Raw genomic sequence first — 57,671 nt, forward strand, 5'->3', positions numbered from 1 at the left:
ACTGTTCGGGCACCGGCCAGGCGTAGTCCCGCTCCCCGGACATCACCAGGGTGCGCAGGCCGACCGCCGCCAGCTCGTCCACCCGGTCCGGGGCCGCCACCAGGTGCGCGGCCATCGCCCGCAGCGCCTGCGGCCGGTTCGCCACCCAGCGGCGGTGCAGGAACTCCGCGATCTCCGGGGCGAGCGGCGGCACCTTCTCGCCCTCCATCTGCTGCATCACCTGCCAGATCGACTCCAGGTCCATCGACTCCAGCGCGCTCAGCAGCAGCTCCGTGCGCGCCGCCTCCGCCGGATCGATCGCCCCCGGCCCCGTCGACAGCAGCGTCAGCGACTCCCACGGCAGGTCGCCGGACGCCGACAGCACCGCCTCCCGCACCACCTGGCCGCCGAACGAATGCCCCAGCAGGTGCAGCGGCCCGTCCGCCCCCAGCTCCGCCGACAGCGCCCGCACGTCCGCCCCCAGCGCCCGCACCGAGTACGCCTCCGGGTCGGCCGGCCCGCCGGACTCGTACTGGCCGCGCTGGTCCACCGCGACCGTCCGGAACCCGGCCTCGGCCAGCGGCTCCAGCAGCGCGATGAAGTCCTCCTTGCTCCCGGTGAACCCCGGCACCAGCAGCGCCGTCCCCCGCACCGGCCCGGCCGGCTCCCCGCGCAGCGCGGCCAGCCCCGCCAGCCGGACCGCCCGCACACACCCCGGCAGCTTCAAGAACGGCGGCGTACTCATGTCTCCGTGCCTCCCGGCAGCTCACCCGACAACCCGTGGCCACCCTACGCAGCACCGCACCGGCCACCACCCGGGGGAGCAGCGGAAACGCCGGAGCGCCCCGGCGGCGAGCGGGCCGCCGCGTCCGCCCGGGAAACGCCGCCGGGGAGGGCCGACCTGGTGCGGTCGGGCCCTCCCCGGCGGGTGAGGCGGTGCGGTTACTGCTCGACGGTCTTGCGGGTCCGGCGCGGGGCCGGGATCTCCTCGGCCGCGATCGGGGCGGCGACCTTCTTGGCGGCCCGCTTGCGCGGAGCCGGAGCGGTCTCCTCGGCCACCACTGTCTCGGCGGCGACGGCCTTCTTGGTCGCCCGCTTGCGCGGGGCGGGGGCCGCGGCCTCCTCGGCCGGAGCCTCGGCGACCTTCTTGGCGGCCCGCTTGCGCGGGGCCGGAGCGGTCTCCTCGGCCACCACGGTCTCGGCGGCGACGGCCTTCTTGGCGACCCGCTTGCGCGGCGCCGGGATCTCCTCCGCCGGGGTCTCGACCGCGGCGACGGCCTTCTTCACGGCCCGCTTGCGGGGAGCCGGAGCGGTCTCCTCGGCGGCGGGGGCCTCGACCGCGGCGACGGCCTTCTTGGTCGTCCGCTTGCGCGGTGCGGGGGCCGCGGCCTCCTCGGCCGGAGCCTCGGCGACCTTCTCGGCGACCTTCTTGGCGGCCCGCTTGCGCGGGGCCGGAGCGGTCTCCTCGGCCACCACGGTCTCGGCGGCGACGGCCTTCTTGGCGGCCCGCTTGCGCGGCGCCGGAGCCTCGACCACCGGCTCGGCGGTCTCCACCACGACCTCGGCGACCGTCTCCGCGGCCGGCGCGGCAGCCTTGCGGGTGCGCTTGCGCGGCGTCCGGGCCGGCGCCTCGGCGGCGGGCTCGGCGACGACCGGGGCCTCGACCACGGGGGCCTCGACCACGGGGGTCACGGCCGCCTCGACCACGGCGGGAGCGGCCGCGGCGGAGCGGCGGTTGCGGCTGCGACGGCGCGAGCTGCGGCCCTCGGACGGGGCGGTCGCGGCCGGCTGCTGCTCGGTGGCCGGCACGGCGGGCGTCGCCGTGGTCTCGGTGCCGGCGACGGAGCTGCCGCCACGGGTGCGACGGCGCTCGCGGCTGCGGCGCGGACGCTCGGCCGGAGCCGGCGTCTCGGGGGCGCTGCCGCGTCCGCCGCGGCCACCGCCACCGGTGCCTGCGCCGGTGCCGCGGCCCGCGCGCTGGCCGCGGCCGCCGGTCTCGCCGAGGTCCTCGACCTCTTCGGCGGCCAGGCCGGCCCGGGTGCGCTCGGAGCGGGGCAGGATGCCCTTGGTGCCGGGCGCGATGCGGAGCAGCTCGTACAGGTGCGGGGAGGTCGAGTAGGTCTCCTCCGGGTCGTTGAACGGCAGGTCCAGCGCCTTGTTGATGAGCTGCCAGCGCGGGATGTCGTCCCAGTCGACCAGGGTGACGGCGGTGCCCGAGGCGCCGGCGCGGCCGGTGCGGCCGATCCGGTGCAGGTAGGTCTTCTCGTCGTCGGTGCACTGGTAGTTGATGACGTGCGTGACGCCCTCGACGTCGATGCCGCGGGCGGCGACGTCGGTGCAGACCAGGACGTCGACCTTGCCGTTGCGGAAGGCGCGCAGCGCCTGCTCGCGGGCGCCCTGGCCGAGGTCGCCGTGCACGGCGCCGGCCGCGAAGCCGCGCTTGGTGAGCTGGTCGGCGACGTCGGCGGCGGTGCGCTTGGTGCGGCAGAAGATCATCGCGAGTCCGCGGCCGTCGGCCTGCAGGATCCGGGAGACCATCTCGACCTTGTCGAGCGAGTGCGCACGGAAGATGTGCTGCTCGATGTTGGCGACGGTGGTGCCGGTGTCGTCCGGCGCGGCGGCCCGGATGTGGGTCGGCTGGCTCATGTACCGGCGGGCCAGCGAGATGACCTGGCCAGGCATGGTGGCGGAGAACAGCAGGGTCTGCCGCTTGGCGGGCAGCATCGTGATGATCTTCTCGACGTCGGGCAGGAAGCCCAGGTCGAGCATCTCGTCGGCCTCGTCCAGCACCAGCGCGCGGACCTTGGACAGGTCGAGCTTGCGCTGGCCGGCCAGGTCGAGCAGGCGGCCGGGGGTGCCGACGACGATGTCGACGCCCTTCTTCAGGGCCTCGACCTGCGGCTCGTAGGCGCGGCCGCCGTAGACCGCGAGCACGCGGACGTTGCGGACCTTGCCGGCGGTCTGCAGGTCGTTGGTGACCTGGGTGCAGAGCTCGCGGGTGGGGACCACGATGAGCGCCTGCGGGCTCTCGGTGAGCTGCTCGGCGGTGGCCCGGCCGGCGGCGACGTCGGCCTTCACCACGACGCGCTCGATCAGCGGGAGTCCGAAGCCCAGGGTCTTGCCGGTGCCGGTCTTGGCCTGGCCGATGACGTCGTGGCCGGTCAGCGCGACCGGCAGGGTCATCTCCTGGATCGGGAAGGGGTGGACGATGCCGACGGCCTCCAGGGCCTCGGCGGTCTCCGGGAGGATCCCGAGGTCCCGGAAGGTCGTCTTGATGGGTTCGGCGGTGGTGGACAGGGTGCTGCCTCTTCCGTGTGGAGGGGCCGAGTTCGAGCGCGTCCTGCCGTGCCCGCGCTGCCCGGTGAGGGGCGCGTCGGGCGGGCGGCGCGGGGGAGGGCGTCCCGTTCTACGGGGTCGTGCGGCCCGGCGCGTCGAGGCGCGGTCCGCGGCGGCCCTCGCTCGGCCTGATGCGGTGCCTGGGCCCGAGGCTCGGGCCAGGTCGGAGCCGATCGGGTCTCCGACCGGGCATCCGCGTACGTGAGCGCCGGGTGCGGTGCACCGGGGGCGGAAACGCCACCGGGTACGACTGCGCGGCCTGCCGACGAAGCGGACGGGCCGCGCGGGTTCACACCTGGCCTCGCTACCTACCATACAGTCAAGCGACGACTCGAACACGTGACGGCGAATACTCCGACCGGCCGCGCCGGGGTGGCGGGACCGCCCGCGACCGTTCCGGCACCGGCCGGGACCACTAAGGTCAGGTGCCATGGAGACTCAGGAACCCGGTGACGGGATCACCGACTCGATCGGGCCCTGGTCGGCCCGGGCCGCCGACCCGCAGTACCGCGCGGCGGTGCTCGACCTGCTCGGCGCGCTCGCGTACGGCGAGCTGAGCGCCTTCGAGCGGCTCGCCGAGGACGCCAAGTTCGCACCCGGCATCGAGGAGAAGGCCGCGCTGGCCCGGATGGCCTCCGCCGAGTTCCAGCACTACCAGTTGCTGCACGACCGGCTGGCCGAGGTGGGCGCCGACCCGGTCGCGGTGATGGAGCCGTTCGTCGAGCCGCTGGAGGCCTTCCACCGGATGACCGCCCCGGCCGACTGGCTGGAGGGCCTGGTCAAGGCGTACGTCGGCGACGCCATCGCCACCGACTTCTACCGCGAGGTGGCGGTCCGGCTGGACGACGACACCCGGGACCTGGTGCTGCGGGTGATGGCCGACACCGGGCACGCCGAGTTCGCGGTGGACCGGGTGCGGCAGGCGATCGAGGACGACCCGCGGGTCGGCGGCCGGCTCGCGCTGTGGGGCCGGCGGCTGATGGGCGAGGCGCTCAGCCAGGCGCAGCGGGTGGTCGCCGAGCGGGACGCGCTGTCCAACCTGCTGGTCGGCGGCGCGCAGGTGCGCGGCTTCGACCTGGTCGAGGTCGGCAAGATGTTCAACCGGATCACCGAGACCCACACCAAGCGGATGGCGGCGCTCGGCCTCGCCTCCTGAGCCGGCCGGAAGGCGTCAGGCGTGGCGGTGACGGCCGCCGCGCCGCCGCGGCGCGAGGTCCGGCCGGGCCGGCACCGACACCAGCAGGACCGCCACCACGCCGGACACCGCCAGCTGCACCGCCGGGGCGTGCCCGTCCATCACGTAGTGGGTGAGCTTCCCGGCGAGCACGGCGGACACCAGCGCGGTGCCCACCGGCAGGGCGCGCGACCGCGCGTACAGCGCCGGCCGGGCCAGCAGGGCGCCGAACCCGACGGCGAGACCGATCATGACGAACGCGATCGTCTCCCACACGGCTGCCTCCCGGGGTTGTGCGGCGCTGCGGCACCCACCGCCTACCCGCCCCGGCCCGCCGGTACGCACAGCACGGCGCCCCGTCCCCCCGGGCGGGGGAACGGGGCGCCGCGACGCGGGCTCAGAGAGTGCCGAAGCCGACCTTGCGGACGGACGGCTCACCGATCTCGACGTACGCGAGCCGGTCCGCCGGGACCAGCACCTTGCGGCCGTGCTCGTCGGACAGCGTGAACAGCTTCGAAGTGCCGTCCAGCGCCTTGGCGACCGCGTCCGCGACCTCTTCGGCAGTTTGCGCGCTCTCCAGGACGATCTCCCGGTTCGCGTTCTGCACGCCGATCTTGACCTCCACGGCTTCCGTCCCTCCGGTAGCTGGCCGCACGCCCGGCCGCAGTTCGCGGACGGTGCGCCGTACGGGCATCACCTTAAGGCAGTAACCCGGCCGGACGGCGAAGGTCCGGGCCCGGTCCGCTCAGGGCCGAATCGGGGGTCACTCGCCGGCGGCGCCGGAGCCCTCCGCGGTCGGGTGCATCGGGAAGCCCTTCAGACCGCGCCAGGCCAGGCTGGCGACCAGCCGGACCGCCTCGTCGCGCGGGACCTCGGACTCCTGGGAGAGCCAGTACCGGGCGGTGATCTGGGCCAGGCCGCAGACGCCCACGGCGAGCAGCTTGGCCTCCGCCTCCGGCAGGTCGGTGTCCTCGGCGATCACCTTGGAGACCAGGGTGGCGCTCAGGTCGGTGGCCCGCTCGACCCGGTCGCGCACGGCCGGCTCGTTGGTCAGGTCCGACTCGAAGACCAGGCGGAACGCGCCGGACTTGCTGGAGACGTAGTGGAAGTACGCCTCCATGGTCGCGGCGACGCGCTGCTTGTTGTCGTTGGTCGCCTCCAGCGCGGCCCGGGTGCCGTCCACCAGGGCGTCGCAGTGCTTGTCCAGCAGCGCGAGGTAGAGCTCCAGCTTCCCCGGGAAGTGCTGGTACAGCACCGGCTTGCTGACGCCGGCCCGCTCGGCGATGTCGTCCATGGCGGCCGCGTGGTAGCCCTGGGCGACGAACACCTCCTGGGCGGCTCCGAGCAGTTGTTCACGGCGGGCGCTTCGCGGCAGGCGGGCACCGCGCGGGCGCTCCTGCGCCTCCTGGATGGCCGTCACGGCGCTCCTCACTTCACGGTCTGCGATGGGCTGGCAAGGTGATTGATTCTACTTTTCGGTAACCCGCTCGTGCGCGGGTGAAGCCGAGTAAAGCGCACAACCGCCCTTGTCGGGACCCCACAATACGGTTCGGACCTGGACTGTCCACAGGCCGAGACCGGCCCGGAACGGCCCCCGGGGCGGACCCGGGCCGGAAACCGGCCGGGTGCGACCGCACCGGCGGCGGGCCGTCCTCACTACCATCGTGCTCCATGAGCGCCGCCCAGCACCCTCTCCCCGCCCTGGAGCCCTACCGCACCGTGGAGGTGCCCGGAGCGGCACTGGCCGTCAGCCGCCACGGCGAACCCCGCGACGGGCTCCCGCCCGCACTGTTCGTTCACGGCCTCGGCGGCTCCGGCGACAACTGGCTGGAGCTGCTCGAACAGCTCGGCGGCGACGTCGACGGCGAGACCGTCGACCTGCCCGGCTTCGGCTGGTCCGCGCCGCCGCTGGACGGCAACCTGAGCCTCTCCGGCCACGTCCGCGCGGTCATCGGGTACCTGGAGGAGACCGGCCGCGGGCCGGTCCACCTGTTCGGCAACTCGCTCGGCGGCGCGGTCTCCGTCCGGCTCGCCGCGCTCCGCCCCGACCTGGTGCGCAGCCTCACCCTGATCTCCCCGGCCCTGCCCGAGCTGCCCCCGCAGCGCACCGCCTGGCCGACCGGGCTGCTCGCCGTCCCCGGCGTCGTCGAACTGATCCGCCGCCGCAGCGCCGGCGCCGACCCGGAGAGCGCCACCGCCGACCTGCTGCGGCTGGTCTACGGCGACCCCGAGGGCATCCCCGCGCACCGCCGGGCCCGCGCCGTCGCCGAGTACCGGCGCCGCTCCGCGCTCCCGTACGCGCTGCACGCGCTGGCCGGGTCCGCGCGCGGCATCGTCAGCGCCTACACCGAGCGCGGCGAGCAGTCGCTGTGGCGGCAGGCCGCGCAGGTCGAGGCGCCGGTGCTGCTGGTGTACGGACTGAAGGACAAGCTGGTCTCCTACCGCTCCGCCCGGCGGGCCTGCGCCGCGTTCCGCGACGCCCGGCTGCTGGTGCTCCCCGAGTCCGGGCACGTGGCGATGCTGGAGCACCCCGAGCCGGTCGCCCGCGCCGTCCGCGAACTGCTCGCCGAGGCCGACGCCGCGCGCTGAACGGGCCGCCCGCGCGGGCGGGAGCGGCGAAAACGCGGCGGAGACACCCGAGGTCACGGCCGTTCACTCGATCAGGTGGCAAGCCGGGCCGGGCCCCCAGGGGTTCCGGCCCGGCGCTCTACCGTCGTGTTGTCGGACCGAACAGGTGTGGGGGGCACGACGGCGAGGGCGGCGGACGCGGGGGAGCGGACACCGGCCGAACGGCCGCCGAGCACGGACGCACTCCCTGGTCGTAGCGCCGGAAACCCGTCGAAACGCTCTTGCTCAGGAGGCGTCGTGCGCATCGCTCTGCTCACCGAGGGCACCCAGGCCAACGCGCAGCGTGGCGAAGGCGGTTGGTGCGGCCGCCTGGTCGACGGCCTGCCCGAGCACGAGTTCCGCCTCTACCGGCTGCTGCCCGCCGACCGGCCCGCCCCGCCCAGCGGGGTGCGCGGCCTGCACGGCGTCCACGAACTGCCCATGTGGGGCCGCCGCCCGGCCGGCCGCGGACCCGCCCCGCTGCGCCGCCGGGCCTACCTGAAGGCGTACGAGGAGCTGGTCCGCGCCCTGGTGCTGCCCGGCGAGCGGGCCGGGTTCGGGCCCGCGCTGTACCGGCTGGCCGCGCTCGGCCGCGACGACGACGCGCTGCCCGCCTTCCTCGCCTCCGGCCACGCGCACCGCACGCTGGAGCGGATCTGGCGCACGCCCGGCGCCGACACCGCCGCCGGCCAGCCGCAGGTCTGCGACGTGCTGGTCGCCGCCGACCTGCTGGAACAGTGCCTGCGGCCGCTCTCCGCACCCTGGTACGGCACCGGCCCGGCCGGGCTCGGCGGCGCCGACCTGTGCCACGTGGTCGGCGGCGGGCCGGCCGCGCTGCCCGCGCTGGTCGCCCGCGAACTGCACGGCGTCCCGTTCGTGGTCACCGAGCACGGCCTGCACCTGCGCGAGCAGTACCGCGGCTACCGCACCGCCCCCTACCGGTGGCCGGTCCGGGCGCTGCTGCTGTCCTTCTTCCGGCAGCTCACCGAGGAGACCTACCGGCAGGCCGCGATACTCACCCCCGGCAGCGCCTACGACCGGCAGTGGCAGCGGCAGTGCGGCGGCGACCCGGCCCGCACCCGGATCGTCCACGAGGGCACCCCCGCCACCGGGCGGGCCGCCGCCGGGGCCGAACCCGCGGCGCCCACGCTGGTCTGGGCCGGCGCACTGGAACCCGGGCGCGACCCCGAACTGATGCTGCACGCCTTCGCGCACGTCCGCGCCGAACTGCCCGACGCCCGGCTGACCGTGTACGGCGAGGAGGGCGCACCCGGCTACCTCGCGCACTGCGAGGCGATCGCCGAACGGCTCGGCATCGCCGCCGCCGTCGAGTTCGCCGGCCGGCCGGAGAGCCTGGCCGCGGCCTGGGAGGCCGGCAGCGCCGTGGTGTTCAGCGCGCTCGCCCAGCGCAGCCCCCGGCTGCTCGCCGACGCCATGCTCAGCGGCCGCGCCGTGATCGCCACCGAGGTCGGCGTCGCCCGCGAGGTGCTCGGCCCCACCGGGCTGCTGGTGCCGCCGCGCAGCCCGCGCGCCCTCGCCGGGGCCTGCCTGGCGCTGCTCCGCGACCACGAGCGCCGGTCCCGGCTCGGACTGGCCGGCCGGCTGCGGGCGCAGGAACGCTTCGCCGTGGAACCGGTGGTCGGCGCGTTCCGCGAGATCTACCTCGAACTTGTCTCCCGCTACCCGGCGTTCCCGGCCCGCCCGGGCACCCCCGCCCGGCCGTTCGCCCGCCCCGCCGAGTACTGGGTGGCGGGCGGCGGAACCCCGCCGCCCGCCGCCGAACCGGTCGCCGGCCCCGCCCTCGCGGAGGCGGTGTGACCCCGCCGCCGGCCGACCCGGTCCGCGAACTCCTCGACGCCAACCGCGAACTGTGCGAACGCGCGGTCCACCCGCTGGAGATCGCCGCCGCCCTGGAGGACTCCGGCCTGGCCGTCGACGGCGCCGCCCGCTACCGGCACGCCGACGTGTTCGGCCTCGCCGAGGAGCTGTACGCCCGCGTGCCGCGCCGCCCGCCCGCCCCGAACCGCTGCCGGACGCCCCGGCCGCGCGCCGCCCGAGCGCCGCCGCGCTGTACGGCGCCCTCGTCCACCTGCTGCCGCTGCTGCCGGCCGCCGCGCTCGGCGGACCGGCCGGCACCGCGCTGGCCGTGCTGGCCGGCGCGGGCGCGCAGGCGCTGACGGCCGGCCGGGACGGCGGCGCGCCCCGGCCCGCCGCGCCCGCCGGGTGGCAGCCGGAGGACGGACTGCTCGACGACCCGGCCGGCGCCGGGCGCGGCCCGTCCGCCCGCCGGTCCGGCCGGTGGACGGCGCTCGGACAGGGCGCCGGCAGCGGGCTGCTGCTCGCGCTGCTCTGCGCCGCCGCCCCCGGCGCGGCCCTCGCGGTCGCCCTCGGCGGTGCGAGCGCCGGCTGGGGCGCGGCCCGGCTGCGCCGGTTCGGCCGGCGGCAGCGCGGGGCCGCCACGCTCCGGGAGTTCCGCGCCCGGCTGCGGCCCGCCCTGCCGCTGGCCGTGCTGGCACAGCTGGCGGTTCTTGCCGCGCTCGGCCGCCTCGCGGTCCGGGACGCCGACGGCACCGTGCTGGCCGCGCTGCTGGTCTGCGGCGTGCTGCCGCTGCTGGCCGGCGCGGTGCGCGACGCCGGGCGGCCCGGCACCGCGGCGGTCGCGGTGCTGACCGCCGCGACCGGCGCGGCCGTGCTGTCGCTGCCCGGCCCGGCGCACTGGCTCGGCGCGCCGCCGCCGGGCCCGGTGCTGGCCGCCGCGCTCGGGCCGGCGGTGCTGCTGGCCGGGCGCGCCTGGCCGCTGAGCACCGGGCCGGCGGCGTACGCGGCCGGCCGCCCCGACTTGTCGATCGGAACTCGTTGCCCGGCCGGTGCCGGGCCTGATGGAAGGACTCGGACCCGATGAGGGTGTTGCTGCTGGGAGCCGACGGGTTCATCGGCCGGCGGGTCGCCGACCGGCTGCTGGCGGAGGACGGGCTCCAGGTGACCGTACTGGGCCGGGGCGACTCCGCCGACATCCGGTTCGACCTGGCCGCCGGCAGTCCGGGAGCGCTGGCCCGCTTCCTGGACGCGGTCGCCCCACAGGTGGTGATCAACTGCGCGGGCGCCACCTACGGCACGTCACGGGCGCTGATCCGGGCGAACACGCTGGCGGTGGCGACGGTCTGCGAGGCGATCCGGCGCAGCCGGGAGCCCGCCCGGCTGGTGCACGTCGGATCCGCCGCCGAGTACGGCCCGGCCCAGCCGGGCGGGCCGATCCCGGAGAGCGCGGAGCCGCGCCCGGTCGGGCCGTACGGGGTGTCGAAGCTGGCCGGCACCGAGCTGGTGCTGAGCTCGGGCCTGGACGCGCTGGTGCTGCGGGTGTTCGACGTGGTCGGGCCGGGCTCGCCGACGGCCTCGCTGTTCGGGCGGCTCGCCGAGGGCCTGCGGCGGGCGCTGGAGCAGGACGAGGACCAGGTCCGGATGCCGGACCTGTCCGGCTACCGGGACTTCGTGGACGTCCGGGACGTGGCCCGGGCGATCCAGGCGGCGGCGGTGTCCGCGGCCACCGGCGTGATCAACATCGGCAGCGGCCACGCCGTCCGGGCCCGGGAGGCGGCCCACCTGCTGGTCCGGGCGTCCGGCTTCGAGGGGACGATCGGCGAGGACGCCCGCCAGGTGGTGCTGCCCGCGCAGCAGGCGCTCGCCGAGGGCGCCCGGGCGATCGAGGCGCGGCAGGCGCCGGAGCCGGTGCAGTGGCGGCAGGCGGACGTCCGGACCGCCCGCGACCGTCTCGGATGGCGGACACAGGTGCCGCTGGAGGAGTCGCTCGGGGACGTCTGGCTGGAGACCGCCTGCCGGGTGTGATCCGGCCCGGCCGGGCCTGACCAGGGGGTTCGGGGCGGGCTGCGAAGTCTCGCCATCCGGTGCCGGGCATCTCAGCAAGTGGACCTGCTGTCTTGGAATACCCCGGGCACGTGACACTGTTGGCGTAGTCGAACGAGAAACTGACGACCATCGGAGTCCCCGTGTCGCTGCCACCCCTGGTCGAGCCCGCCGCCGAGCTCACCGTCGAAGAGGTCCGCCGGTACTCCCGCCACCTGATCATCCCCGATGTGGGCATGGACGGGCAGAAGCGGCTCAAGAACGCCAAGGTGCTCTGCGTCGGCGCCGGCGGCCTCGGTTCGCCGGCCCTGATGTACATGGCCGCCGCCGGTGTCGGCACCCTCGGCATCGTCGAGTTCGACACCGTCGACGAGTCGAACCTGCAGCGGCAGATCATCCACGGCCAGTCCGACATCGGCCGTTCCAAGGCCGAGTCCGCGCGCGACTCGGTCAAGGAGATCAACCCGCTGGTCAACGTGGTGCTGCACGAGGAGCGCCTCGACAACGACAACGTGATGGAGATCTTCTCCGGCTACGACCTGATCGTCGACGGCACCGACAACTTCGCCACCCGGTACCTGGTGAACGACGCCGCGGTGCTGCTCGGCAAGCCGTACGTGTGGGGCTCCATCTACCGCTTCGACGGCCAGGCCAGCGTGTTCTGGGCCGAGCACGGCCCGTGCTACCGCTGCCTCTACCCGGAGGCCCCGCCGCCGGGCATGGTGCCGTCCTGCGCCGAGGGCGGCGTGCTCGGCGTGCTGTGCGCCTCGATCGGCTCGATCCAGGTCAACGAGGCGATCAAGCTGCTGGCCGGCATCGGCGAGCCACTGGTCGGCCGACTGATGATCTACGACGCCCTGGAGATGCAGTACCGCTCGGTGAAGGTCCGCAAGGATCCGAACTGCGCGCTCTGCGGCGAGAACCCGACCGTCACCGAACTGATCGACTACGAGTCGTTCTGCGGCGTCGTCTCGGAGGAGGCCTCGGCCGCCGCCCTCGGCTCCACGATCACCTCCAAGCAGCTCAAGGAGTGGATCGACAACGGCGAGGACATCGACATCATCGACGTCCGCGAGATCAACGAGTACGAGATCGTCAACATCCCGGGCGCCCGCCTGATCCCGAAGAACGAGTTCCTGATGGGCAACGCCCTGCAGGACCTGCCGCAGGACAAGCGCATCGTGCTGCACTGCAAGACCGGCGTCCGCTCGGCCGAGGTGCTCGCCGTGCTGAAGTCCGCCGGCTTCGCCGACGCCGTGCACCTGGGCGGCGGCGTGATCGGCTGGGTCAACCAGATCGAGCCCGAGAAGCCGGTCTACTGACGGCCGGTCAGTACTGACGAAGTCTCAGCGAACCGCCCGGCCGGGGGAATTCCCCGGTCGGGCGGTTCTGCGTGACCATGGGTGCGGAACGGCACAGCTGCGCCGCCCGTGGCGCACACGTTCGACAGGGACGGGGGAGTCCGATGGGCAAGCACGTGGTGGTCGGCGCCGGGCCGGTCGGATCGGCCACCGCCCGGCTGCTCGCCGAGCGCGGCGAACAGGTCGTGGTGGTCACCCGCACCACCGCCTCCGCCGCCCCGCTGGACGGCGTGCGGCGCCTCCAGCTGGACGCCTCCGACGCGCAGGCCCTCGGCGCCGCCGCCGAGGGCGCCGAGGTGCTCTACAACTGCGCCAACCCGCCCTACCACCGCTGGCCGGAGGTCTGGCCGCCGCTGGCCGCCGCCCTGCTCGCCGCCGCCGAGCGCAGCGGCGCGGTGCTGACCACCGTCTCCAACCTGTACGGCTACGGCGCGGTGGACGGGCCGATGAGCCCCGACACGCCGCTGCGGCCGGTCTCCGCCAAGGGCGAGGTGCGGGCCGCGATGTGGCGCGACGCGCTGGCCGCGCACCGGGCGGGGCGGGTCCGCGCCACCGAGGTGCGCGGCTCCGACTACCTGGCGGCGAACGCCGTCAGCGCCCTCGACGACCGGGCGTTCTCCCGCGCCCTGGCCGGCCGCACCGTCCAGGTCCTCGGTGACCCGGACGCCCCGCACAGCTGGACGGCCCCGCAGGACGTCGCCCGCCTGCTGGCCGCCGCCGGCGCCGACGAGCGCGCCTGGGGCCGGGCCTGGCACGTGCCGAGCAACGCGCCGCGCAGCCAGCGGCAGGTGGTCGCCGAGCTGTGCGCCGCCGCCGGGCGGCCCGCCGCGAAGGTCACCGGCATCCCGCGCCCGCTGCTCGCCCTGCTCGGCCTGGCCAATCCGACGATCCGCTCCGCCCGGGAGACCGCCTACCAGTTCGAGCGCCCGTTCGTCCTCGACGACACCGCCACCCGCGAGACCTTCGGCCTGGCGCCGACGCCCTGGGAGGAGATGCTCGCCGGGATCGTTGCCGCCCACCCGGAGCGCTAGAGCGCGTCCTTGCGCTGGAGCACGTTGTAGGCGACCCAGCCCGGGACGACCGGCAGCCAGAAGGTGAGCAGGCGGTACAGGAACACCGCCGGGGTGGCCGCGGTGAGCGGGACGCCGGCCGCGGTCAGGGCGCCGATCAGGGCGATCTCGACCGGGCCGATGCCGCCCGGGGTGGGGATCGCCGAGCCGGCCGCGTTCGCGGTCAGGAACACCACGGCGACGGCCGCGTAGGTGACGTGCCCGCCGCCGCCGAAGGCCTGCACCGAGGCGTCCAGGCAAGCGGTGAAGGACAGCGTCAGCAGCAGGATGCCGCCGAAGCCGGTGACCAGCTTGCGCGGGGTCTGCATCAGGTCGAGCATCCGCGGGATCACGCCGAACAGCAGCGAGCGGACCCGGGTCACCACGAACCGGCGCAGCGGGGCGACCGCGGCCACCACCAGGGCGAGCACCGCGGCGGACAGCACCCCGATGATCACCGCCCGGGACGCGCCCAGGTCCCCGTTGGTCTGGGTGCCGGTGATCAGGCCGAAGGCGAACAGCAGCAGCAGGTGCCCGCCCAGGCCGGCCAGCTGCGAGGCGCCCACCGAGGCGGCGGCCTGCACCGGCCGGATCCCGGCCTTCTGCAGGTAGCGGGTGTTCAGTGCGATGCCGCCGACCGCCGCCGGGGCGACCAGCTTCACGAAGGACCCGGCGACCTGCGCGGCGACCGTCCGGCCGAACGGCAGCTTCTCCGGCACGAAGCCGGTCAGGCTCATCGCCGCCGCCACGTACGACCCGGCCGCGGCGGCCAGCGCGGCCGCCGCCCAGGCCCAGTTCATCTGGGAGACCTTGAACTGGTCCGGCCGGATCGTGGTCAGCGCCAGGTAGGCGGCGAAGGTCAGCGCCACCAGCATGATCAGCGTCTTCGGCTTGAGCCGCTCCAGCTTGGCCGGGGCCATCGGCGCCTCGGGCGCGATCTGCAGGATCTGCCCGCGCAGCTTGGCCAGCAGGTCCTCGTTGGCCTGCGCGATGTCCTCCTCGGCCTGCTGCTGGGTGCGTTCGCCGGAGGCGACCTGCTTGAGCGCCAGCGCCTTCGCGGCGGCCTTCCGCTCCTTGGTCATCCGCTGCAGGTCGCCGCGGGTCTGCCGGCTCAGGCCGACCGGCTGCAGCAGCGGCAGCGCCTCGGCGACCCGGGCCGGGCCGAGCACGCCGGTGGCGGCGGCCACCGCCCGCTCCGGGCCGGTGCGCAGCGCGAAGGTGGTGAGCAGCTGGGCGACGTCGATGCGCAGCGTCAGGTCGCCGGCCGCGATGTCGCCGCCGGACAGGTTGATCAGGCAGCCGGTGCGCTCGTCCACCGCCAGCAGGGACTCGCCGGTGAGCCGGCGGTGCGCGATCCGGCGTTCGTGCAGGGTGGCCACGGACGCCCAGAACGAGGCCATCACCGCGTCGGTGACCTCCTCGTCGGCGAGCTCGTCCAGGGTGCGGCCGGCCACGTTCTCGTAGACCAGGATCGCGGCGTCCGGGCCCAGCTCGGAGGTGGCGACCAGCTGCGGGGCGCGGGCCCCGGAGGCGGCGGCCGCGTAGGCGATCAGCGCCTCCTGCTCCAGGGCCTGGCGCAGCGACTGCGGGCTGCGGCGGACCGCGACCGAGCGCAGCCGCAGCCGCCGCCAGGCCCGGTAGAAGAAGCCGGAGGCCTGCTGCTCGCGGTCGATGATGTGCACGTCCAGCAGCGGGCCCTGCTGCTGGACGACCAGGTAGCGGCGGGTGCCGCCGGGGCCGTCGGGGGCCAGGTGGGCGGCGGACGGGGTGAAGCCGACCTTGCGGAGGCCGATCATCAGGTGCTGCCCGGTCGGCCGGATGTTCGGCGAGCCGATCGCGTACAGCGTGCCGTACGCCACCGACCAGCCGATCAGCACGGTGAGCAGCAGCGACAGCGGGGTGGTGTAGCCGTTGACCAGCTCGGTCGCGCCGGACAGGATCACCACTATCCACAGGGCGACCCGCCAGCGCGGCCGGCTCGACATGCCGACGGCCGTCATGTAGGCGATCACCGGGGCGAGGTAGCCGTGCACCGGATCGGTGAGGGTCTCGCCGCCGCCCGGCCCGAACTGGGTGAGCGCGTTGCGGATCTCCTCGGGCGCGCTGGCCGCCACCCACCAGTCGACGCCCAGCGAGACGCCGTACGCGAGCACCGAGGCGAGCACGCCGTCGGCGACCCGCAGGCCGTCGCGTTTGATCAGCCGCTCGACCGCGAACGCCAGCGGCACCGCCAGCACCGCGACCGAGGAGACCAGCGCGGAGATGGTGGACAGCAGGTCGGGGATCCGCTTGGCATTGATCGTGATGTCGCTCTCGATGCCGCTGGTGGTGGAGACCGCCACCTGCGCGAGGACGAACACCGCGACGATGCCGAGCAGTCCGGCGAGGAAGCGCAGCAGGTCCGAGGGCCGGTGGGCGCGCGGCGGCAGCAGCGGCTCGTCGACCGCCAGGTGCTCGCCGGCCGGCTCGTCCGGGTGCTCCCCGGCGTCCTCCCCGGCCGCCCCGTCGGCCGGCTGCCCGGCGGTGTGCTGGTCCGGCCGCTCCGGCGGACGGTCCGGTGTGCCCGGACGGTCCGCACCGTCGTCCGGCGGCAGCTGAGCGGCCACCGCGTCCTCCCCCGTGTGGTGCGCGTCCCGCGCCCGGTGGCGCAGGTCGACCGGCGGGGCGTCCTCGCCCCGCGGGGCGGAACCGTCGGTGGCGGACTCCCCGGAGCCCTCGTCCACGTTCAATTCAGCCGTCCCGGTCATCTGTCTTGTTCCTCGTGTGTCGCACTGCCCCGAAGATGCTGCCATGCCCGGAACCCCGGTGCGGTCCAGGGGCGGTAATCCCGCGCGCCGCATCGCCCTCACGGGGTGCGGGAAATCGACCGGATGGGGAAGAATGCGGCGGATGACCGAGCCGCAGGACGTGCCCGAGATCCCGCCGTACGCCGAGGCGGTGCTCGATCTCACCGAGCGGATCCCGCCGGGCCGGGTGATGACCTACGGCGACGTCGCCGAGTACCTGGGCCGCGGCGGCCCCCGCCAGGTCGGCCGGGTGATGGCGATGTACGGCGGCTCGGTGCCCTGGTGGCGGGTGATCCGCGCGGACGGGCGGCCGCTGCCCGGCCACGAGCACCGCGCGCTGCCCGAGTACCGTGCCGAGGGCACCCCGCTGCGCACCGTCGGCGGCGAGCCGAGGGTCGATCTGCGGGCCGCGCGCTGGGACGGGACGCCCTGACCGGGGAAGGTGCGCCGGAGGGGTCTGTGGGTGCAGGATCGTAGGCTCGATGCGGCGGGCCACCCCCTGAACGCCGCCCGCCACTGAACCGCCGTACGACCCTGGACCGCAGTGACCTCACCGTTCCGCCTGGTGCGCAGCCCCCTCGCGCAGCCCGACCCGCCCGTGCTGGACGACTTCCAGCTGGCGGTGGTCGAGCACGCGTCGGGGCCGCTGCTGGTGCTCGCCGGGCCCGGCACCGGCAAGACCACCACGCTGGTCGAGGCGGTCGCCCGGCGGATCGCCGACGGCACCGCCCCCGAACGCGTGCTGGTGCTCACCTTCAGCCGCAAGGCCGCGATGGAACTGCGCGACCGGATGACCGCCCGGATCGGCGCCACCGCCCCGCAGGCCACCACCTTCCACTCGTTCTGCTACGCCCTGCTGCGCGCCCACCAGCCGCCCGAGGAGTACGCCGAACCGCTGCGGCTGCTGTCCGGCCCCGAGCAGGACGTGATGGTCCGCGAACTGCTCGCCGGCGGCGCCGAGGACGCCAAGGCGGGCACCGCCACCATCCGCTGGCCGCTCGACCTGCGGGCCTGCCTGACCACCCGCGGCTTCGCCGACGAGGTCCGCGCCGTGCTCGCCCGCAGCCGCGAACTCGGCCTCGGCGAGGAGGAGCTGCTGCGCTTCGCGGAGGGCGTCCGCCGCCCCGACTGGGCCGCCGCCGCGCACTTCCTCGCCGAGTACCTGGACGTGCTCGACCTGCGCGGCGTCCTCGACTACGCCGAACTCGTCCACCGCGCCGTGCTGCTCGCCGAACGCGAGGAGGTCGCCGCCGAGCTGCGCGGCCGCTACGACGTGGTGTTCGTCGACGAGTACCAGGACACCGACCCCGCCCAGGTCCGGCTGCTGCAGCGGCTGGCCGGCGGCGGGCGGGACCTGGTCGCGGTCGGCGACCCCGACCAGTCGATCTACGCGTTCCGCGGCGCCGACGTGAACGGCATCCTGGAGTTCCCCGACGCGTTCCGGCAGGCCGACGGCCGGCCCGCCGAGGTCAAGGTGCTGCGGGTGTCCCGGCGCTCCGGCGCCGTGCTGCTCGCCGCCTCCCGGGAACTCGCCCGCCGGATGCCGATGGGCCGGCTGCCCGCCGACAAGCTCGCCGCCCACCGCGCCCTGCTGCCCTCCCGCGAGGGCGGCGCCGTCGAGGTGTACACGTACCCGACGCCCGGCGCCGAACTCGACTCGATCGCCGACCTGCTGCGCCGCGCCCACCTGGAGGACGGCGTCCCCTGGGGGCAGATGGCGGTGCTGGTCCGGGCCGGCTCCCGGTCGATACCGGGCGTCCGCCGCGCGCTGGCCGCCGCCGGCGTGCCGCTGGAGATCGACGGCGACGACCTGCCGCTGCGCGAGGAGACCGCCGTCGCCCCGCTGCTGCTGGCGCTGCGGGTCTGCGCCGAGGGCGAGGGCGCGCTCACCGCCGACCTCGCGCACACCCTGCTCACCGGCCCGCTCGCCGCCCTCGACGGCTCCGACCTGCGCCGGCTCGGCCGCACCCTGCGCGAGGAGGAACGCCGGGCGCTCGCCGAGGACGGCGTGGCCGGCGCGGTCCGCCCCGCCGAGGAACTCGTCCGCGAGGCGCTGGAGCACCCCGAACTGCTCGCCCTGCTGGACGCCCCCTACGCCCGGCGCGCCTACGAACTCGGCGTGCTGCTGCGCAAGGTCCGCGAACTGCTGGCCGGCGGCGGCTCCGGCGAGGACGGGCTGTGGGAGCTGTGGGACGGCTCCCGCCGCTGGCGCGAACGCCTGGAGCGGGCCGCGCTGCGCGGCGGCGCGGCCGCCCGCAACGCCGACCGCGACCTGGACGCGCTGTGCGCCCTGTTCGAGACCGCCGCCCGCGCCGAGGAACGCGTCTCCGGCCACCGCGGCGCCCTCGACCTGCTCGCCGAGGTCGAGGCCCAGGACATCGCCGCCGACACCCTGCACGTGCGCGCCGTCCGCCCGGACGCGGTCCGGCTGATGACCGCGCACCGCTCCAAGGGCCTGGAGTGGCGGCTGGTCGTCGTCGCCGGCGTCCAGGAGGGCCTCTGGCCCGACCTGCGCCGCCGCGGCTCGCTGCTGGAGGCCGACCGGATCGGCCGCGACGGCCTCGCCGAACCGCTGTCCGCCGCCGCGCTGCTCGCCGAGGAGCGCCGGCTGTTCTACGTCGCCGCCACCCGCGCCAAGGAACGCCTGGTGGTCACCGCCGTCAAGGCCCCCGCCGAGGACGGCGACGAGCCCTCCCGGTTCCTGCGCGAGCTGTACCGGGAGACCGTCGACCCGCGCACCGGCCGGGTGCTGGAACGCGTCCCGCAGGTGAAGGTCGCCGACGTCACCTCCCGTCCGCGCCGCCCGCTCGCGGTGCCCGCGCTGGTCGCCGAACTGCGCGCCGTCACCGTCGACCCCGCCCGCTCGCCGGAGCTGCGCCGGGCCGCCGCCGAACGCCTCGCCACGCTGGCCGCCGCGCTCGACGAGGAGGGCCGCCCGCTCGTCCCTGCCGCCCACCCCGACCAGTGGTGGGGCCTGGTGGACGCCACCGCCGCCCCGCAGCCGCTGCGCGAGGACGGGCTGCCGGTGCGGCTGTCCGGCAGCGGCCTGGAGCAGCTGGAGTCCTGCGCGCTGCAGTGGTTCCTGGAGAAGGACGTGAAGGCCGGCCGGACCGCCTCCGCCGCGCAGGGCTTCGGCAACGTGGTGCACGCCCTCGCCGACGAGGTCGGCTCCGGCCGCACCCCCGCCGACCTGGCCGTCCTGATGGAACGCCTGGACACCGTGTGGGACGCCCTCGCCTTCGACGCGCCGTGGAAGTCCCAGCAGGAGAAGACCGAGGCCCGCGCCGCCCTGGAGCGCTTCCTGCGCTGGCACGTGCTGGAACGCGACCGCACCACCGTCGCCACCGAGCACGGCTTCGACCTCATCCTGGACGTCGGCGGCGTCGCGGTGCGCATCCGCGGCTCGATGGACCGGGTCGAGACCGACGAGGTCGGCCGCGCCTACGTGGTCGACTTCAAGACCGGCAAGCAGATCCCCACCGACAAGTCGCTGCCCGACCACCGCCAGCTCGCCGTCTACCAGCTGGCGGTGCGCGGCGGCGCGCTCGACGGCCTGCCCGGCTTCGAGGACGGCGCCACCCCCGGCGGCGCCGAACTCGTCCACCTCCGGGAGCCCGCCAAGGGCGACCCGGAGGCCCCCAAGGTGCAGCAGCAGCTGCCGCCCGACGGCGACCCGTGGATCGAGAACCTGCTCGCCGACACCGCCGGCCGGGTGCTCGCCGAGCGCTTCACCCCCACCGCGGGCGAGCGCTGCGGCCGCTGCGCGTTCCGCAGCAGCTGCTCCGCGCAGCGGGACGGCCGGCATGTCGTCGACTGAGCCGCAGCTGCGGCACCCGGCCGAGCTCCGCGAACTCCTCGGAATCCCCTTCAACGACGAGCAGTTGGCGGCCATCGGCGCACCCATGGCGCCCGGCGTGATCGTGGCCGGCGCCGGCTCCGGCAAGACCACCGTGATGGCCGCCCGGGTGGTCTGGCTGGTCGGCTCCGGCGCGGTCCGCCCCGAGCAGGTGCTCGGCCTGACCTTCACCAACAAGGCCGCCGGCGAACTCGCCGAACGCGTCCGCGCCTCGCTGCTGCGGGCCGGCGTCCGCGAGGACGACGCGCTCGGCGACCCGCAGATCTCCACCTACCACGCCTTCGCCGGCACCCTGCTGAAGGAGCACGGCCTGCGGCTGGGCATCGAGCCCGACGTCCGGCTGCTCGCCGACGCCACCCGCTTCCAGCTCGCCGCCCGGGTGCTGCGCCAGGCCCGCGGCCCCTACCCGGCGCTCACCGGCACCTTCTCCGCGCTGGTCGCCGAACTGATCGCGCTGGACTCCGAACTCGCCGAGCACCTGGTCGAGCCCTCGCAACTGCGGGAGTACGACGAGGAGTTGCTCGACACCCTGGCCGGCGTCAAGCTCACCAACGAGGACCTGCGGGCCGTCCCGAAGGCCGCCCGCGGCCGGCAGGAACTGCTGCACCTGGTCGAGGACTACCGGGCCCGCAAGCAGCAGCTCGGCCTGCTCGACTTCGGCGACCAGATCGCCGCCTCCGCCCGGCTCGCCCAGCAGCGCCCCGAGGTCGGCCGGCTGCTGCGCGAGCAGTACCGGGTGGTGCTGCTCGACGAGTACCAGGACACCTCGGTCGCCCAACGCCTCATGCTGGCCGGCCTGTTCGGCGGCAGCACCGGCGCCGGGCACCCGGTGACCGCCGTCGGCGACCCCTGCCAGGCGATCTACGGCTGGCGCGGCGCCTCGGTCGCCAACCTGGACGACTTCCCGCAGCACTTCCCGCAGGCCGACGGCGGCCCCGCGCACCGCTTCGCGCTCAGCGAGAACCGCCGCAGCGGCGGCCGGCTGCTCGCCTTCGCCAACGAACTCGCCGCCCCGCTGCGGGACATGCACGAGGGCGTGGAGGCGCTGCGGCCCGCCCCCGGCGCCGAGGCCGACGGGTTCGTGCGCACCGCGCTGCTGCCCACCCACGCCGAGGAGGTCGACTGGCTGGCCGACTCGATCGCCCACCTGGTGCGCACCGGCACCGCGCCCGGCCGGATCGCCGTGCTCTGCCGGGCCGGCACCGCCTTCCCCGACCTGCACGCCGCGCTGGTCGGGCGGAGCGTCCCGGTCGAGGTGGTCGGCCTCGGCGGGCTGCTGCAACTCCCCGAGGTGGCCGACCTGGTGGCGGTCTGCGAGGTCCTCCAGGACCCGACCGCGAACGCCGCCCTGGTCCGCCTGCTGATCGGTCCGCGCTGGCGGATCGGCCCGCGCGACCTGGCGCTGCTCGGCCGCCGCGCCGCCGACCTGGTGCGCACCGCCGGCCTCGGCGACCAGGACCCGCTGGCCGCCGCCGTCGCCGAGACCGACCCCACCGAGGTGGTCTCGCTCGCCGACGCGCTGGAGACCTTCGTGGACGCCGAGCAGCCCGACGAGCTGCCGTTCTCCGCGGAGGCCCGGGTGCGCTTCGCCCGCTTCGCGCGGGAGATCCGCGACCTGCGCCGGGCGCTGGCCGAGCCGCTGATGGACGTCCTGCACCGGGTGCTGACCGTCACCGGCCTGGAGGTCGAACTCTCCGCCTCCCCGCTGGCGCTGGCCGCCCGCCGCCGGGAGACCCTGCACTCCTTCCTGGACATCGCCGCGTCCTTCGCCGACCTGGACGGCGACCCGGGCCTGGCCGCCTTCCTGGCCTTCCTGCGGGCCGCCCAGGAGTACGAACGCGGCCTGGACGCCGGACTGCCCGGCGGCGAGGACACCGTCAAGGTGCTCACCGCGCACAAGTCCAAGGGCCTGGAGTGGGACGTGGTCGCCGTCCCCGGGCTGGTCAAGGGCGCCTTCCCGTCCGGGCAGGGCCGGGAGCGCTGGACCTCCACCCGCAAGGTGCTGCCGCACGCGCTGCGCGGCGACGCCGCCACGCTGCCCGTCGACCCGGCGTGGAACGCCAAGGGCATGGGCCTGTTCAAGAAGGAGATGGCGCACCACTCCGAGGTCGAGGAACTGCGGCTCGGCTACGTCGCGTTCACCCGCCCGCGGTCGCTGCTGCTGGCCTCCGGCCACTGGTGGGGGCCCTCGCAGAAGCGCCGGCGCGGCCCGTCCGAGTTCCTGCTGAAGCTGCGCGCGCACTGCGAGCGGCCCGGCAACGGCGAGATCGAGCACTGGGCCGAGGCGCCCGCGGACGACGCGCAGAACCCGGCGTTCGACGTGTCCGTGGAGACGCCCTGGCCGCTGCCGCTGGACCCGTCCGCGCAGCACGCCCGCCGCCGGGTCGCGGAGGTGGTCCGCGGCCGGCTGGCCGGTGCGCCCGCCGCCGAACCCGAGCGGATGGGCGCGGAGGACCAGCGGCTGGTGGCCTCCTGGGACCGCGACCTGACCGCGCTGCTCGGCGAGTTGGAGCGCTCCCGGCGCACCGTCCGGGAGGTCGAGCTGCCCGCGTCGCTGTCCGCCTCGCAGCTGATGCGGCTGGCCGCCGACCCGGACGGCTTCGCCCGCGACCTCGCCCGCCCGATGCCCCGCCCGCCCGCGCCCGCCGCCCGCCGCGGCACCCGTTTCCACGCCTGGGTGCAGGCCCGCTTCGACCAGCCGCTGCTGCTCGGCCCGGACGCGCTGCCCGGCCTGGAGGCCGACGAGATCGAGGACGAACGCGACCTGGAGCGCCTCAAGGACGCGTTCCTGCGCGGCCCGTACGCCGGCCGCACCCCGTACCGGGTCGAGGCGCCGTTCCAACTGGTGCTGGCGGGACGGGTGGTGCGCGGCCGGATCGATGCGGTCTACCGGGACGCCGACGGTGGCGCAGGGTCACCGCGCTACGAGGTGGTCGACTGGAAGACCGGCCGGGAGGACAGCGGCGACCCGCTGCAGCTCGCCGTCTACCGGCTCGCCTGGGCCGAGCAGACCGGCGTCCCGGTGGAGCAGGTCACGGCGTCGTTCTGCTACGTGCGCAGCGGCCGGATCGAAACTCCGTCAGGACTTCCCGGCCGAAAAGAGTTGAGCGATCTTCTGATCGGGAATAGATAGAAAAGAGTCACTCAGAGCATCCAACTCGTCACGAGATCCCGCGAAACCTGTGCGCCCTGCACGTTTCGTGCCTATTGTGGGGTCGGTAACCGGTCATCCCCCCGTACTCCGGCCGCCGTCAGGGCCCCGACCCCTGACCTCCCGTCAGACCCGCAGGTGCCCGAGCAGCACCCGCACCTTCCGCTGGAGAGACCGACGTTGAGCGCGACCGGATGGATCAGGGACGTCCTCCACGGCCCCACCCCAGGGCCGGTACCCAACACCGTCACCGGCACTTGGCCCAAGACCTCGCACGCCCTGCCGCTGATCGGCATGGCCCTGGTCGTCTCCCTCGACCTGTTCACCAACAGCCAGGTCACCGTCGAACCCGCACTGACCGCCGTCCCCGCCCTCGCCGCCGTGGTCTCCCGGCGGACCTGGTACCCGCTGCTGATCGGCGCACTCGCCGAGCTGTGCGCCTTCGGCATGGCCTGGTACAACGACGTGCTCGGCCAGTCCGTGCACACCGCCACCGTCGCCGCGATCGTGCTGATCGCCGGCATCGGCCACCTCAGCGCCACGCTGAGGCTGCGTCAGGAACTCGCCCTCGCCGAGGCCCAGCTGGTCGCCGAGATCGCCCGCCGGGTGCTGCTGCGCCCGGTCCCCGAGCGGGTCGGCCCGGTGCGGGCCGCCGTCCGGTACGCCGCCGCCGCCGCGCACGCCTCGATCGGCGGCGACCTGTACGAGGTGGTCAACACCCGGCACGGCGTGCGCGCCGTGATGGGCGACGTGCGCGGCAAGGGCCTGGCCGCGGTGGAGACCGCCGCCGCCGTGCTCGGCGCGTTCCGCGAGGCCGCCCACCAGGAGCCCGAGCTCGACCGGGTGGCGGGCTGGCTCGCCGTCAGCCTCGACCGGGCCCTGCACGAGAACGACCACCCGGGCGTGGAGGAGGAGTTCGTCACCCTGGTGCTGGTCGGGGTCCGCCCCGACGGCGCCCTGGAGATCGCCAACTGCGGCCACCCCTCGCCCGTCCTGCTCCGCGGCGAGGACGCGCCGAAGCTGCTGGCCGCCGACGAGACCGTCCCGCCGCTCGGCGTGCTCGACCCGGCCGACGTCCGCCCGCCGCTGCAGCGGATCGTCACCCTGCCCGGCGACCGCATCCTGCTCTACACCGACGGCGTCATCGAGGCCCGCGACCACCTCGGCGCGTTCTACCCGCTCACCGACCGGCTGCCGCTGCTCGCCGACAGCGGCCCGGTCGAGGTCCTGCACCGCCTGCACGACGACGTGGTCCGGCACGTCGGGCACAAGCTCGGCGACGACGCCGCGATGCTGATGCTCCAGTTCGACCCGGTCGTGCTGCCCGTCCAGCAGCAGGCCGAGGCCCCGGTCGGGCACACCCGCTAGACGTCGATCTCCACCACCAGCGGCCGGTGGTCGGACACCCCGGTGCGCGGGGCCGCGACCGAGCCGACCGTGCTGCGGGGCACCCCGATGCCCAGGATGTGGTCGAACTGCACGGTCGGCCGGTGCGAGGGGTAGGTGGGGGTGCGGGCCAGGTCGTACCAGCCCTGCAGGCGGGTGCGGCGGGCGGTGCGGACCCGGTCGCGGGTCGCGGTGCGCTGGATCGCGTGCGCGGAGCCGAGCACGGTGCGGGGCACCGCGCCGATCAGGTTGAAGTCGCCGAGCACCAGGTACGGCTGCGGCAGGTCGGCGATCCAGCGGCGGATCGCGGCCAGCTGCGCGACGTTCCAGCCCGGTACGAAGGACAGGTGCGCGGCGACCACGGTGAACTCCCCGGCCGGCCCGGCCAGCACCGCCGCCAGCGCGGCCCGCGGCTCGTCCGGGACCGCGGTCAGGCCGCGCCGGCCGGCCACCCGCAGCGGCAGCCCGAACGGCGCGGGGGCGAACCGGCGGGCCCGCCAGTGCAGCACCGGCAGCCGGGTCAGCAGCGCGGTGCCGTACGCGGGCCGGTCGGCGCCGTGGTCCGCGTCGGCGGGGCCGTACACCTGCAGGCCGGGGACGGCCGGGTCGGTGACCCAGCCGGCCGACCGGGCGGGCGTGCCGTGCAGCGCCGCGGCGAAGCGCCAGTCGGCGGCGCCCATCGCCTTGGCGGCGACGGCGGCCTGGTCGGTGCCGCCGGAGCGCTCCTGGTGCCGGTCGACCTCCTGGAGGGCGAGCACGTCGGCGTCCAGCGAGGCGACGGCCCCGGCCAGCGCGGCGCCCGGCTCGGCCGGGTAGGGCGCGGGACTGCCGTCGGCGGCCAGCGGCTGGCCGTGCAGCAGGTTGTACGTGGCGATCCGCAGAGTGGTCACGGAGCCGACCGTACCGGGTGGGTGTGAACGGGGAGGCGGCTTGAGCGGCCCGGGCCATACCGGGTATACATACTCAGTATGTCGATCCGTCACGGCCTGCTCGCCCTGCTCGACCAGGGCCCCCGCTACGGCTACCAGCTGCGATCCGAGTTCGAGGCCCGTACCGGGGCGACCTGGCCGCTGAACGTCGGCCAGGTCTACACCACCCTGGGCCGCCTGGAGCGGGACGGCCTGGTCGAGTCCGCGGGCGAGGACGACGAGGGCCACCAGTTCTACGCCGTCACCGACGAGGGACGCTCGGAACTGCGCCGCTGGTTCGACACCCCGGTGCCGCGCACCAACCCGCCGCGCGACGAGCTGGCGATCAAGCTGGCGATGGCGGTGACCGTCCCGGGAGTGGACGTCGCCGCCGTCGTCCAGGGCCAGCGCCGCCACAGCATGAAGGCCCTGCAGGACTACACCCGGCTCAAGGGCCGGGCGCTGGCCGCCGACACCGGCACCGGCGGGGACCTGGCCTGGCTGCTGGTGCTGGAGCAGCTGATCTTCCAGACCGAGGCGGAGATCCGCTGGCTGGACCACTGCGAATCCCGGCTCGGCCAGCACGCCGAGCGACAGGCCGCCGCCGCGGCCGAACCCGTCGCCGCGCCGCCCGCGCGCCGCGCCGTCAAGAGCCGCGACCGCGGCCGCCTCTGAAACTCCTGGGGGAGCGATGACCGAAGAACTCAAGCCGGCCAAGCCGGTACTGCACCTGGACCGGGTGAGCCGGGTGCACGGCCACGGCGCCGCCGAGGTGCACGCGCTGCGCGCCGTCGACCTGAAGGTGTACCCGGGCGAACTGGTCGCGGTGATGGGCCCGTCCGGCTCCGGCAAGTCCACCCTGCTCACCCTCGCCGGCGGCCTCGACACCCCGAGCGAGGGCCAGGTCCTGGTCGAGGGCATCGCCCTCGGCGAGCTCGACCGCAAGAAGCTCGCCGCCGTGCGCCGCCGCTCCGTCGGCTACGTCTTCCAGGACTACAACCTGATCCCCGCGCTCACCGCCGCCGAGAACATCGCACTGCCCCGCGAACTCGACGGCGTCTCGGCCCGCGCCGCCCGCAAGGAGGCGCTCGCCGCGCTCGAGGAACTCGGCATCGCCGAACTCGCCGACCGCTTCCCCGACGACATGTCCGGCGGCCAGCAGCAGCGCGTCGCCATCGCCCGCGCCCTGATCGGCCAGCGCCGCCTGGTGCTCGCCGACGAGCCCACCGGCGCCCTCGACTCCACCACCGGCGAGTCCGTGCTCGCCGTGCTGCGCGCCCGCTGCGACGCCGGCGCCGCCGCCATGATGGTCACCCACGAGGCCCGGCACGCCGCCTGGGCGGACCGGGTGGTGTTCCTGCGCGACGGCCGGCTGGTCGACGAGACCGCCCGGCAGGACGCCGGCTCCCTGCTGGTCACCGCCGCCGCCAACGCCCGGAAGGACGACGACCGGTGAGGCTGACCGCCTGGCGGGCAGCCCTGCGGATCGCCCGCCGCGACGCCATGCGCGCCAAGGGCCGCAGCGCCCTGGTGGTGGCGATGATCGCACTCCCGATCCTCGGCGTGGCCGGCGTGGACGTGGTCGCCCGCAGCGCCCAGCTCGAACCGCGCGAGGCCGTCTCCCGGGCCATGGGCACCGCCGACGCCAAGATCGAGATGTCGATGCGCGGCGCCACCGTGCTGCAGGCGCCCAGCCCCAACAACGACAGCTGGATCGACCGGCCCGACGACGGCCGGGCGAAGACCCCCGAGGAGAAGCGCAGCACCGACACCGAGCCCGCCGACCTGGTGAAGCAGCTGCTGCCGGCCGGCTCCACGCTGGTGCAGCTGCCCGCCGGCCCGCGCACCACGGCCTCCACCAAGGAGGGCCGGATGACGGTCGGGACCGTCGAGGTCGACCTCGCCGACCCGGTCTGGCACGGCATGCTGAACCTGGTCCGCGGCACCGCCCCGACCCAGCCGAACCAGATCGCCGTGACCCAGGAGTTCCTGGACCAGTCCGGCCTGCGGCTCGGCGACGCCACCGCGGTCCGCGGCCTGGATGCCAAGCCGTACACCATCACCGCGGTCGCCGAGTTCCCCGCCGACCTCAAGCGCACCGAGCTGATCGCCCGCCCCGGCGCGCTGATCGCCCCGCTCGCGCAGGCCGACCCCGACCGGGGCTCCGACCCGTTCACCCACGACTCCTGGCTGGTCAAGCTGCCCGCGGGCGGCGTCGTCGACTGGCCGAAGGTCATGGAGCTCAACAAGTACGGCTTCGAGGTCACCTCGAAGGCCGTCCTGCTGGACCCGCCCGCCGACTCCGCGGTCCCGCTGTTCAACCGGCCCGACCGGATGGGCGGCGGACCCGACAAGGTCGCCGTCGCGATCGCCGCCACCGTGGTCGGCATGGCCCTGCTGGAGATCGTGCTGCTCGCCGGACCGGCCTTCGCGGTCGGCGCCCGCCGCTCCCGCCGCCAGCTCGGCCTGCTCGCCGCCGGCGGCGGCGACCGCGGGCACGTGCGCGCCGTCGTCCTCGGCGGCGGAGCGGTGCTCGGCGTGGTCGGCGCGATCACCGGCCTGGTGATCGCCGTGCTGCTGGTCGCGGTGTTCCGCGACAACGCCGAACAGTTCGCCGGCCGCCGCTTCGGCCACCTCGACCTCCAGCCGCTCGACCTGCTGGCGATCGCCGCGGTCGGCCTGGTCACCGGCCTGCTCGCGGCCGTGGTCCCCGCCGTCCAGGCCGCCCGGCAGGACGTGGTGGCGGCGCTCACCGGACGCGGCGGCATCAAGCCCGCCAGCCGGATCGTCGCCCTGATCGGCCTGGTCATGGTCGCCGGCGGCGCCGCCCTGGCGCTGCTCTGCGCGGCCAGCGGCACCGCCGTGGTGCTCGGCCTGCTCGGCGGCTCGGTGATCGCCGAGATCGGCATGCTGCTGTGCACGCCGATGCTGATCGGCCTGTTCGGCCGGCTCGGCCGCTACCTGCCGCTCAGCCCGCGCCTCGCGCTGCGCGACTCGGTGCGCCACCGCGGACGCACCGCCCCCGCGGTGGCCGCCGTGATGGCGGCCGTGGCCGGCGCCGTCGCCGTGGGCATCTTCACCGCCAGCGGCAACGAGCAGCACCGCCGCGACTACATGCCGCAGGCGCCGGCCAACACCGTCGCCCTGATGGCCGGCTGGGGCCCGAACGCCGACCAGGGCCGGCTGCCCGTGATGCGCGACGCGATCGAGGGCGCCATCCCCGGCCTCGGCGGCCGGGCCGACGTCTGGGACCTCACGGCGCCCGGCAAGTGCGCGCCCGGCGGGTCCTGCGGCTGGGTCCAGACCGTGCTGCCGGAGGCCAAGCGCTGCCCGGCCGACGGGGCCCGCACCCCGGAGGAGTTCGAGCGCCTGCACACCGACCCCAGGTGCAAGGTCAACCACGACCGGCGGGCCTTCCAGAGCACCATGTTCGGTGACACCGTGGTCGGCGACGCGGCCCTGCTGCACACCCTGTTCGGGGTGCACGACGCGTCCGCCGAGCAGGCCCTCGCGGCCGGCAAGGTGCTGGTCTTCCGGGCCGGCTACGTCGAGAACGGCAAGGTCAACCTGGAGATGACCGAGCCCTACGACCAGAAGAAGGCGGCCGGCGGCGAGCCGTACGACCCGGCGAAGCACCTGCTCACCGCCGACGCCGTCGAGGTGCAGTCCCCGACCCCGTTCGGGACCGCCATGATGACCCGGCAGGCCGCCGAAAAGGCCGGCCTGGGCGTCCGGGAGGCCGGCTCGCTCTGGCTGCCCTCGGCCGAGCCGACCGGCACGTCGGTCCAGAAGGCCACCGGCTCGCTCGCCAAGCTGGACGACAACGCGATCCTCATGGTCGAGCGCGGCTTCCAGCCGACCACCGACCTGATCACGCTCGGCCTGACGGTGTTCGCCGGACTGGTGGCGCTCGGCGCCGCCGGCATCGCCACCGGCCTGGCCGCCGCGGACTCCCAGCAGGACCTGGCCACGCTGGCCGCGGTCGGCGCGAGCGGCGGCATCCGGCGGCGGCTGTCCGGCTTCCAGTGCGGGGTGATCGCCGCGATGGGATCGGTGCTCGGCCTGTTCTGCGGCGCCGTCCCGTCGATCGCGCTGCGCCTGTTCGACGCGCAGAACCAGGCGCAGTACACGGCGCCCGGCGAGACCGCCCCCGAGGCGGTGATCGCGATCCCGTGGGGCGACCTCGCGGCGATGGTGATCGGCCTGCCCGCGGTGGCGGTGCTGCTCGCGGCGCTGCTCACCCGGTCCCGGATCTCGATGGGCCGCCGGGCCGCCTGAGGCGGGGGAGGGTGACCGTGCTCACGGCCGGGGGAGGCCGTGGGCACGGACCCCTTCCGGCGAACTAAAGTCGTCCGTATGACGAAAACCCCGGACAGCGCCGTCCGCTCCTACATCGACCAGCACGAGGACGCCTTCCTGGCCGACCTCGCCGACTGGCTGCGCATCCCCTCCGTCTCCGCCGACCCCGGCCGGGCGGGGGAGGTCCGCCGCTCCGCCGAGTGGCTGGCCGACAAGCTGCGCGCGAACGGCTTCCCGGTCGCCGAGGTGTGGGAGACGGACGGGCTGCCCGCGGTGTTCGCCGAGTGGCCGTCCGGCGAGGAGGGCGCGCCCACCGTGCTGGTCTACGGCCACCACGACGTGCAGCCCGCCGCCAAGGAGGACGGCTGGGACACCGAGCCGTTCGAGCCCACCGTGGTCGGCCGCCGGCTGTACGCGCGCGGCGCCGCCGACGACAAGGGCCAGGTCTTCTTCCACACCCTCGGCGTCCGCGCCCACCTGGCCGCCACCGGCCGCACCGCGCCCGCCGTCAACCTCAAGCTGCTGATCGAGGGCGAGGAGGAGTCCGGCTCGCCGAGCTTCGCCGCCCTGGTCCGCCGCGAGGCCGAGCGCCTAGCCGCCGACGTCGTGATCATCTCCGACACCGGCATGTGGTCCGAGACCACCCCGACCGTGTGCACCGGCATGCGCGGCCTGGCGGACTGCCAGATCGACCTGTCCGGCCCGGACAGCGACATCCACTCCGGCTCGTTCGGCGGCGCCGTCCCCAACCCGGCCGACGTGGCCGCCGCGCTCGCGGCCGGCCTGCACGACGCGGACCGCAGGGTCGCGATCCCCGGCTTCTACGAGGGCATCGTCGAACTCACCGACGAGGAGCGGGCGCTGTTCGCCGAGCTGCCCTTCGACGAGGCGCAGTGGCTGAAGGTCGCCAAGTCGTACGGCACCCAGGGCGAGGCCGGCTACAGCACCCTGGAGCGGGTCTGGGCCCGGCCGACCGCCGAGGTCAACGGCATCTGGGGCGGCTACACCGGCCCCGGCGGCAAGACCATCGTCCCGGCCGAGGCGCACCTCAAGCTGTCCTTCCGGCTGGTGGCCGGCATGGAGGTGGAGAAGGTCCGGGAGGCCGTCGCCGCCTGGGTCGCCGCGCAGGTCCCGGAGGGCATCCGGTACGAGATCGTCTTCCCCGGCGCGACCCGCCCGTGCCTGACGCCGCTCGACCACCCCGCGCTGCAGTCCACCGTCCGGGCGATGGGCCGGGCGTTCGAGCAGAAGATCCTGTTCACCCGCGAGGGCGGTTCCGGCCCGGCCGCGGACCTGCAGGACGTGCTGGGCGCGCCGGTGCTGTTCCTCGGCATCTCGGTGCCCTCGGACGGCTGGCACTCCATCAACGAGAAGGTGGAGCTCGACCTGCTCCGCAAGGGCGTCGAGACCTCCGCGTACCTGTGGGGCGACCTCGCGGAGAACTTCCGCCCGTGAGCGCGCGTCCCGAACCGACACCGCACCTGCCGTACCGAAGCGAACGGGGATGGACGAGTTGAGCAGCGCCCCTGACACCAAGCACCTCGTGCTGGCCCGCGCCGGGGTGGACCGGGCGGCGCACCGCCGGCTCGACGAGCCCTGGCTGGCCGCCGCCTGGAGCCACCCCACCACCAAGGTGCTGCCGATCGCCGGCGGCGAGGCGTTCGTGGTGGACGCCGGGGGCGGCACCGAACTGGTGCTGCTGCCCTCCTTCGAGGCCCCGGAGAGCGGCTCCCGCTACTTCCTGGGCACCGACGAGGACGGCGTCCACTACTTCGCGCTGGACTGCGAGTCGCTGCCCGGCCGGCTGGACGGCGACGCCCGCCCGGCCGGCCTGCGCGAGGTCGGCGGCTCGCTCTCCGACCGGGACGCCGGCCTGCTGGTGCACGCCGTCGCCCTGGAGCACTGGCACCGGCTGCACACCTTCTGCTCGCGCTGCGGCCACCGCACCGAGAAGGCCGGGGCCGGGCACCTGCGCCGCTGCACCTCCTGCGCGGCCGAGCACTACCCGCGCACCGACCCGGCGGTGATCATGCTGATCACCGACAGCGAGGACCGCTGCCTGCTGGGCCGCCAGGCGCTGTGGCCGGAGGGCCGCTGGTCGACGCTGGCCGGCTTCGTCGAGCCCGGCGAGTCGATCGAGCAGGCGGTCGGCCGCGAGGTGCTGGAGGAGGCGGGCGTCCGGGTCGCCGAGGTCGAGTACGTGGCCAGCCAGCCCTGGCCGTTCCCGTCCAGCCTGATGCTCGGCTTCCTCGGTCGGGCGCACCCCGACGGCACCGGCATCACCGTGGACGGCGAGGAGCTGTCCGAGGCCCGTTGGTTCTCCCGGGAGGAACTCCGGGCCGGCATGGAGGCCGGCGAGATCCTGCCGCCGTCCGGCATCTCGATCGCCCGCCACCTGGTGGAACTCTGGTACGGCGAACCGCTGCCGGCGGCCGCCCGCTGGTAGCGGACGCCACCGTGGGAGCGTGCGGAGCACTCCGCGCGCCCCCACGGTGCTTCCGCCCGACGGGCGGGCCGGCCCGGCCCCGCACCGCCGACCGGAACCGTTCACGACCCTTCGACCGGATTCGCCGGGGTTTCCCGCACCGGCCCGCGACCGCGCTTCCCGGTTCGGCTGAAATGCCACGAAGGGCCTGACTACATTCGCTCGCGTGACGATCCCCCGCGCCGACGCGAACCCGCCCAAGTACCAGCGCCTCGCCGCCGACCTGCGCCGCCGCATCGACTCCGGCGAATGGGAGGACGGCGGCCGGCTCCCGGTCGAGAACGAACTGGAGACGCAGTACGGGGTGGCCCGCAACACCGTCCGCCTCGCCGTCGACGTCCTGGTCAACGAGGGCCGGGTGGTGCGCGTCCAGGGCAAGGGCACCTACCTGCGCCGGCGCGCCCGCCACGACCACCGGGTCCACGGCCGGCCGCAGCGCCGCGGCGCCCTGCCCGCCGGCGGCGAGACCTACGCCGCCGAGGCCCGGGCCGCCGGGGTCGACCTCACCGTCGAGTACGAGGTCTGGGCCGTCCGCGCCCGCCGCGACATCGCCGCCTGGCTCGGACTCCAGCCCGAGGACAGCGTCATGATGCGCCGCCAGCTCTGCCGGATCGCCCAGGAGCCCTACGCCATCGAGGACAGCCACTACCGGCCCGGACTGGCCGCCGACACCCCGCTGATGCAGGACCTGCCCGCCCCCGGCGGCGACGAACGGACGCTGGCCGCCCTCGGCCGCGTCGAGACCGCCGCCACCGACCACCTCACCGCCCGGATGCCCGACCCCGCCGAAGCCGCCTGGTTCGGCCTCGGCCCCGGCGTCCCGCTGCTGGTCAACACCCGCGTCACCCGCGACCGGCGCGGCCCGATCCGGGTGGTCGAGACCCGCTACGCCGCCGACCGGGCCCGCCTGCTCTACGAACTCGGCGACCCGGCCCCGACCGACTGAATCGGACGGGGCCGGGCCGCCGGCGGAGCACGTACGCCCGGATCAGACCAGCGCGGCCTGGACCTGGCGCAGGCTCGGGTTGGTCATCACGCTCTGCTCGCCGGACGCGCCGACCACCACGACCGTCGGCACCGTCTGGTTGCCGTCGTTCACCGACTCCACGTAGGACGCCGACGCCGGGTCCTGCTCGATGTTGATCTCGGTGTACGCGATGCCCTCGCGGTCCAGCTGGCTCTTGAGGCGGTTGCAGTAGCCGCACCAGGTCGTGCTGTACATCGTGACGGTGCCGGACATGGTGAGGGACTCCTTCGGTCGACGGACGGGGCGTACAGCCCACGGATCAAACGTCCGACGGGCCGCTCCCATTCCGGGACGGACAACAGTGGGACGATCCGATCATCCGGGCCGGGCTGTGGACAACACCGCGGGAGTGTCCGGCGCGCCTGCGAGGATGGAAGACATGCAGGATGACCTCCCCGGCCTCGGCGCCCCCAGCCCGCAGTACGACGACGGCGCCTTCGCCCCCCTCGGGGCGGACGCCGTGCTGGCCGGGCTCGACCCCGAACAGCGCGCCGTCGCCACCGCCCTGCACGGCCCGGTCTGCGTGCTGGCCGGCGCCGGCACCGGCAAGACCCGCGCCATCACCCACCGGATCGCCTACGGCGTCCGCAGCGGCGTCTACCACCCGGCCCAGGTCCTCGCCGTCACCTTCACCGCCCGCGCCGCCGGCGAGATGCGCGGCCGGCTCCGCCAGCTCGGCGCCGAGGGCGTCCAGGCCCGCACCTTCCACGCCGCCGCCCTGCGCCAGCTCCAGTACTTCTGGCCGCGCGCCGTCGGCGGCGACGTCCCCCGCCTGCTGGAGCGCAAGGTCCAGCTGGTCGCCGAGGCGGCCGGCCGCAGCGGCCTGCGCGTCCAGCGCACCGAACTGCGCGACCTGACCGCCGAGGTCGAGTGGGCCAAGGTCACCCAGGTCGTCCCCGACGACTACCCCGCCGCCGTCGCCAAGTCCGCCCGCGAGGCCCCGCGCGACCCGGCCGAGATCGCCCGGGTCTACGCCACCTACGAGCGCACCAAGCAGGAGCGCGGCCTGATCGACTTCGAGGACGTCCTCCTGCTCACCGCCGCCATCCTGGAGGACCGCCCGGAGATCGCCGAACGCGTCCGCTCCCAGTACCGCCACTTCACCGTCGACGAGTACCAGGACGTCTCCCCGCTCCAGCAGCGCCTGCTGGACCAGTGGACCGGCGGCGACGGCGGCGCCAGCCTCTGCGTGGTCGGCGACGCCAGCCAGACCATCTACTCCTTCACCGGCGCCACCCCCGACTACCTGCTGAACTTCCGCCAGCGCCACCCCGACGCGACGCTGGTCAAGCTGGTCCGCGACTACCGCTCCACCCCCCAGGTGGTGCACCTCGCCAACGGCCTGCTCTCCCAGGCCCGCGGCCAGGCCGCCCAGCACCGCCTGGAACTGGTCTCCCAGCGCGAGGCCGGCCCCGAGCCGGCCTACCGGGAGTACCCGGACGAGCCCACCGAGGCCGAGTCCACCGCCCGCCTGATCCGCGACCTGCTCGGCACCGGCGTCCGGGCCAGCGAGATCGCCGTGCTGTTCCGCACCAACAGCCAGTCCGAGGTGTACGAGCAGGCCCTCGCCGACCTCGGCATCTCCTACCAGCTCAAGGGCGCCGAGCGGTTCTTCGAACGTCCCGAGGTCCGCGAGGCCGGCGTGCTGCTCAAGGGCGCCGCCCGCGCCGCGGACGACCCGCTCACCGCCGGCGCGCCCGACCTCGCCGCCCAGGTCCGCGCGGTGCTCGCCACCCGCGGCTTCTCCGCCACCGCCCCGGCCGGCTCCGGCGCGGTCCGCGAGCGCTGGGAGTCGCTGAACGCCCTGGTGCGCCTCGCCGAGGAGTTCGAGACCGCCCGCCGCGCCGCCGGCGAAACCGCCGACCTGGCCGCCTACGTCGCCGAACTCGACGCCCGGGCCGCCGCCCAGCACGCCCCCGCCGTCGAGGGCGTCACGCTGGCCTCGCTGCACGCCGCCAAGGGTCTGGAGTGGGACGCGGTCTTCCTGGTCGGCCTCACCGAGGGCACGCTGCCGATCATCTACGCCAAGACCGACGAGCAGATCGAGGAGGAGCGCCGGCTGCTGTACGTCGGCGTCACCCGGGCCCGGCGCTTCCTCACCCTCTCCTGGTCGCTGTCGCGCTCCCCGGGCGGCCGCGCCTCCCGCAAGCCCACCCGCTTCCTGGACGGCCTGCGCCCCGGCTCCTCCGGCCCCGGCGCGCGCACCCGCGGCGGGCGCGGCGGCGTCGAGCCGGGCGCGGAGCGCTCCGCCGCGCGCCGGGTGCGCGGCCCCGTCAAGTGCCGGGTCTGCGACCGCACCCTGACCGACGCCGTCGAGCGCAAGCTCCGCCGCTGCGAGGGCTGCCCGTCCACCATGGACGAGGCGCTGTACGAGCGGCTGCGCGAGTGGCGCTCGGCCAACGCCAAGGAGCAGGGCGTGCCGGCCTACGTGGTGTTCACCGACGCCACCCTGACGGCCATCGCGGAGGACGTGCCGGGCAGCCTCGCCGAGCTCTCCCGGATCTCCGGAGTGGGCGCCATGAAGCTGGACAAGTACGGCTCCGACGTGCTCTTGTTGTGTGCGGGGGAGAGTCCGGAGCTCGTGGGGGAGACCGACGGGGAGCCGGTGCAGGACTCGCCCGGGGACGAGGCCGGGAACCAGGCCGAGAACTCGCCGGAAAAATAGTTTGCGCGCCGCATGTACGGCGCAATAGCCTGCCGGAGCGGTCAAGGGGACGAGACCGCAACGCTCGCAGAGGGCTTGTTTCTGCGTGCGCTGACCATCAACCAGATATCGGAGCCCGGGGGACTGGGCACCGCGAGACGCCGAGAGGAGGCGAGTTCAGTGTCGACGAAGACGATCACCAAAATGACCGACCCGATGTCCACCCTCGCCATGCCCGCGCGCGTCCTCGTGCCGGGTCTGGGTCTCGACGTGGCCGGCGGCAACGCCGGAGTCCTGCTGGTTGCCGAGCACTGCCTTGTCAGTGGTCGTGGCAATGCTGAGGGCACCCGTGTCGAGGCGGGTTCGTCCCGTGACTGGGCCATGTTTGTCGACGGCGGTTCGCTGTCCGACGAGCGACCGACCCAGGCACCGAAGGCAGTAGCAGCAGAAGCGGCCCATGGTCGCTATGCGGCGGTCATCGGTGCCGGAGTCGAGCAGAAGCAGCAGCAGATCATTCTGGCCACGGCCGCCGTTCGCGGCGCCGATGCCGTCCGGAAGCAGGCTTTCCGCGGGCCTGGACCCTGGAGCGAACGACCCTGACGCAACCCGTCAGTGGCGGTGCCTCCAGGGCCGCGGAAACCCAGCAACCGGGTTCCGCGGCCCTTCTGTTTTGTCCGGTACGCAAGACCCACCCAGGCCCCACGGGGCCTCCGGCCGAACTCGAACAACGAGCCCGGCCGGATCCACCAAGAAGACGAGGAAGACGCCCAAAGTGTCCACGGTCATCACGCCGCCGCCCCTCCCGTCCGTACCCGACAAGACCATCAAGGCCGACCAGGCCGACCCCCCGGAGGTAACACTCATGCAGCTCACCGCCATCGACGAGGCCGACTCGCTCGGGCAGGCCATCCCGTGCCGGGCCTTCGACCCGGAGGTCTTCTTCGCGGAGACGCCCGCCGACGTCGAGTACGCCAAGTCGCTGTGTGGCACCTGCCCCGTCAAGGCCGCCTGCCTCACCGGCGCGCTCGAGCGCCGCGAGCCCTGGGGCGTCTGGGGCGGCGAGCTCTTCGTCCAGGGCGTCGTCGTCGCCCGCAAGCGCCCCCGTGGCCGTCCGCGCAAGACCGAGGTCATGGCGTGAACCCCGCAGCCATGTCCCGCACCGCATCCGCAGCCGTCCGCCGGGGAGAGCAGCCCCGCTGGACACCGCACTGCGCGACTCGGTACGCCTCGCGGCCGCCAAGGCCGACGCCGAACTGTCCCGTCCCTTCCCGACCACGCACCACGAGCAGGACCACCACATGAACCCCGCCGGCATCGATCCGACCGTCCGCTCCGAGCAGACCACCGAACTCCAGATCCAGAACAGGACCCTCGAGATGAATCTCCTCCAAGAATCCCTGGCACGTGCGCATATGCAGGAACGCCTCCACGAGGCCGAGGAGCAACGCCTCGGCCTGCGGGTGCTGCGCGCGGACCGCCTGCGCCGCAAGGCCGAACGTGCCTCGATGCGCGCCCGCAAGGCCCTTGCCGTCGCCCTGATGTGACGGACGCTCCATCCCCGCCGGCCGGCCCCGCGCCCACGCCGGTGACCACCCCCTGAACGCCGATGGCCGACTCCCCGCCCGGGGAGCCGGCCATCGGCGCACTCCGGCCCGGCCGCCGCCGGGCCGGAGTTCCACCGCCGGCCCGGACGTCGTCTGCCCGCCCGCGGCGAATCCATGCACCCGCCCCAACTCCGCCGGGCCGTACTGCCGTTCGGTGCTCGAACGGACCGTGCGAGGATGACCCGCATGTGGTCCTCCCTCCCGCTCGGCGAGCGGCTGCGCGCAGAACTCGGCCCGCCGCGCAAGGCCCGTCGTCTGGTCAGCAGCCCGCGCTCCCGGGTCTGGCGGGCCGAACTCTCCGGCCGGCCGGTCGTGGTGAAGCAACTGGTCGACTCGCCCGGGGCCGACGACCGCTTCGCCCGCGAGACCGCCGCGCTGGCCCTGGCCGGCCTGGCCGGCCGCCCCGGCCGCCGGGTGGTGCCCGCCGTGCTCGGCAGCGACCCCGCCGCGCGCGTGCTGGTGCTCGAACGGCTGGAGGACCGCACCCCCGGCCCCGGCTGGCAGGTCGACTACGCCACCGCGCTGGCCGGGCTGCACGCCAGCGCCCCCGCCGACCTGGACGACCTCGCCGGAACGGCGCCCGGCACCGCCCTGCCCGCCTGGACCGGGCCGACCGGGCGCGACCTCGGCTGCTTCCTCGCACTGGCCCGCACTCTCGACGTGCCCGCCCCACCCGGCCTGCGCCCCGAGGCCGAGGCCCTGCTCGCCCGGCTGTCCGCCACCCCCGCCCGGCACGCCCTGCTGCACGGCGACCCCTGCCCCGGCAACGACCTGCACACCGCGGACGGCGTCCGGTTCGTCGACTTCGAGCAGTCCTCGCTCGGCCCCGGCGCGGCCGAGTTCGCCTACCTGCGGATCGGCTTCCCCACCTGCTGGTGCTCCACCGCCCCGCCCGCCGAGATCCTGGACGAGGCCGAGGCGGCCTACCGCACCGCCTGGCGCGCCGCCACCGGCACCGAGGCCGCGAGCGCCGCGGAACTCGCCGACGCCTGCGCCGGCTGGCTGCTGCGCGGCGACGCCCTCGTCCCCAAGGCCGAACGCGGCACCGCGGACCACCTGGCCCGGCTCTCCCACGGGGACTGGACCTGGGGCACCGCCACCGCGCGCCGCCGCCTGCTGCACCGCGTCCGCGCCGTCGCCGCGCTCGCCGACGCGGACACCGCCCTCCCGCTGTTCGGCCGCTTCTGCGCGACCCTCGCCACCCGGATCCGCACCGCCTGGCCCGCCGCGAGCCCCCTCCCGGCCGAGCGCCCCTGACGGGCCGTCCGGCCGGACCGGGGGCGCCCGGCGGGCGTCGCCCGGGCCGGAGGAGCTACTCGGCGCCGTCCTCGGCGAAGCCGGGGAGCCAGCGGAGCAGTTCCTCGTGCAGGCGGACGGTGGCGCCGAGCTGGCACAGGACGCCGATGGTCGAGAGCGTGACCCGGTGGATGAGCAGGTAGGAGGGCGGCAGGTTGAGCTGCTTGCCGAGGTTGTAGGCGGGGGAGCGCGGGTCGGCGATCCGGGCGGCCTGGGTGCGCATCCAGTCGCGGCTGAAGGTGAACTGCTCGGCGCGGGTGGGCTCGATGATCGGCACCAGGTAGTCGAGCACCGCGTCCGGGTCGAGCGAGATGGTGGGCCGGACGAAGCCCTCCTGCTTGAGCAGGTCGTAGACGGCGCCGGCGTCGCCCGCCAGGGCCAGCCGCAGCGAGGTGCCGATCGGGCGCGGCAGACCGCCGGGGAGGCGGTCCACGGTGCCGAAGTCGAGCACGCCGAGCTGCCAGCCGGAGGCGGCGCGGCCGGTCTTGACGAGGCGGAAGTTGCCGGGGTGCGGGTCGGCGTGCAGCAGGCCGGTGCGGGCCGGGCCGGCGAACAGGAAGCGGGCGAGCAGCTGGCCGGCCCGGTCGCGCTCCGTCCGGGTGCCGTCCGAGATCACCTGGGAGAGCGGCTTGCCCTCCAGCCACTCGGTGACCAGCACCCGCCCGGATTGGGCGACCACCCGGGGCACCAGGATGTCGGCGTCCCCGGCGAACTCCCGGGCGTGCAGCTGCTGGGACTCGGCCTCCAGCTCGTAGTCGAGCTCCTCGGTGACGCGCTCGCGCAGCTCGGCGATCAGCGGCTTGATGTCCACACCGGGGATCAGCGGGCCCAGCATCCGGGCCAGCCGGGCGAGTTGGCCGAGGTCGCTGAGCAGGGCGTCGCCCGCGCCCGGGTACTGGATCTTGACCGCGACGTCCCGGCCGTCCTGCCAGACGGCGCGGTGCACCTGGCCGATGGAGGCGGCGGCGGACGGCTGGTCGGAGAAGGACCGGAAGTTGGCGGCCCAGTCCTCGCCGAGGTCGGCGGCCAGCACCGAGTGCACGGTGCGGGTCGGCATGGCCGGGGCGGAGTCCTGGAGCTTGGTCAGCGCGGCCCGGTAGGGGCCCGCGACGTCCTCCGGGAGGGCGGACTCGAAGACCGACATGGCCTGCCCGAACTTCATCGCGCCCCCCTTCAACTTGCCGAGGGTGGCGAAGAGTTGCTCCGCGGTCTGGGCCTGGAGCTCGGCCGCGACCTCCTCCGCGGGCCGGCCGCCGAGCCGCTTGCCGAGGCCCAGGGTGGCGCGGCCGGCGAAGCTCAGCGGCAGGGCCGCCAGCCGGGCCGTCCGGGAGACCGCCTTGCGCGGCATCTCAGACATCGGCCGCCCCCGTCCGGACCGGGCCGACGGCAGCCCGGGCGGCAGCGGCCGCTCCGACGACGGCCGGGGCGCCGACGGCGGCCGGGGCCGTCACGCGGTGCGGCGCAGCAGCGCGGTGCGGCGCCGCCGCGGGGCGCGGGCGGGCGACCGGTCGCGCCGTGCCGGTCACTGCCTTGCGCGGTAGATCGCTCACCGGACCTCCTGATCAGCCGGACCACCGGCGGCCCCCCGCCGGCGGTGGTGTGCGGACTTCCGGGGCCGCCCGGCGGGCCCTCGCCGCCGGGCCCCGCACTCCGGAGGCGGTGCACCGGGCAGGAGCGTGCGGTGGATCGGCGGGGGTTCGCCGGACGGACCCGAAGGCATGTCCTAGGCCATTGTGCCCGCTTGGCCGGGCGTCACGGACTGCCAGAGGCAACCGCAGTCGGGATGGCTGCGCAGCCGCAGCCGCCGCACCATGCCGTCCGCCGCGGACAGTTCGCACCAGCCGTCCACGCTGGGCGGCAGCACGCCGTCCAGGTAGAGCTGGACGTGCAGCGCGGCGAGCCCGGCGACGGAGGCGGCGACGGCGCTGTCGCAGGCCGGGACGCGGGGCCGGCCGGGGCCCTCGTCGATCAGCTGGGCGAGCAGCCGGGGCCAGGCCTCGTCCTGGTCGCGCCGGGCCAGGGTGGCGCAGCTGCCGCAGGCGGAGGCGCCGGGGACGACCAACGGGCCGACCACGCCGAGGTGTTCGAGCACCCCGGTGTACAGGTGCGGGATGCCGGCGCGCATCAGCTCCTGGGCGTCGACGGCCGCGCCGGTGTACGCGGCGGAGCCGTCCCGCGGGGCGAGCACCACCAGGGCGGGCGGTGGGGGAGTGGCGGGCGGCCGCCGGTAGCGCTCGCCGACCGGGGCGCCGGTGGCGCGGTGCACCAACTCGCGGGCGGCGGTGGCGCGCAGCCGCCCGATGTCGCCGGGCGGGAAGCCGCCGGGCGCGCAGTCCCGGGCGGCGACCCGGCCGCGGTCGAGCACCGCGACCTCGCCGATGCCGCCGGCGGCCAGCGCGGTGCCGACGGCGGCGCCGACCCGGCCGGCGCCGCGCACCTCGACCCGGGCCCGGGCCCGGCTGTGCAGCACGGCGGCGGCCTCGCCGGGCGCGGGGTGCACCAGGGAGAGCGAGGACAGGTCGGGGCCGAGCAGCTCGCCGCGGGCCGCCGGGTACAGCTTCAGCGCGCCGTGCACGGCCTCGGCGTCGTCCAGCAGTTCGCTCTGCGCGAGCGAGTCGAGCATGCCCTGGCAGTACTCGGCGCTCAGGCCAAGCCGCTGCCCGGCGCTGACCAGGGCGGGCCCGTCCCGGCTGCCGTCGATCAGTTCCAGGAACATGGCGAGCCTCCGGTCGACGCCCTCGATCAGCCGGGCGTGCCGTCGGACGGTGCCGAACTGCAGGGTCTGCTTCTCCCGCCAGAGCCGGGACAGGGCGGGCTTGAGGACGGGGCGCATGCGGGGCCTCCAAACGTCGGTCTCCGGTGCCCCGGACGAAGCTTCCGGCCGCAGCAACGGATCAACTGGTGACCGCAGCTTGCCCCCGACCCTCCGTACACGGAAACGCGTTGTCCACAGCCCCGGGGTGATCGTCGGATCATCACCGTGCACAGCCTGTGGACAACGCGGCCGGGTGGTCCCCGGGGCCGCGCCGTCCCGGTACCGGACTTCTGTCGCGGCTACGGGGTAACGTCCTGTGCCATGGCAGCCGAACGGGACTCCCATCGGTCGGCGTCGCGTCGGCGCGCCCGGGCAGCCTCCGGGTCCACGACCGCGGCGCCCGGCGCGCATGCCAGCACCGAGGCCGAACGGTCCCGCGGGCCCGAGCGGGGGATCGACCGCAGCAAGGTCGAGGTGCGCCGCAGCGCCCGGCGCAGCCGCACCGTCTCCGCGTACCGCGAGGGCGACCGCACCGTGGTGCTGATCCCGGCCCGGATGTCGCACGCCGAGGAGCAGCGCTGGGTGGCGCAGATGCTCGACAAGCTGGCCGCGCAGGAGAAGCGCCGGGTGCTCGGCGACGAGGCGCTGCAGGCCCGGGCCTCCGAGCTGTCCCGGCTGTACCTGGACGGCCGCGCCGAGCCCGAGCACGTCCGCTGGGTGACCAACCAGAACTCCCGCTGGGGCTCGTGCACCCCCAGCGAACGCACCATCCGGCTCTCCCACCGCCTCCAGGGCATGCCGGAGTACGTGGTGGACTACGTGCTGCTGCACGAGCTCGCGCACCTGCTGGTCCCCGACCACGGCCCCCGGTTCTGGGCGCTGCTGGACGCCTACCCGCGCACCGAGCGCGCCCGCGGCTACCTGGAGGGCGTCGCCTCCGCCGCCCGCCTGCCGCACATCCCGGGCGCCCGGAACACCTGAGCCCGCACCCGGAGCGCCCGGTCCGCTGTCCGGAACGACGCGACCCCCGCCGGCCCGTCCGGGCCCGCAGGGGTCGCAGCAGTCAGGTGCAGCAGCAGGCGTGACTAGACCAGCGCCCGGGCCCGCGCCACCAGGTCGCGCACCGAGCGGTCGGTGTCGGCCGGCAGCTCGTCCCAGCCGAACCAGCGCAGGTCCAGCGACTCCTCGCTGATCAGCTCGCGCGCCCCGGCCGGGGCCAGGGCGACGTACTGCACGTCCAGGTGGACGTTCTCGGGCTTGTCCTTGCCCAGGCAGCGCACGTGGTGCCGGTCCAGCTTCACCGGCGCGGTGCGGCCGTCGACGGCGAGCAGCTCCAGGGCGGCGATGCCGGACTCCTCGACGGCCTCGCGCAGGGCCGCCGCGGCCAGCGTCCCGTCGCCGGGCTCGCAGTGGCCGCCCATCTGCAGCCACCTGCCGACCTTGGGGTGCAGCGTCAGCAGCACCCGCCCCTCGGCCGGGTCGACCACCAGGGCGCTGGCGGTGATGTGGCCGGGCAGGCAGGCCCGCCACAGGCCGTCGGGGTTGGCCGCCAGGTGCGTCAGGTAGTCGCGGCGGAGCGCCTGCTGGTCGTCGCCGTCGGGCGTCCAGTCGGTCAGCGCGCGGACGGCGTCGGTGTGCAGGGACGTCACTTGGCGTCGCCCTCCGGGCCGTCCTGGTCGCCGTCCCGGTCCGCGGCGGGTCCGTCGGCGGCGTCCTTGCCGGTGCCCGGGCCTCGGCGTCGCCCTTGGTCGGGTCGGCCTTGCCGGTGCCCGGCGCGTCGGCGTCGCCCTTGGTCAGGTCGGCCTTGCCGGTGCTGCCGCCGGCGGCCTCGCCGAGCAGCTTGTTCAGCGCGTCGAAGTCGAAGCCGCCCTCGGTCTCGGCGGAGGTGTCGCGGTGCACGAAGCCGTCCGGGTCGTCCAGGTCGGCGGCGGTGGGGAGCATGTCGGGGTGGCTCCACAGCGCGTCGCGGCCCTCGACGCCGCGGGCGTCGGCGAGCGAGGCCCACAGCCGGGAGGCGTCGCGCAGGCGGCGGGGGCGCAGTTCGAGGCCGACCAGGGTGGCGAAGGTCTGCTCGGCGGGGCCGCCGGTGGCGCGGCGGCGGCGGAGCGTCTCGCGCAGCGCGGCGGCGTGCGGCAGGTGCGGCGCGGCGGCGGCGTGCACGACGGCGTCGACCCAGCCCTCGACGAGGGCGAGCGCGGTCTCCAGCCGGGCCAGCGCGGCCTTCTGGGCGGGGGTGTCCTCGGGCTGCAGCAGGCCGCCGGCCAGCGCCTCCTGGAGGGCCTCCGGGTTGGTGGGGTCGAGCTGGCCGACCAGCTCCTCCATCCGGGAGGTGTCGACCTTGATGCCGCGGGCGTAGGCCTCGACCGCGCCGAACAGGTGCGCCCGCAGCCACGGCACGTGGGCGAACAGGCGCTGGTGGGCGGCCTCGCGCAGGGCCAGGTAGAGCCGGACCTCCTCGGACGGCACGTTCAGCCCGTCGCCGAACTCGGCGATGTTCTGCGGCAGCAGCGCGGCCTTCCCGGCGGGCGCCAGCGGCAGGCCGACGTCGGTGGAGCCGAGCACCTCGGCGGCCAGCGCGCCGAGCGCCTGGCCGATCTGGGTGCCGAACATGGCGCCGCCCATGGATCGCATCATGCCCATCAGCGGGCCGGCCATGGCCTGCATCTCCTCGGGCAGCACGCCGCCCATGGCGTTGCCGACCCGCTCGGCGACCGGGTCGACCAGGTCCTTCCAGACCGGCAGGGTGGCCTCGATCCACTCGGCGCGGCTCCACGCCACGGCCGCGGAGGAGGTGGACGGGAACTCGGTCGCCGAGTCCAGCCACAGGTCGGCCAGCCGGACCGCCTCGGTGACGGCGGTGCGCTCGGCGGCGCCCACCGAGCGGTCCTTGGTCTTCCCCTCGGGCTGCTCGGCGACGACGGTCTGCCGGGCGATGTTCTTGGCCAGCTCCCAGTTCACCGGGCCGCCCTCGAACGAGAGCATCTGCCCGAGCTGCTGGAACGCCGCGCCCAGGTCGTTGGGGTTGAAGCCGCCCATCATCGCGGCGAACGGATTGTCCCCGCCCTGCCCGCCGCCGGGGCCGCCCATGCCGAACAGCGCCCCGAAGGGGTTTCCGGCGCCGAAGCCGAACGGCTGCTGCGGGGTCGAGTCGCCCTGCTCGCCGTCCTTCTTGCCCTTGTTCTTGCCGTCCTCGGGCTCCTCGGGGGGAACGCCGAATCCGAAGGGGAGGTCGCTCACGGGGTCCTCGATCTGATCGGCCGTCACGCGGGTGGTGTGGCGGGAAATTCTGCCGCCCGGAGGCTCCGGGCGGTTTCAATGGTCTCGCGGCCGACCGCGCCGGGTGCACCGCTGGGGCCGAGCCTCGGGCAGGATGGACAGTGCGTGACACTCGTACGTACGCACTTAAGCTAACCGTGGAGGATGGCCGGTGAGTTCCCCGCCTTCGGACGTTCGCTCTGGGCTGACCGAGGGCGAGGACGCGCCGGCCGACGCCGGTTCGCCGACTCCAGCCTACGGCGGCAAGCCGCTGACCGTGGCCGTCACCGGCGCGGCGGGCGTGCTCGGCGAGCGCGTCGCCCAGCGCCTGGTGGCCTCCCCGCACGTGCGCCGGGTGCTCGCGGTGGACGACCGCCGCGGCGAGGTCCCCGGCGTGCAGTGGCGGGTGCTGGACGTGCGCGACCCGGCGGTCGCCGAGCGGCTGTCCGGCGTCGACGTGGTGGTGCACCTGGCGATGGACCTCGGCATGGAGTCCGACCCGCGCACCCGCAGCGCCTACAACGTGCGCGGCGCGCAGACCGTGGTCACCGCCGCCGCGGCGGCCGGCGTGCACCGGGTGGTGCTGTGCACCTCCGCGATGGTCTACGGCGCGCTGGCCGACAACGAGGTCCCGCTGGCCGAGGACTCCGAGCTGCGGGCCACCGAGGAGGCCTCGCTGGTCGGCGACCTGCTGGAGATCGAACGGCTCGCCCGCCGCGCCCCGCGCGCCCACCCGGGCCTGCAGATCACCGTGCTGCGCCCGGCGGTGGTGGTCGGCCCCGGCATCGACACCGTGCTCACCCGCCACTTCGAGGCCCCGCGGCTGCTGGTGGTGGCCGGCTCCCGCCCGTGCTGGCAGTTCTGCCACCTGGACGACCTGGCCTCGGCGCTGGAGTACGCGGCGCTCGGCCTGGTCGAGGGCGAGGTGACGGTCGGCTGCGACGGCTGGCTGGAGCAGGAGGACGTGGAGGAGCTGTCCGGGATCCGCCGGATGGAACTGCCCGCCTCGCTGGCGCTGGGCACCGCGGCCCGGCTGCACCGCCTCGGCCTGACCCCGGCCCCGGCCGGCGACCTCGCCTACACCATGTACCCGTGGGTGGTGTCCGGCAGCCGCCTGCACGAGGCGGGCTGGCGGCCGAAGCACACCAACGAGGAGGTGCTGGCCGAGCTGCTCGCCCAGGTCGCCGGCAAGCACGCGGTGGCCGGGCGCCGGCTGGGCGGCAAGGAGGCCGCGACCAGCCTGGGCGCGGCCGGCGCGACGGTCGCCCTGATCGGCACAGCGGCGCTGGTCCGCCGGGCGCGCAAGCACCGCCGGATCTGACCGGCGCCGCACGCCGGTCCGACAAGATCCGAAAGAGAGGGCCTGGCCCCCGGCGGCGATGCGGAATGATGGGGCCATGTCCGAGAACCACGACCCGATCCGGCTGCTCGCGATCCGCGAGACCCCGCTCTCGTTGGACGAGGTGCACGCCGCGGTCGGCGACGACGCGGCGGGCGGCACCACGCTGTTCGTCGGCACGGTGCGCGACCACGACGGGGGCAAGCCGGTCGAGGCGCTGGAGTACAGCGCCCACCCGACCGCGGTGCGGGAGCTGCGCCGGATCGCCGAGAAGATCTGCGCGGACTTCCCGGTCCGGGCGCTGGCGGCGGTGCACCGCACCGGCCGGCTGGCGATCGGCGACGTCGCGGTGATCGTCGCGGTCTCCTGCCCGCACCGCGGGGAGGCGTTCGAGGCCTCGCGGCGGCTGATCGACGAGCTCAAGCACGAGGTGCCGATCTGGAAGCACCAGGTGTTCGCGGACGGCGAGGAGGAGTGGGTCGGCGCGGGCTCCTGCTGACCCGGCGGGTCCGTTCCACGCCCCGCTCGTTCCCCGTTCGGCCGTACCCCGGGACGGTGAGCGCGCCACGCGTCCCGTAACCCGGACACCGCACGCGCCGTTCCCCCTGCTGGCGGTTAATCTGCTGATACACATGACGAGCCTGTGGGGAGTTCGAAAATGGCTGCGCTCGCCTGGTTGATCATTCCTGTGGTGGCCGGACTGCTGGCCTCGGTGTGGGCGGGGTGGGCGGCGCGACCGCCGCGATCCATCACCGACCCGTCCTCGCTCGCCGAGCACGAACGGTTCCGCGCCGCGATGGAACGCAACAGCGGCACCCGGCACACCGGCGGCGAATAGCCCGCCGGCACGCCGGACGAGGGGGAGTGTGCGGGCGCACCGGCTGTACACCGGGCCCCGCACTTCCCGTACTGTCGTGCCATGCCACGCCGATCGGCGACCATGCTCGCCGCCACCCTGCTGCTGATAGGCCTGCTCTGTGCCTCGGTCCTGATGAAGGTGCCGTTCACCGAGATGAGCCCGGGGCCGACGTACAACACCCTCGGCGTGCAGGACAAGACGGGCACCCCGGTGATCACCATCACCGGCCGCGAGACCTACCCGACCACCGGTCACCTCAACATGACGACGGTCCAGGTCACGGGGGCGAACTACCAGCCCAGCCTGGTCTCCGCGATCGTCGGCTGGATGCGCGGCGACGTGCTGGTGGTGCCGCACGACAACGTGTACCCGAAGGGCCAGACCGACCAGGAGGCCCAGCAGCAGAACGCCGAGGAGTTCGCCTCCTCCGAGGACAGCGCGAAGACCGCCGCCCTCAAGCAGCTGGACATCCCGGTCACCACCGAGATCATCGTCTCCTCGGTGGTCTCCGGCGGGCCGTCCGAGGGCAAGCTGCACGCGGGCGACCAGATCGTCGCGGTGGACGGGGTGGCGATCACCAGCCGCGGCCAGGTCGCCGAGCAGGTGATGAAGCACAAGCCCGGCGAGACCGCCGTCTTCACCGTGGTCCCGCACGCCAAGGCCGGTCCGACGCCGAACCCGGCGGACGAGGTGCAGGTGCCCATCACCACCGCCAAGGCACCGGACGAGGACCGGGCGATCGTCGGCATCACGCCCGGCGTCGACCACGTCTACCCGTTCAAGATCGACATCGGCCTGCAGGACGTCGGCGGTCCGAGCGCCGGCCTGATGTTCGCCCTCGGCATCGTCGACAAGCTCACCCCCACCGACCTCACCGGCGGCAAGTTCGTGGCGGGCACCGGCACCATCGACGACGACGGCGCGGTCGGGCCGATCGGCGGCATCCAGATGAAGCTGATCGCCGCCCGCGACAAGGGCGCCGAGTACTTCTTCACCCCCGCGGACAACTGCGCCGAGGCGACGCAGGGCACGCCCTCCGGCCTCACGCTGGTCAAGGTCGACAACCTGGCGGGGGCGGTCAAGGCGCTCGACTCGATCCGGAGCGGGGACCGGGCGGCGCTGCCCGCCTGCACCAAGTAGCGGAACGGCGGCGGGGCCGCGGACGGGAGCTCCCGTCCGCGGCCCCGCCGCTTTCCCCGGTCCGCCTACTGGAAGGTGGCGAGCAGGGCCTGGGTCAGGTTGGGGACCAGGTCCGGGCCGGTGAGGACCTCGCGGGGGCTGTCCTTCTCGCGCAGGCGCAGGGCGATCTCGCGGGCGCCGTCGCGCAGGACCGCGGCGGTGATGCGGACCTCCTGGCGCTGCGGGTGGGAGGCGACCCAGTCGTTGATCTCCTGCTCGGTGGCGTTCTTCGGGCGGGAGGACTCGGCGCCGGGCGGGAGCATCAGGCGCTCGACCACCAGGGCGCAGCCGACCACGCCGTCGGGCCAGGCGATGGTGCCGAGGAAGCGGTCGAGCTCGGTGCCCGGGGGGATCTCCTCCTGCTCGACCGGGGTGAGGCCGGTCGGGTTCTCGTCCAGGCCGAGCTGCGTGGCGAGCCGCGGGTTGGCCTTGCGCATCTGGGCGTTGTCGACCAGGGCGAACAGGCGGGCGGGGAGGTCCCAGCCGAGGGTGGCGGCGTGCTCGTCGATCTCCAGCGCGGCCCGGGTGAGCGGGGTGGCGGCGGGCATGCCGGCGGCGGCGGAGGTCAGGTCAGGGGAGTCGGACATGGGGCCATCCTCACATGTCCGGGGGGGCCGTCTCCAACTCCGACGCATTGTCCGGGAACTCCGGTAAAGACTGTTTAAGTTGCACTGGAGACCGGTGCGTGCCCGTCCACGGCGCGGCATCGTGATCCCCAACGACGACAACAGCTGAGGTGGCATCTTGACCTTCCAGATGCCGGATCGAACAGGTCCGGGTTTTCGAGCGAGAGTCGGGCCGCCGTCCCGCCGGGCGAAGGTGCTGCTGCTGACGGCCGGTGTGCTGGCCGCGCTGTTCCTGCTGTTCGTCATGTTCGCGGGGCTGTGGACGGACTGGCTGTGGTTCAGGTCGGTCTCGTACGGCTCGGTGTTCACCTCGCAACTGGGCGCGAAGGCCGGCCTGTTCGCGGTGTTCGGGCTGCTGATGGCACTGGTGGTCGGGTTCAACCTGTGGCTGGCGTACCGGCTGCGGCCGCCGCTGGCCGCGATGTCGGTGGAGCAGCAGAGCCTGGACCGCTACCGGATGGGCGTGGCGCCGTTCCGCAAGTGGCTGCTGATCGGCCTGTCGCTGCTGGTCGGCCTGGCGGCCGGCGCCGCCGCGGGCGCGCAGTGGCGGACCTGGATGCTGTGGCTCAACGGCACCCCGTTCGGGCAGCAGGACAGCCAGTTCCACCTGGACGTCTCGTTCTACGCCTTCGACCTGCCCTGGTACGAGTTCCTGCTGGGCTTCGCGTTCAGCGCGGTGATCGTGTCGCTGATCGCGGCGACGGCCGTGCACTACCTGTACGGCGGCCTGCGGCTGCAGGGCCCGGGCCGTCGGGCGAGCGCCGGGGCGCAGGGTCATCTGGCCGTGCTGCTGGGCGTGTTCGTGCTGCTGAAGGCGGTGGCGTACTGGCTGGACCGGTACGCGCTGGCGGTGAAGAGCGAGGCGTACAAGGGCGTCGACGGCTGGACGGGCCTGCGGTACGTGGACGCGAACGCGTTCCTGCCGGCCAAGACGATCCTGTTCTTCGTGGCGATCATCTGCGCGGCGCTGTTCTTCCTGACGCCGATCCGGCGGACCTGGGCGCCGGCGCTGATCGGCTTCGGGCTGATGGCGCTGTCGGCGGTGCTGGTCGGCGGGCTGTACCCGGCGATCGTGCAGCAGTTCCAGGTCAAGCCGAACGAGCAGGCCAAGGAGACGCCGTACATCCAGAAGAACATCGACGCGACCCGGCAGGCCTACGGCATCGCCGACGCCGATGTGACGCAGTACAAGCCGACCGATTCCACCAACCCGGAGAAGCTGAAGCAGGACGCGCAGACCATCTCCGACATCCGCCTGCTGGACCCGAACGTGGTCTCGCCGACGTTCCAGCAGAACCAGGCGCTGCGGCAGTACTACGCCTTCCCGAAGACGCTGGACGTCGACCGGTACGGCGACCAGGACACCGTGCTGGGTGTCCGTGAGCTGGACCTGACGGGCGTTCAGCAGCGCAACTTCATCAACGACCACTTCAAGTACACCCACGGGTACGGCGTGGTCGCCGCCAAGGGCAACCAGGTCGACGCCAACGGCAACCCGGTCTACACCCAGCAGTCGCTGCCGACCACCGGCTCGATGGGCGACTACCAGCAGCGGGTGTACTACGGCGAGAAGTCCACCACGTACTCGGTGGTCGGCCCCGGCATGGACGAGATCGACTACACCCGCGACTCCGACCCGGACCGGACGTACCAGTACACCGGCGGCAGCGGCGTCTCGCTGGACAACCCGCTGACCCGGGCCGCGTACGCGGTGAAGTTCGCCGAGCCGCAGCTGCTGTACTCGGGCGCGATCAAGGACGGCGCGAAGATCCTCTACGACCGCACCCCGAAGGAGCGGGTGGAGAAGGTCGCGCCGTGGCTGTCGATCGACGCCGACCCGTACCCGGTGGTGGAGGACGGCCGGCTGGTGTGGGTGCTGGACGGCTACACCACCTCCGACGGCTTCCCGTTCTCCTCCAAGACGGTCCTCGGCGACGCCACCAAGGACTCGCTGACCGACCAGCGCGGCCGCACCCTGACCGCCGTCAACGAGGTCAACTACATCCGCAACTCGGTGAAGGCCACGGTCGACGCGTACACCGGCGAGGTGACGCTCTACCAGTGGGACGAGGCCGACCCGGTGCTGAAGACCTGGATGAAGGCGTTCCCGGGCTCGGTCCAGCCGAAGGCGGACATCCCGGCGGCGCTGCTGCCGCACCTGCGCTACCCGCAGGACATGTTCAAGGTGCAGCGCGACCTGCTCGGGATGTACCACATGACGGACGCCACGGCGTTCTTCAACGGCACCGACATCTGGGAGGTGCCGGTCGACCCGACCGTCAACGCCGACGAGGTGCAGCCGCCGTACTACCTGACGGTGCGGATGCCGGACGCCAAGGAGGCCAGCTTCTCGCTGACCACCTCGTTCGTGCCCTCCGGCCGGAAGAACCTGGCCGCGTTCATGACCGCGGACGCCGACCCCGGGCCGGACTACGGAAAGCTCCGGATCCTGCGGATGACCTCCGACTCCGGCGCGCTCGGCCCGGCGCTGACCCAGGCGAAGTTCAACTCCGACACCGACGTCGCCCACCAGCTCACCCTGCTGCGCAACGGCGCCGACTCCGACGTGGTCTACGGCAACCTGCTGACCCTGCCGGTCGGCGGCGGCATCCTCAACGTGGAGCCGGTCTACCTGGTGGCGCGCGGCGCGAAGGTGCCGGTGCTGAAGAAGGTGCTGGCGGTGTACGGCGACCACAACGTGGCGCTGGAGGACACCCTGGACAAGGCGCTGGCGAAGGTGCTCGGAAACGCCGCCGGCGGGGCCACCACCCCGACCGCCCCGGCCGACCCGGGCGGCACCACGCCGACCGCGCCCACCACGCCCACCACGCCGACGACGCCCGCACCGGGCGCCAACCCGGCGCTGGACAAGGCGCTGGCGGACGCCCAGAAGGCGTTCACCGACGGCCAGACCGCGCTGAAGAACGGCGACTGGGCGGCGTACGGGCAGGCCCAGCAGGCGCTGCAGAAGGCGCTGAACGAGGCGCTGGCGGCCGAGCCGAAGGCCGGGGCCACCCCGGCGCCGTCGGGTCAGCCGTCCGGTTCGCCCGCGCCGTCACCCGGCGGCTGAGCTGGGCAAACCGATTTGTTGGTCCACCCCGCGATCGTGCTACAGTGGTTTCACCGACGCGGGGTGGAGCAGCTCGGTAGCTCGCTGGGCTCATAACCCAGAGGTCGCAGGTTCAAATCCTGTCCCCGCTACTCAGTAGCGAAAGGCCCGGAGGCATCAGCCTCCGGGCCTTTGCCGTTCCCGTTCGCCATTCCTCGGTGCAGACCCGTTGACACCCTCACTGGTCCAGTCCAATCTGAGTCGTGCCCATGACGAGCGGCCCCCACCGCCCGCCTCGTGGCGCTGCAACACGCATGCCAGCAACGGGAATTGATCGTGTTCTGCTTCCGTCTGCCGCTCTCCCCCGACCGGGTGTCGGACGGTGTTCCTGCATCCCCACGTGACAGGAGAGGCACATCCGCATGCACCGCAACAACCGAAGGGTCTGGGCCGTCACGGCCGCGGCCGCCACCCTGCTCGCCGGGGCGATGTCGCTGTTGGGCGCCCCCGACGCGACCGCCGGACCGGCCAACACCACCGGAGCCCCCGCCACCAGCGGCGGTCTGAAGATCGCCTACTTCGACCAGTGGTCGATCTACCAGAACGCCTACTACCTGAAGAACGTCGACACCAACGGCATGGCCGGGAAGCTCGACTACCTGCTGTACGACTTCGCCAACATCCACCCCACCGACCTGACCTGCTTCGAGGCCAACTCGGCGGCCTCCCAGGACGAGAACAACCCGAACGCCGGCGACGGCGCGGGCGACTACTACGCCGACTACGCGAAGACCTTCGCCAACGGCAACAGCGTCGACAACACCACCGACACCTGGAACCAGCCGCTGGCCGGCAACTTCCACCAGCTCCAGGAGCTGAAGGCCAAGTACCCGAAGCTGAAGGTGCTGCTGTCGGTCGGCGGCTGGACGTACTCCAAGTACTTCTCCGACGCGGCGGCCACCGACGCCTCCCGCAAGAAGTTCGTCTCCTCCTGCGTCGACATGTTCATCAAGGGCAACCTGCCCGCCCAGGGCGGCTACGGCGGCCCCGGCACCGGCAAGGGCATCTTCGACGGCTTCGACATCGACTGGGAGTACCCGGGCGGCGGCGGCCACACCGGCAACCACGCCTCGCCCAACGACAAGCAGAACTTCACCGCGCTGCTCGCCGAGTTCCGCAACCAGCTCAACACCCAGGGCGCCGCCGACGGCAAGACCTACGCGCTCAGCGCCGCCCTGCCGGCCGGCCAGGACAAGATCCAGTACATCGAGACCGACAAGATCGCCCAGTACCTGACCTTCGCCGACCCGATGACGTACGACATGCACGGCGGCTGGGAGGCGCAGGGCCCGACCAACCACCAGACGCCGATCTACCAGAACCCCAACGACCCGTCGAACAACGTGCCGCCGGGCAACGCCAAGTACTCCATCGACGAGGCGATCAAGGCGTACACCGTCGGCGACCCCTCGTACGGCATCCCCGGCGGGTTCCCGGCCAACAAGCTGAACATGGGCGTCCCGCTGTACTACCGCGGCTGGACGGGCGTGGCGGCCGGCGCCAACCACGGGCTGTTCCAGCCGGCCAGCGGGCCCGCGCAGGGTGCGCCGAACTCCGGCAACGTCGCGGGCGTCCGGATGTACAAGGAACTGCTCGGCGTCGTCGACAACCCCGGCTACACGTACTGGGACCCGGCCTCGCAGGCCTCGTACTTCTACGACGGCACCACCTTCTGGTCCGGTGAGACCGCCAAGTCCATCCAGGCCAAGATGGACTACGCGCACTGCAACGGCCTCGGCGGCTCGTTCGTGTTCTCGCTGTACGACGACCCGAACGCGGTGCTGCTCAACTCGCTGGTGACGGCGACCAACGGCTCGGCCGCCAACTGCCCGGCGCCGCCCGCCTCGCCCTCGCCGAGCGCGAGCAGCAGCACCGGCACCAGCCCGTCCCCGTCCACCTCGACGTCCTCCTCGCCGAGCGGCTCCCCGTCCGGCTCGCCCTCGGGCAGCCCGTCCTCCTCGCCGTCCGGGCCCGGCGGCGGGATCGTCGCCAACCCCGGCCTGGAGTCCGGCGCGCTCAGCCCGTGGACCTGCGCCGGCAGCGGCGGCAGCGCGGTCCCCGGCGGCCACACCGGCTCGTACGCCCTGCAGGGCAACGCCGGCGCCGGCGACACCGCGCAGTGCCAGCAGACCGTGACCGTCAAGCCGAACACCACGTACACGCTGTCCGCGTGGGTGAAGGGCAACTACACCTACCTCGGCGTCACCGGCTCCGGCGCGGACAGTTCGACCTGGACCCCCGGCGGGAGCGCGTGGACGCAGCTGTCCACCAAGTTCACCACCGGCGCCTCGGTCACCTCGGTGACCGTCTGGGTGCACGGCTGGTACGGACAGGGCGCCTACCAGGCGGACGACTTCACCGTCAGCTGACCGATCGTCACCACTCTTGCAGCGAAGGCCCGGAGGGAAACGCCCTCCGGGCCTTCGCCCTTGCGTGCGCGGAGAGTTGATCGACTCCGGTACGATGCGTGGCCGGGGTTTGTGGCGCCCAGTGTCGGGAAATCGACAAAGCGCTGAAGCAATCTCGCCGGGCTTCGGCCCCGCTCCGCCAAAACGGACGGAGCAGGTGTACGAGGGTTGCGGGTGATGCGACGATGGACCACGAGGGGGACGCGGCACGGCCATTGACGGGCCGTCCGATCCGGCGTGACCCCTGGGGGTACCACCCCGGGCCGACGGCCGGGGGCGAATGCCGCGACACTCGGGGGGAGCGGGAGTCGGCATGAAACTCATCGGCAGGAACGGGACAGGAGAACGACTGGCGGCCAGCAGCACCACGGACACCGACACCGGTGCCCGACCCACCGCCCAGTCGGGCACCAGCCTGCCCGCACAGCGCACCACCGCCGGCAACGGCGGCCTCGCCGCGTCCGGCTACGGCCCCGACAGCCTCGTCCACCTGACCGCCGACCAGGTCGTCGCCACCGCCCCCGCCCGCGACCTGCTGGAGAGCGACGACGGCGCCGACAGCTTCGAAACCGCCCTCGCCGCCCGCGAACAGGCCGCCCTCGAAGCCCGCCACCGCGGCTCCGCCGACGCCGGCGACCCCGGTGCCGCCAGCCAGCTCGGTGCCCTCCTGCTGCGCCGCGGCGACCTCCAGGACGCCGAGCCCTACCTGCGCACCGCCGCCGCCGCCGGCCTGCGCGCCGCCGCCAACAACCTCGGCGTCCTGCTCCACCAGCAGGGCCACCGCGCCGAAGCCGCCCAGTGGTGGCGGCAGGCCGCCGTCGCCGGCTCCGCGCCCGCCGCCCACGCCCTCGGCCTGCAACTGCGCGACCAGGGCGAGGAGGAAGCCGCCGAGTACTGGCTGCACTTCGCCGCCGAACAGGGCCACCCGCTCGGCGCGTACGCGCTCGGCGACCTGATGGAACACCGCCGCGACGTCCGCGCCGAACGCTGGTTCAAGGCCGCCGCCGACTCCGGCCACCGCGAAGCCGCCTACCGCCTCGCCCGGATGCGCGAGGCCGCCGGCGACAAGGAGACCGCCGAGACCTGGTACCGCACCGCCGCCGCCCGCAGCCACGCCCGCGCCGCGCTCCGCCTCGGCGTCCTGCTCGAAGCCCGCGGCGACCTCGACGAAGCCGCCCGCTGGTACCGGCAGTCCGCGCAGAACGGCGAAGCCCGCGCCGCCTGCGCGCTCGGCTTCCTGCTCCGCGACGCCGGCGACCCCACCGCCGCCGCCGAATGGTGGCAGGAGGCCGCCGAGGCCGGCGACGGCACCGCCGCCAACGCCCTCGGCGCCCTGCACGCCGGCCGCGGCGAGAACGCCGTCGCCGAACGCTGGTACCGCGCCGCGCTCGACGCCGGCGACCACAACGGCGCGTTCAACCTCGGCCTGCTGTGCGCCGGCGCCGGCCGCGACACCCAGGCCGAGCAGTGGTACCGCCGCGCCGCGTACGCCGGACACCGCGAGGCCTGCAACGCGCTCGCCGTCATGCTGCTCCAGCGCGGCGACGAGTCCGGCGCCGAACCCTGGTTCTCCAAGGCCGCCGAAGCCGGCTCCGTCGACGGCGCGTTCAACCTCGGCGTGCTGCACGCCGGCCGCGGCGAGACCCGGCAGGCCCAGGAGTGGTACGCCCGCGCCGCCGCCGAGGGCCACGGCGAAGCCGCCCTGCAGCTCGCCGTCGTCCAGGAGCAGCGCGGCAACCTCACCGGTGCCCTCGACCGCTACCGGCAGGCCGCCGAGGGCGGCTCCGCGGAGGGAGCGTTCCGGCTGGCCTCGCTCCTCGACCGGCGGGGCGACGCCGACGCGGACGCCGAACACTGGTACGCCGTCGCGGCCGACACCGGGCACCTGCGGGCGCAGGTGCGGATGGGCGTCCGGGCCGCCGAACGGGGAGCGCTGCAGATCGCCGAGAGCTGGTACCGGCGCGCCGCCGAGGGCGGGAGCCGCAGCGCGGCCTTCAACCTCGGGCTGCTGCTGGCCCGCCAGGACTCCGAGGCCGAGGCGATGCTCTGGTACACCCGCGCCGCGGACGCCGGCCACGGCCGGGCGGCCCTCCGGCTGGCGCTGCTGGCGCTCCGCCGGGGGGAGGCCGTGCAGGCCGAGAACTGGTGCCGGCGGGCGGCCGAGTACGGGCCCGCGGAGGTCGCGGAGCGGGCGGGACGGCTGCTGGAAGCGATGACCGCGGAGCTCAGCGCGTAGCGGGAGCACACGTCGGGGATGCCGCGGCAGGTGCAGGTCGATGTCCTGCGTCGCGGTCCTTCCGACGGGCGCGTTCCCCTTCGCGCGGCTCCCCGCGCCCCGGTCGGTGCGCTCCCCGGGTCGCGCTAGACGCTCAGCGAGCGCAGCGCCGCTTCGTGGAGGATGCCGTTGGTGGCGACCGCGTCCGCGCCGGTGGGGCCGTCGATGCCGTCGAGGCCGGTGAAGCGGCCGCCGGCCTCCTGGACGACGATGCACGGGGCGGCCATGTCCCAGAGGGAGAGCTCGGGTTCGGCGGCGATGTCGACGGCGCCCTCGGCGACCATCATGTAGGACCAGAAGTCGCCGTAGGCCCGGGTGCGCCAGCACTTGCGGGTGAGGTCGAGGAAGGCGTCGAGGCGGGCCCGTTCCTCCCAGCCGCTGAGGGAGGAGAAGGAGAGCGAGGCGTCGGCGAGGCGGGAGACCTTGGAGACGTGGATGCGCTGGGCCTTGGCGAGGCTGCGGCCGGCGAACGCGCCGAGTCCCTTCGCGGCCCACCAGCGGCGGCTGAGCGCCGGGGCGGAGACGATGCCGACGACGGGCGCGAACTCGCCGTCGGGCTGCTCCTCGAGGAGGGCGACCAGGGTGGCCCAGACCGGGACGCCGCGGACGTAGTTCTTGGTGCCGTCGATCGGGTCGATGACCCAGCGGCGCGGGCCGGAGCCCTGCAGGCCGTACTCCTCGCCCATCACCGCGTCGCGCGGGCGGGCTCGTTGCAGGACGGAGCGGACGAGTTCCTCGGCGGCCTTGTCGGCGTCGCTGACCGGCGTCAGGTCGGGCTTGGTCTCGACCTTCAGGTCGAGCGCCTTGAAGCGTTCCATGGTCACCGAGTCGGCCGAGTCGGCGAGGACGTGGGCGAGTCGGAGGTCGTCGTGGTAGTCGGCCATGCCCCGAACCCTAGCGGACTCAGTGACCCGAGCCGCTGAGCTGAAGGCCGATCACACCCGCGATGACCAGGCTGACCGAGACCAGCTTGAGGGTGGAGGAGGACTCGTCCAGGAAGACGATCCCGTAGAGCGCGGTGCCGGCCGCGCCGATGCCGGTCCACACCGCGTAGGCG

At 74.5% G+C, this 57,671-nt stretch carries 45 protein-coding genes, 1 tRNA gene and 1 pseudogene (2 of these 47 running past the window's edge); 32 read left to right on the top strand and 15 right to left on the bottom strand.

All coding sequences use genetic code 11. The features are described 5' to 3' along the window. Both KCH_RS22715 and KCH_RS22720 read right to left on the bottom strand, forming a co-directional pair. Positions 1-724 carry the 5' portion of an alpha/beta fold hydrolase gene (locus KCH_RS22715; RefSeq protein WP_035865685.1) on the bottom strand. The gene continues 119 nt to the left of window position 1, outside the view, so only the first 724 of its 843 coding nucleotides appear in the window; the start codon lies at positions 722-724; the stop codon falls past the left edge of the window. A 197-nt stretch (positions 725-921) separates the two neighbouring features. After that, positions 922-3,162 (bottom strand): DEAD/DEAH box helicase, encoded by a 2,241-nt coding sequence (locus KCH_RS22720; protein WP_035865687.1) that lies wholly within the window; start codon positions 3,160-3,162, stop codon positions 922-924. Positions 3,163-3,745: 583 nt separating this feature from the next. Here KCH_RS22720 and KCH_RS22725 point away from each other — a divergent pair. Then, positions 3,746-4,471, top strand: a complete 726-nt coding sequence (locus KCH_RS22725) for a ferritin-like fold-containing protein (RefSeq protein ID WP_035865690.1) — start codon at positions 3,746-3,748, stop codon at positions 4,469-4,471. A gap of 15 nt (positions 4,472-4,486) precedes the next feature. Here KCH_RS22725 and KCH_RS22730 read toward each other — a convergent pair whose 3' ends face one another. From KCH_RS22730 to KCH_RS22740, 3 genes are all read right to left on the bottom strand, one after another. Then, positions 4,487-4,765: a hypothetical protein gene (locus KCH_RS22730; protein WP_035865693.1), complete on the bottom strand. Its 279-nt coding sequence runs from the start codon at positions 4,763-4,765 to the stop codon at positions 4,487-4,489. A gap of 121 nt (positions 4,766-4,886) precedes the next feature. Next, positions 4,887-5,114: a DUF3107 domain-containing protein gene (locus KCH_RS22735; protein ID WP_035865696.1), complete on the bottom strand. Its 228-nt coding sequence runs from the start codon at positions 5,112-5,114 to the stop codon at positions 4,887-4,889. Between the two features lie 138 nt (positions 5,115-5,252). Next, positions 5,253-5,909 carry a TetR/AcrR family transcriptional regulator gene (locus KCH_RS22740; protein ID WP_035865698.1) on the bottom strand — a complete coding sequence of 219 codons (657 nt, stop codon included), beginning with the start codon at positions 5,907-5,909 and terminating at the stop codon, positions 5,253-5,255. Positions 5,910-6,160: 251 nt separating this feature from the next. On the opposite strand from KCH_RS22740, the gene KCH_RS22745 reads away from it, so the two are divergent. The 7 genes from KCH_RS22745 to KCH_RS22775 all read left to right on the top strand — a co-directional run bounded on the left by KCH_RS22745 (position 6,161) and on the right by KCH_RS22775 (position 13,349). Then, entirely contained in the window at positions 6,161-7,078 is a 918-nt protein-coding gene (locus tag KCH_RS22745; RefSeq protein ID WP_035865701.1) for an alpha/beta fold hydrolase, read from the top strand. Positions 7,079-7,354: 276 nt separating this feature from the next. After that, positions 7,355-8,914: a DUF3492 domain-containing protein gene (locus tag KCH_RS22750; RefSeq protein WP_051653358.1), complete on the top strand. Its 1,560-nt coding sequence runs from the start codon at positions 7,355-7,357 to the stop codon at positions 8,912-8,914. After that, on the top strand, positions 8,911-9,273 hold the full coding sequence (locus tag KCH_RS22755; RefSeq protein ID WP_035865704.1) for a hypothetical protein: 363 nt from the start codon (positions 8,911-8,913) through the stop codon (positions 9,271-9,273). Before KCH_RS22750 ends, KCH_RS22755 begins: the two co-directional genes overlap by 4 nt. Continuing rightward, on the top strand, positions 9,243-9,998 hold the full coding sequence (locus KCH_RS22760; RefSeq protein ID WP_035865707.1) for a hypothetical protein: 756 nt from the start codon (positions 9,243-9,245) through the stop codon (positions 9,996-9,998). Before KCH_RS22755 ends, KCH_RS22760 begins: the two co-directional genes overlap by 31 nt. Further along, positions 9,995-10,939, top strand: coding sequence for an NAD-dependent epimerase/dehydratase family protein (locus tag KCH_RS22765; protein WP_035865711.1), 945 nt, complete (start codon positions 9,995-9,997; stop codon positions 10,937-10,939). Before KCH_RS22760 ends, KCH_RS22765 begins: the two co-directional genes overlap by 4 nt. Before the next feature lie 161 nt (positions 10,940-11,100). Beyond that, positions 11,101-12,279 carry an adenylyltransferase/sulfurtransferase MoeZ gene (moeZ, locus tag KCH_RS22770; RefSeq protein WP_035865714.1) on the top strand — a complete coding sequence of 393 codons (1,179 nt, stop codon included), beginning with the start codon at positions 11,101-11,103 and terminating at the stop codon, positions 12,277-12,279. A gap of 143 nt (positions 12,280-12,422) precedes the next feature. Next, on the top strand, positions 12,423-13,349 hold the full coding sequence (locus KCH_RS22775; protein WP_035865716.1) for an NAD-dependent epimerase/dehydratase family protein: 927 nt from the start codon (positions 12,423-12,425) through the stop codon (positions 13,347-13,349). On the opposite strand, the gene KCH_RS22780 is transcribed toward KCH_RS22775, so the two are convergent. After that, positions 13,346-16,114: a lysylphosphatidylglycerol synthase transmembrane domain-containing protein gene (locus KCH_RS22780; protein ID WP_244305405.1), complete on the bottom strand. Its 2,769-nt coding sequence runs from the start codon at positions 16,112-16,114 to the stop codon at positions 13,346-13,348. The two genes, KCH_RS22775 and KCH_RS22780, sit on opposite strands and share 4 nt — an antisense overlap. 142 nt (positions 16,115-16,256) lie before the next feature. Between KCH_RS22780 and KCH_RS22785 the strand changes: the two genes are divergently transcribed. From KCH_RS22785 to KCH_RS22800, 4 genes are all read left to right on the top strand, one after another. After that, positions 16,257-16,586: an MGMT family protein gene (locus tag KCH_RS22785; protein WP_084223871.1), complete on the top strand. Its 330-nt coding sequence runs from the start codon at positions 16,257-16,259 to the stop codon at positions 16,584-16,586. A gap of 111 nt (positions 16,587-16,697) precedes the next feature. Beyond that, complete coding sequence (locus tag KCH_RS22790; RefSeq protein ID WP_051653359.1) at positions 16,698-19,970, top strand: ATP-dependent helicase; 3,273 nt, start codon at positions 16,698-16,700, stop codon at positions 19,968-19,970. Continuing rightward, on the top strand, positions 19,957-23,142 hold the full coding sequence (locus KCH_RS22795) for an ATP-dependent helicase (protein WP_035865726.1): 3,186 nt from the start codon (positions 19,957-19,959) through the stop codon (positions 23,140-23,142). Before KCH_RS22790 ends, KCH_RS22795 begins: the two co-directional genes overlap by 14 nt. A gap of 198 nt (positions 23,143-23,340) precedes the next feature. Then, positions 23,341-24,528 (top strand): PP2C family protein-serine/threonine phosphatase, encoded by a 1,188-nt coding sequence (locus KCH_RS22800; RefSeq protein ID WP_051653360.1) that lies wholly within the window; start codon positions 23,341-23,343, stop codon positions 24,526-24,528. On the opposite strand, the gene KCH_RS22805 is transcribed toward KCH_RS22800, so the two are convergent. Continuing rightward, positions 24,525-25,436, bottom strand: a complete 912-nt coding sequence (locus KCH_RS22805; RefSeq protein WP_208865976.1) for an endonuclease/exonuclease/phosphatase family protein — start codon at positions 25,434-25,436, stop codon at positions 24,525-24,527. The genes KCH_RS22800 and KCH_RS22805 overlap by 4 nt on opposite strands. Positions 25,437-25,514: 78 nt before the next feature. On the opposite strand from KCH_RS22805, the gene KCH_RS22810 reads away from it, so the two are divergent. The 6 genes from KCH_RS22810 to KCH_RS22835 all read left to right on the top strand — a co-directional run bounded on the left by KCH_RS22810 (position 25,515) and on the right by KCH_RS22835 (position 33,184). After that, positions 25,515-26,129: a PadR family transcriptional regulator gene (locus KCH_RS22810; protein WP_035865728.1), complete on the top strand. Its 615-nt coding sequence runs from the start codon at positions 25,515-25,517 to the stop codon at positions 26,127-26,129. Between the two features lie 16 nt (positions 26,130-26,145). Then, positions 26,146-26,910: an ABC transporter ATP-binding protein gene (locus KCH_RS22815; protein WP_035865731.1), complete on the top strand. Its 765-nt coding sequence runs from the start codon at positions 26,146-26,148 to the stop codon at positions 26,908-26,910. Next, positions 26,907-29,732 (top strand): FtsX-like permease family protein, encoded by a 2,826-nt coding sequence (locus KCH_RS22820; protein WP_035865734.1) that lies wholly within the window; start codon positions 26,907-26,909, stop codon positions 29,730-29,732. Before KCH_RS22815 ends, KCH_RS22820 begins: the two co-directional genes overlap by 4 nt. A 78-nt stretch (positions 29,733-29,810) precedes the next feature. After that, positions 29,811-31,208, top strand: a complete 1,398-nt coding sequence (locus KCH_RS22825; RefSeq protein ID WP_035865737.1) for a dipeptidase — start codon at positions 29,811-29,813, stop codon at positions 31,206-31,208. Positions 31,209-31,257: 49 nt separating this feature from the next. Continuing rightward, positions 31,258-32,199: an NAD(+) diphosphatase gene (nudC, locus tag KCH_RS22830; protein WP_035865739.1), complete on the top strand. Its 942-nt coding sequence runs from the start codon at positions 31,258-31,260 to the stop codon at positions 32,197-32,199. A 205-nt stretch (positions 32,200-32,404) separates the two neighbouring features. Further along, positions 32,405-33,184 carry a GntR family transcriptional regulator gene (locus KCH_RS22835; protein WP_035865748.1) on the top strand — a complete coding sequence of 260 codons (780 nt, stop codon included), beginning with the start codon at positions 32,405-32,407 and terminating at the stop codon, positions 33,182-33,184. Between the two features lie 42 nt (positions 33,185-33,226). Here the strand turns inward: KCH_RS22835 and KCH_RS22840 are convergent, their stop codons facing one another. After that, entirely contained in the window at positions 33,227-33,478 is a 252-nt protein-coding gene (locus KCH_RS22840; RefSeq protein WP_035865750.1) for a mycoredoxin, read from the bottom strand. A gap of 166 nt (positions 33,479-33,644) precedes the next feature. Between KCH_RS22840 and KCH_RS22845 the strand changes: the two genes are divergently transcribed. The 5 genes from KCH_RS22845 (at position 33,645) to KCH_RS22865 (ending at position 38,770) form a co-directional block, all read left to right on the top strand. Then, positions 33,645-35,930 (top strand): ATP-dependent DNA helicase UvrD2, encoded by a 2,286-nt coding sequence (locus KCH_RS22845; protein WP_425268806.1) that lies wholly within the window; start codon positions 33,645-33,647, stop codon positions 35,928-35,930. Positions 35,931-36,089: 159 nt separating this feature from the next. After that, positions 36,090-36,509, top strand: a complete 420-nt coding sequence (locus tag KCH_RS22850; protein WP_157032160.1) for a hypothetical protein — start codon at positions 36,090-36,092, stop codon at positions 36,507-36,509. A gap of 223 nt (positions 36,510-36,732) precedes the next feature. Continuing rightward, positions 36,733-37,047 carry a WhiB family transcriptional regulator gene (locus KCH_RS22855; protein WP_051654023.1) on the top strand — a complete coding sequence of 105 codons (315 nt, stop codon included), beginning with the start codon at positions 36,733-36,735 and terminating at the stop codon, positions 37,045-37,047. A 160-nt stretch (positions 37,048-37,207) separates the two neighbouring features. Next, complete coding sequence (locus tag KCH_RS44800; RefSeq protein WP_035865758.1) at positions 37,208-37,453, top strand: hypothetical protein; 246 nt, start codon at positions 37,208-37,210, stop codon at positions 37,451-37,453. A 246-nt stretch (positions 37,454-37,699) separates the two neighbouring features. Next, complete coding sequence (locus tag KCH_RS22865) at positions 37,700-38,770, top strand: protein kinase family protein (protein WP_035865760.1); 1,071 nt, start codon at positions 37,700-37,702, stop codon at positions 38,768-38,770. A gap of 55 nt (positions 38,771-38,825) precedes the next feature. Here KCH_RS22865 and KCH_RS22870 read toward each other — a convergent pair whose 3' ends face one another. Further along, positions 38,826-40,166 (bottom strand): ABC1 kinase family protein, encoded by a 1,341-nt coding sequence (locus tag KCH_RS22870; RefSeq protein WP_035865762.1) that lies wholly within the window; start codon positions 40,164-40,166, stop codon positions 38,826-38,828. 366 nt (positions 40,167-40,532) lie between these two features. Continuing rightward, positions 40,533-41,642 (bottom strand): ThiF family adenylyltransferase, encoded by a 1,110-nt coding sequence (locus tag KCH_RS47290; protein ID WP_035865764.1) that lies wholly within the window; start codon positions 41,640-41,642, stop codon positions 40,533-40,535. A gap of 243 nt (positions 41,643-41,885) precedes the next feature. Between KCH_RS47290 and KCH_RS22880 the strand changes: the two genes are divergently transcribed. After that, entirely contained in the window at positions 41,886-42,545 is a 660-nt protein-coding gene (locus KCH_RS22880; protein WP_035865767.1) for a M48 metallopeptidase family protein, read from the top strand. 104 nt (positions 42,546-42,649) lie between these two features. Here the strand turns inward: KCH_RS22880 and KCH_RS22885 are convergent, their stop codons facing one another. Beyond that, positions 42,650-43,213, bottom strand: coding sequence for an NUDIX hydrolase (locus KCH_RS22885; RefSeq protein WP_035865770.1), 564 nt, complete (start codon positions 43,211-43,213; stop codon positions 42,650-42,652). A gap of 88 nt (positions 43,214-43,301) precedes the next feature. Then, a pseudogene (locus KCH_RS39945) lies at positions 43,302-44,801 on the bottom strand (zinc-dependent metalloprotease); the annotation flags it as partial. A gap of 190 nt (positions 44,802-44,991) precedes the next feature. Here KCH_RS39945 and KCH_RS22900 point away from each other — a divergent pair. From KCH_RS22900 to KCH_RS22915, 4 genes are all read left to right on the top strand, one after another. After that, positions 44,992-46,140 carry an NAD-dependent epimerase/dehydratase family protein gene (locus KCH_RS22900; RefSeq protein ID WP_035865779.1) on the top strand — a complete coding sequence of 383 codons (1,149 nt, stop codon included), beginning with the start codon at positions 44,992-44,994 and terminating at the stop codon, positions 46,138-46,140. A gap of 76 nt (positions 46,141-46,216) precedes the next feature. After that, positions 46,217-46,657, top strand: a complete 441-nt coding sequence (locus KCH_RS22905) for a molybdenum cofactor biosynthesis protein MoaE (RefSeq protein ID WP_084223875.1) — start codon at positions 46,217-46,219, stop codon at positions 46,655-46,657. Positions 46,658-46,816: 159 nt separating this feature from the next. Then, positions 46,817-46,996 carry a hypothetical protein gene (locus KCH_RS22910; protein ID WP_035865785.1) on the top strand — a complete coding sequence of 60 codons (180 nt, stop codon included), beginning with the start codon at positions 46,817-46,819 and terminating at the stop codon, positions 46,994-46,996. A gap of 81 nt (positions 46,997-47,077) precedes the next feature. Next, on the top strand, positions 47,078-48,157 hold the full coding sequence (locus tag KCH_RS22915) for a YlbL family protein (RefSeq protein ID WP_035865788.1): 1,080 nt from the start codon (positions 47,078-47,080) through the stop codon (positions 48,155-48,157). A 65-nt stretch (positions 48,158-48,222) separates the two neighbouring features. On the opposite strand, the gene KCH_RS22920 is transcribed toward KCH_RS22915, so the two are convergent. Beyond that, the gene (locus KCH_RS22920) at positions 48,223-48,783 is read right to left on the bottom strand and encodes a PPA1309 family protein (RefSeq protein ID WP_208865977.1); all 561 of its coding nucleotides are present in this window, start codon (positions 48,781-48,783) and stop codon (positions 48,223-48,225) included. A gap of 169 nt (positions 48,784-48,952) precedes the next feature. Here KCH_RS22920 and KCH_RS22925 point away from each other — a divergent pair, with 169 nt between their 5' ends. The 4 genes from KCH_RS22925 (at position 48,953) to KCH_RS22940 (ending at position 56,575) form a co-directional block, all read left to right on the top strand. Beyond that, complete coding sequence (locus tag KCH_RS22925; RefSeq protein WP_084224249.1) at positions 48,953-51,892, top strand: UPF0182 family membrane protein; 2,940 nt, start codon at positions 48,953-48,955, stop codon at positions 51,890-51,892. Positions 51,893-51,949: 57 nt separating this feature from the next. After that, positions 51,950-52,023, top strand: a tRNA-Met gene (locus tag KCH_RS22930). A 270-nt stretch (positions 52,024-52,293) separates the two neighbouring features. After that, positions 52,294-54,300 (top strand): glycosyl hydrolase family 18 protein, encoded by a 2,007-nt coding sequence (locus KCH_RS22935; RefSeq protein ID WP_035865791.1) that lies wholly within the window; start codon positions 52,294-52,296, stop codon positions 54,298-54,300. A 352-nt stretch (positions 54,301-54,652) separates the two neighbouring features. Then, complete coding sequence (locus tag KCH_RS22940; RefSeq protein ID WP_244305407.1) at positions 54,653-56,575, top strand: tetratricopeptide repeat protein; 1,923 nt, start codon at positions 54,653-54,655, stop codon at positions 56,573-56,575. A 125-nt stretch (positions 56,576-56,700) separates the two neighbouring features. Here KCH_RS22940 and hisN read toward each other — a convergent pair whose 3' ends face one another. Both hisN and KCH_RS22950 read right to left on the bottom strand, forming a co-directional pair. Beyond that, a complete protein-coding gene (gene hisN / locus KCH_RS22945; RefSeq protein ID WP_035865794.1) occupies positions 56,701-57,498 on the bottom strand; it encodes a histidinol-phosphatase in 798 nt (265 codons plus the stop codon). Positions 57,499-57,517: 19 nt separating this feature from the next. Then, positions 57,518-57,671: the final stretch of a DMT family transporter gene (locus tag KCH_RS22950; RefSeq protein WP_035865797.1), read on the bottom strand. 170 nt of this gene lie beyond the right edge of the window; 154 of the gene's 324 nt are visible here — the last part of the coding sequence; its start codon lies beyond the right edge, outside the window — the gene reads right to left on this strand; its stop codon occupies positions 57,518-57,520.

Source organism: Kitasatospora cheerisanensis KCTC 2395 (genome assembly GCF_000696185.1).
In the GTDB taxonomy this organism is placed as follows: Bacteria; Actinomycetota; Actinomycetes; order Streptomycetales; family Streptomycetaceae; genus Kitasatospora; species Kitasatospora cheerisanensis.

What these genes read in the sequence shown, in the direction of transcription:
- KCH_RS22825 (WP_035865737.1), top strand. Translation starts at nt 29,811, where the DNA reads ATGACGAAAACCCCGGACAGCGCCGTCCGCTCCTACATCGACCAGCAC.
- hisN (WP_035865794.1), bottom strand. Translation starts at nt 57,498, where the DNA reads ATGGCCGACTACCACGACGACCTCCGACTCGCCCACGTCCTCGCCGAC.
- KCH_RS22870 (WP_035865762.1), bottom strand. Translation starts at nt 40,166, where the DNA reads ATGTCTGAGATGCCGCGCAAGGCGGTCTCCCGGACGGCCCGGCTGGCG.
- KCH_RS22815 (WP_035865731.1), top strand. Translation starts at nt 26,146, where the DNA reads ATGACCGAAGAACTCAAGCCGGCCAAGCCGGTACTGCACCTGGACCGG.
- KCH_RS22745 (WP_035865701.1), top strand. Translation starts at nt 6,161, where the DNA reads ATGAGCGCCGCCCAGCACCCTCTCCCCGCCCTGGAGCCCTACCGCACC.
- KCH_RS22880 (WP_035865767.1), top strand. Translation starts at nt 41,886, where the DNA reads ATGGCAGCCGAACGGGACTCCCATCGGTCGGCGTCGCGTCGGCGCGCC.
- KCH_RS22785 (WP_084223871.1), top strand. Translation starts at nt 16,257, where the DNA reads ATGACCGAGCCGCAGGACGTGCCCGAGATCCCGCCGTACGCCGAGGCG.
- KCH_RS22865 (WP_035865760.1), top strand. Translation starts at nt 37,700, where the DNA reads ATGTGGTCCTCCCTCCCGCTCGGCGAGCGGCTGCGCGCAGAACTCGGC.
- KCH_RS22765 (WP_035865711.1), top strand. Translation starts at nt 9,995, where the DNA reads ATGAGGGTGTTGCTGCTGGGAGCCGACGGGTTCATCGGCCGGCGGGTC.
- KCH_RS22725 (WP_035865690.1), top strand. Translation starts at nt 3,746, where the DNA reads ATGGAGACTCAGGAACCCGGTGACGGGATCACCGACTCGATCGGGCCC.
- KCH_RS22905 (WP_084223875.1), top strand. Translation starts at nt 46,217, where the DNA reads ATGTCCGAGAACCACGACCCGATCCGGCTGCTCGCGATCCGCGAGACC.
- KCH_RS22940 (WP_244305407.1), top strand. Translation starts at nt 54,653, where the DNA reads ATGAAACTCATCGGCAGGAACGGGACAGGAGAACGACTGGCGGCCAGC.
- KCH_RS22925 (WP_084224249.1), top strand. Translation starts at nt 48,953, where the DNA reads ATGCCGGATCGAACAGGTCCGGGTTTTCGAGCGAGAGTCGGGCCGCCG.
- KCH_RS22935 (WP_035865791.1), top strand. Translation starts at nt 52,294, where the DNA reads ATGCACCGCAACAACCGAAGGGTCTGGGCCGTCACGGCCGCGGCCGCC.
- KCH_RS22840 (WP_035865750.1), bottom strand. Translation starts at nt 33,478, where the DNA reads ATGTCCGGCACCGTCACGATGTACAGCACGACCTGGTGCGGCTACTGC.
- nudC (WP_035865739.1), top strand. Translation starts at nt 31,258, where the DNA reads ATGGACGAGTTGAGCAGCGCCCCTGACACCAAGCACCTCGTGCTGGCC.
- KCH_RS22720 (WP_035865687.1), bottom strand. Translation starts at nt 3,162, where the DNA reads ATGACCCTGCCGGTCGCGCTGACCGGCCACGACGTCATCGGCCAGGCC.
- KCH_RS47290 (WP_035865764.1), bottom strand. Translation starts at nt 41,642, where the DNA reads ATGCGCCCCGTCCTCAAGCCCGCCCTGTCCCGGCTCTGGCGGGAGAAG.
- KCH_RS22920 (WP_208865977.1), bottom strand. Translation starts at nt 48,783, where the DNA reads ATGTCCGACTCCCCTGACCTGACCTCCGCCGCCGCCGGCATGCCCGCC.
- KCH_RS22780 (WP_244305405.1), bottom strand. Translation starts at nt 16,114, where the DNA reads ATGACCGGGACGGCTGAATTGAACGTGGACGAGGGCTCCGGGGAGTCC.
- KCH_RS22845 (WP_425268806.1), top strand. Translation starts at nt 33,645, where the DNA reads ATGCAGGATGACCTCCCCGGCCTCGGCGCCCCCAGCCCGCAGTACGAC.
- KCH_RS22910 (WP_035865785.1), top strand. Translation starts at nt 46,817, where the DNA reads ATGGCTGCGCTCGCCTGGTTGATCATTCCTGTGGTGGCCGGACTGCTG.
- KCH_RS22795 (WP_035865726.1), top strand. Translation starts at nt 19,957, where the DNA reads ATGTCGTCGACTGAGCCGCAGCTGCGGCACCCGGCCGAGCTCCGCGAA.
- KCH_RS22775 (WP_035865716.1), top strand. Translation starts at nt 12,423, where the DNA reads ATGGGCAAGCACGTGGTGGTCGGCGCCGGGCCGGTCGGATCGGCCACC.
- KCH_RS22915 (WP_035865788.1), top strand. Translation starts at nt 47,078, where the DNA reads ATGCCACGCCGATCGGCGACCATGCTCGCCGCCACCCTGCTGCTGATA.
- KCH_RS44800 (WP_035865758.1), top strand. Translation starts at nt 37,208, where the DNA reads ATGAACCCCGCCGGCATCGATCCGACCGTCCGCTCCGAGCAGACCACC.
- KCH_RS22810 (WP_035865728.1), top strand. Translation starts at nt 25,515, where the DNA reads ATGTCGATCCGTCACGGCCTGCTCGCCCTGCTCGACCAGGGCCCCCGC.